Origin of the sequence: Hydrogenophaga sp., assembly GCF_050250835.1 — a bacterium.
Classification (GTDB): domain Bacteria; phylum Pseudomonadota; class Gammaproteobacteria; order Burkholderiales; family Burkholderiaceae_C; genus Hydrogenophaga.
Map to the genome: position 1 here is coordinate 40827 of NZ_JBFWNX010000017.1, position 41511 is coordinate 82337.

General features: G+C 65.0%; 36 protein-coding genes. 28 read left to right on the top strand and 8 right to left on the bottom strand.

The window, feature by feature from the left end; translation table 11 throughout:
• The 10 genes from purL to AB7F11_RS18145 form a co-directional block, all read left to right on the top strand.
• The coding region (gene purL, locus AB7F11_RS18100) for a phosphoribosylformylglycinamidine synthase (protein ID WP_428300283.1) at positions 1 to 2180 on the top strand (2180 nt) is incomplete at its 5' end.
• 1 nt (position 2181) lies between these two features.
• On the top strand, positions 2182 to 3000 hold the full coding sequence (locus AB7F11_RS18105) for a phytanoyl-CoA dioxygenase family protein (protein ID WP_428300282.1): 819 nt from the start codon (positions 2182 to 2184) through the stop codon (positions 2998 to 3000).
• 24 nt (positions 3001 to 3024) lie between these two features.
• Positions 3025 to 3993, top strand: coding sequence for a DUF808 domain-containing protein (locus AB7F11_RS18110; protein WP_428300281.1), 969 nt, complete (start codon positions 3025 to 3027; stop codon positions 3991 to 3993).
• A 300-nt stretch (positions 3994 to 4293) separates the two neighbouring features.
• Positions 4294 to 5505 carry a hypothetical protein gene (locus AB7F11_RS18115; protein ID WP_428300280.1) on the top strand — a complete coding sequence of 404 codons (1212 nt, stop codon included), beginning with the start codon at positions 4294 to 4296 and terminating at the stop codon, positions 5503 to 5505.
• Positions 5502 to 6566 carry a hypothetical protein gene (locus AB7F11_RS18120; protein WP_428300279.1) on the top strand — a complete coding sequence of 355 codons (1065 nt, stop codon included), beginning with the start codon at positions 5502 to 5504 and terminating at the stop codon, positions 6564 to 6566. The genes AB7F11_RS18115 and AB7F11_RS18120 overlap by 4 nt, the downstream gene beginning before the upstream one ends.
• Complete coding sequence (locus AB7F11_RS18125) at positions 6563 to 7831, top strand: type II secretion system protein (RefSeq protein WP_428300278.1); 1269 nt, start codon at positions 6563 to 6565, stop codon at positions 7829 to 7831. Before AB7F11_RS18120 ends, AB7F11_RS18125 begins: the two co-directional genes overlap by 4 nt.
• A 118-nt stretch (positions 7832 to 7949) precedes the next feature.
• Complete coding sequence (locus AB7F11_RS18130) at positions 7950 to 9542, top strand: toll/interleukin-1 receptor domain-containing protein (protein WP_428300277.1); 1593 nt, start codon at positions 7950 to 7952, stop codon at positions 9540 to 9542.
• Between the two features lie 102 nt (positions 9543 to 9644).
• Positions 9645 to 10202 carry a hemerythrin domain-containing protein gene (locus AB7F11_RS18135; protein WP_428300276.1) on the top strand — a complete coding sequence of 186 codons (558 nt, stop codon included), beginning with the start codon at positions 9645 to 9647 and terminating at the stop codon, positions 10200 to 10202.
• A gap of 63 nt (positions 10203 to 10265) precedes the next feature.
• Positions 10266 to 11015, top strand: coding sequence for an alpha/beta fold hydrolase (locus tag AB7F11_RS18140; protein ID WP_428300275.1), 750 nt, complete (start codon positions 10266 to 10268; stop codon positions 11013 to 11015).
• Between the two features lie 5 nt (positions 11016 to 11020).
• Entirely contained in the window at positions 11021 to 11761 is a 741-nt protein-coding gene (locus AB7F11_RS18145) for a heparan-alpha-glucosaminide N-acetyltransferase (RefSeq protein ID WP_428300274.1), read from the top strand.
• A gap of 47 nt (positions 11762 to 11808) precedes the next feature.
• Here AB7F11_RS18145 and AB7F11_RS18150 read toward each other — a convergent pair whose 3' ends face one another.
• The 3 genes from AB7F11_RS18150 to AB7F11_RS18160 form a co-directional block, all read right to left on the bottom strand.
• Complete coding sequence (locus AB7F11_RS18150) at positions 11809 to 12588, bottom strand: foldase protein PrsA (protein ID WP_428290835.1); 780 nt, start codon at positions 12586 to 12588, stop codon at positions 11809 to 11811.
• Positions 12589 to 12686: 98 nt separating this feature from the next.
• Positions 12687 to 12962, bottom strand: coding sequence for a BolA family protein (locus tag AB7F11_RS18155; RefSeq protein ID WP_428290834.1), 276 nt, complete (start codon positions 12960 to 12962; stop codon positions 12687 to 12689).
• The gene (locus tag AB7F11_RS18160) at positions 12959 to 13501 is read right to left on the bottom strand and encodes a septation protein A (protein ID WP_428300800.1); all 543 of its coding nucleotides are present in this window, start codon (positions 13499 to 13501) and stop codon (positions 12959 to 12961) included. Before AB7F11_RS18160 ends, AB7F11_RS18155 begins: the two co-directional genes overlap by 4 nt.
• Here AB7F11_RS18160 and AB7F11_RS18165 point away from each other — a divergent pair.
• Positions 13500 to 14594, top strand: coding sequence for a DUF533 domain-containing protein (locus AB7F11_RS18165; protein WP_428300801.1), 1095 nt, complete (start codon positions 13500 to 13502; stop codon positions 14592 to 14594). The two genes, AB7F11_RS18160 and AB7F11_RS18165, sit on opposite strands and share 2 nt — an antisense overlap.
• A 4-nt stretch (positions 14595 to 14598) precedes the next feature.
• Here the strand turns inward: AB7F11_RS18165 and AB7F11_RS18170 are convergent, their stop codons facing one another.
• The 4 genes from AB7F11_RS18170 to AB7F11_RS18185 form a co-directional block, all read right to left on the bottom strand.
• Positions 14599 to 15621 (bottom strand): LLM class flavin-dependent oxidoreductase, encoded by a 1023-nt coding sequence (locus AB7F11_RS18170; RefSeq protein ID WP_428290831.1) that lies wholly within the window; start codon positions 15619 to 15621, stop codon positions 14599 to 14601.
• A 156-nt stretch (positions 15622 to 15777) separates the two neighbouring features.
• Positions 15778 to 16698 carry a cysteine synthase A gene (cysK, locus tag AB7F11_RS18175; protein ID WP_428290830.1) on the bottom strand — a complete coding sequence of 307 codons (921 nt, stop codon included), beginning with the start codon at positions 16696 to 16698 and terminating at the stop codon, positions 15778 to 15780.
• Positions 16695 to 17114 (bottom strand): peptide-methionine (R)-S-oxide reductase MsrB, encoded by a 420-nt coding sequence (msrB, locus tag AB7F11_RS18180; RefSeq protein WP_428290829.1) that lies wholly within the window; start codon positions 17112 to 17114, stop codon positions 16695 to 16697. The genes cysK and msrB overlap by 4 nt, the downstream gene beginning before the upstream one ends.
• Positions 17115 to 17136: 22 nt before the next feature.
• Positions 17137 to 18669, bottom strand: coding sequence for a protein adenylyltransferase SelO (locus AB7F11_RS18185; RefSeq protein WP_428300272.1), 1533 nt, complete (start codon positions 18667 to 18669; stop codon positions 17137 to 17139).
• Positions 18670 to 18779: 110 nt separating this feature from the next.
• Here AB7F11_RS18185 and AB7F11_RS18190 point away from each other — a divergent pair, with 110 nt between their 5' ends.
• The 7 genes from AB7F11_RS18190 (at position 18780) to AB7F11_RS18220 (ending at position 28182) form a co-directional block, all read left to right on the top strand.
• Positions 18780 to 21263, top strand: a complete 2484-nt coding sequence (locus AB7F11_RS18190; RefSeq protein WP_428300271.1) for a response regulator — start codon at positions 18780 to 18782, stop codon at positions 21261 to 21263.
• Positions 21264 to 21373: 110 nt separating this feature from the next.
• The gene (locus AB7F11_RS18195; RefSeq protein WP_428300270.1) at positions 21374 to 23002 is read left to right on the top strand and encodes a 3-(methylthio)propionyl-CoA ligase; all 1629 of its coding nucleotides are present in this window, start codon (positions 21374 to 21376) and stop codon (positions 23000 to 23002) included.
• A 137-nt stretch (positions 23003 to 23139) separates the two neighbouring features.
• On the top strand, positions 23140 to 24375 hold the full coding sequence (locus AB7F11_RS18200) for a branched-chain amino acid ABC transporter substrate-binding protein (protein WP_428300269.1): 1236 nt from the start codon (positions 23140 to 23142) through the stop codon (positions 24373 to 24375).
• A gap of 94 nt (positions 24376 to 24469) precedes the next feature.
• The gene (locus tag AB7F11_RS18205; protein WP_428300268.1) at positions 24470 to 25417 is read left to right on the top strand and encodes a branched-chain amino acid ABC transporter permease; all 948 of its coding nucleotides are present in this window, start codon (positions 24470 to 24472) and stop codon (positions 25415 to 25417) included.
• A gap of 2 nt (positions 25418 to 25419) precedes the next feature.
• Complete coding sequence (locus tag AB7F11_RS18210; protein ID WP_428300267.1) at positions 25420 to 26715, top strand: branched-chain amino acid ABC transporter permease; 1296 nt, start codon at positions 25420 to 25422, stop codon at positions 26713 to 26715.
• Complete coding sequence (locus AB7F11_RS18215; protein WP_428300266.1) at positions 26712 to 27485, top strand: ABC transporter ATP-binding protein; 774 nt, start codon at positions 26712 to 26714, stop codon at positions 27483 to 27485. The genes AB7F11_RS18210 and AB7F11_RS18215 overlap by 4 nt, the downstream gene beginning before the upstream one ends.
• A 1-nt stretch (position 27486) precedes the next feature.
• A complete protein-coding gene (locus AB7F11_RS18220; RefSeq protein WP_428290821.1) occupies positions 27487 to 28182 on the top strand; it encodes an ABC transporter ATP-binding protein in 696 nt (231 codons plus the stop codon).
• Here the strand turns inward: AB7F11_RS18220 and AB7F11_RS18225 are convergent.
• A complete protein-coding gene (locus AB7F11_RS18225) occupies positions 28152 to 29789 on the bottom strand; it encodes a hybrid sensor histidine kinase/response regulator (protein ID WP_428300265.1) in 1638 nt (545 codons plus the stop codon). The two genes, AB7F11_RS18220 and AB7F11_RS18225, sit on opposite strands and share 31 nt — an antisense overlap.
• Before the next feature lie 283 nt (positions 29790 to 30072).
• Between AB7F11_RS18225 and AB7F11_RS18230 the strand changes: the two genes are divergently transcribed.
• From AB7F11_RS18230 to AB7F11_RS18275, 10 genes are all read left to right on the top strand, one after another.
• On the top strand, positions 30073 to 32184 hold the full coding sequence (locus AB7F11_RS18230; protein WP_428300264.1) for a 3-hydroxyacyl-CoA dehydrogenase NAD-binding domain-containing protein: 2112 nt from the start codon (positions 30073 to 30075) through the stop codon (positions 32182 to 32184).
• A 15-nt stretch (positions 32185 to 32199) separates the two neighbouring features.
• The gene (locus AB7F11_RS18235; RefSeq protein ID WP_428290818.1) at positions 32200 to 33375 is read left to right on the top strand and encodes an acetyl-CoA C-acyltransferase; all 1176 of its coding nucleotides are present in this window, start codon (positions 32200 to 32202) and stop codon (positions 33373 to 33375) included.
• A gap of 14 nt (positions 33376 to 33389) precedes the next feature.
• On the top strand, positions 33390 to 35249 hold the full coding sequence (locus AB7F11_RS18240) for an acyl-CoA dehydrogenase (RefSeq protein WP_428300263.1): 1860 nt from the start codon (positions 33390 to 33392) through the stop codon (positions 35247 to 35249).
• A 24-nt stretch (positions 35250 to 35273) separates the two neighbouring features.
• Positions 35274 to 36068, top strand: coding sequence for an SDR family oxidoreductase (locus AB7F11_RS18245; RefSeq protein ID WP_428290816.1), 795 nt, complete (start codon positions 35274 to 35276; stop codon positions 36066 to 36068).
• 143 nt (positions 36069 to 36211) lie between these two features.
• Positions 36212 to 36640: a PaaI family thioesterase gene (locus AB7F11_RS18250; protein WP_428300262.1), complete on the top strand. Its 429-nt coding sequence runs from the start codon at positions 36212 to 36214 to the stop codon at positions 36638 to 36640.
• A gap of 9 nt (positions 36641 to 36649) precedes the next feature.
• The gene (locus tag AB7F11_RS18255) at positions 36650 to 37666 is read left to right on the top strand and encodes an NADP-dependent oxidoreductase (RefSeq protein WP_428290814.1); all 1017 of its coding nucleotides are present in this window, start codon (positions 36650 to 36652) and stop codon (positions 37664 to 37666) included.
• Positions 37667 to 37677: 11 nt separating this feature from the next.
• Positions 37678 to 39321 carry an isovaleryl-CoA dehydrogenase gene (locus AB7F11_RS18260; RefSeq protein WP_428290813.1) on the top strand — a complete coding sequence of 548 codons (1644 nt, stop codon included), beginning with the start codon at positions 37678 to 37680 and terminating at the stop codon, positions 39319 to 39321.
• 113 nt (positions 39322 to 39434) lie between these two features.
• Positions 39435 to 40370 (top strand): glutathione S-transferase family protein, encoded by a 936-nt coding sequence (locus AB7F11_RS18265; RefSeq protein ID WP_428290812.1) that lies wholly within the window; start codon positions 39435 to 39437, stop codon positions 40368 to 40370.
• Positions 40367 to 40831 carry a GNAT family N-acetyltransferase gene (locus AB7F11_RS18270; RefSeq protein WP_428300261.1) on the top strand — a complete coding sequence of 155 codons (465 nt, stop codon included), beginning with the start codon at positions 40367 to 40369 and terminating at the stop codon, positions 40829 to 40831. Before AB7F11_RS18265 ends, AB7F11_RS18270 begins: the two co-directional genes overlap by 4 nt.
• A 24-nt stretch (positions 40832 to 40855) precedes the next feature.
• The coding region (locus AB7F11_RS18275; RefSeq protein ID WP_428300260.1) for an SDR family oxidoreductase at positions 40856 to 41511 on the top strand (656 nt) is incomplete at its 3' end.

A 41511-nucleotide genomic window follows, 5' to 3' on the forward strand; every position in this document is an offset into this window, starting at 1 on the left:
GCCCGCCCACCCCCCTGGACCTCACGGGCGTGAACCTGCAAAAGGCCGTGATCGACGTGCTCAGTCACCCCACCGTGGCCTCCAAGCGTTTCCTCGTCACCATCGGTGACCGCACTGTGGGTGGGCTCTCTCACCGTGACCAGATGGTCGGGCCCTGGCAGGTGCCGGTGGCAGACTGCGCGGTGACCCTGGCCGACTTCAAGGGCTTCGCCGGTGAGGCCATGAGCATGGGCGAGCGCACGCCGCTGGCCGCCCTCGACGCCGCTGCGTCGGGTCGCATGGCGGTGGCCGAGGCCATCACCAACCTGCTGGCTGCACCCATTGAACTGCCGCGCGTGAAGCTGTCCGCCAACTGGATGGCCGCCTGTGGTGAGCCGGGCGAAGACGCCGCGCTGTACGACACCGTCAAGGCAGTGGGCATGGCACTCTGCCCGGCACTGGGCATTTCCATTCCGGTGGGCAAGGACAGCCTGTCCATGCGCACGCAGTGGAAAGAAGGCGGAGAAACGAAAAAGGTGACCTCGCCAGTGAGCCTGATCGTGAGCGCATTTGCCACGCTGACCGACGTGCGAGGCACGCTCACGCCCCAGTTGAACAACGCCCTGGACGACACCACGCTGGTGCTGATCGACCTGGGCAAGGGCCGCCACCGCATGGGTGGCAGCGTGCTGGCCCAGGTGCTGGAGCAGGGCGGTGGCGAGGTGCCCGATCTCGACGATGCGCAGGACCTCGTGCGCCTGGTCAGCGCCGTGAACGCACTTCGTTCGCAGGGCCAGATACTGGCTTATCACGACCGCAGCGACGGTGGCCTGCTCGCCGCCGCCGCCGAAATGGCCTTTGCCGGCCACGTGGGCGTGGCGCTCAACGTGGACTTGCTGGTGACTGAAGGCGACGGCATCAGCGACAGCCGTGCCGAGATGGGTGACGCCAAGAACTGGGCGGGGCAGGTCAGCGCGCGGCGCGAAGAACTCACGCTCAAGGCGCTGTTCAGCGAGGAGCTGGGCGTGGTGCTTCAGGTGAGAACCGAGGACCGCAACGCCGTGATGCAGGTCCTGCGCCAGCATGGTCTTTCCAGGCACAGCCACTTTGTCGGCAAGACGCGCCCGGCTTCTTCGGCCATCGACGCGGGCAAGGGCGAGTTGCAGGTCTGGCGCGATGCCAGGGCCGTGTTCTCGGCCAGCCTGTTCGACCTGCACCAGGTGTGGGACAGCGTGAGCTGGAAAATCAACCAGCAGCGCGACAACCCCGCCTGTGCAGATGCCGAACACGCGGCGGCTGGTCAACCCGACGATCCGGGCCTGCACACGAAGCTCACCTTTCACCCCGACGCAGAAACACCCGTTCGCCCTGAGCTTGTCGAAGGGCATCCAGGCCACACGACTTCGACAAGTTCAGCCCGAACGGGGGTTTTGCTCTCCCGCCCCAGGGTCGCCATCCTGCGCGAGCAGGGCGTGAACTCACACGTGGAAATGGCCTACGCCTTCACGCTGGCGGGTTTCGAGGCGTTCGACGTGCACATGACCGATCTGCAGACCGGCCGCGCGAAGCTGGCCGACTTCCAGGGCGTGGTCGCCTGCGGCGGCTTCAGCTACGGCGACACGCTGGGCGCGGGTATCGGCTGGGCGCGCAGCATCACCTTCAACCCCGCGCTGTCGGCGCAGTTCCAGGGCTTCTTCGCCCGCACCGACACCTTTGGCCTGGGCGTTTGCAACGGTTGCCAGATGTTCGCCGAACTGGCCGACATCATTCCGGGTGCCGAAGCCTGGCCGCGTTTCACCACCAACCAGAGCGAGCGTTTCGAGGCGCGCCTGTCGATGGTGGAAGTGCTTGAATCGCCCAGTCTGTTCTTCCAGGGCATGGCCGGCACGCGCCTGCCCATTGCCGTGGCACACGGCGAGGGTTACGCCAACTTCCATCACCGGGGAGACGCGTCCAGGGCCATCGCTGCGATGCGCTTCACCGACAACAAGGGCGTGGCCACCGAGGCCTACCCCTTCAACCCCAATGGCAGCCCGGGCGGACTCACAGGGGTGACCACCGCCGACGGCCGTTTCACCGCGCTCATGCCACACCCCGAACGGGTGTTCCGAAACATCCAGATGAGCTGGACCGATCAGGACCGATCGGCCCACAGTGGCTGGATGCGCCTATGGCACAACGCGCGCAAGTGGGTCGGGTGACATGGCCCGCACGCTGGCGCTCGATGCGGAGGTGGTCGAAGGCTATCTTCGCGACGGTGCCGTGGTGCTGCGCGGCGCACTGAATGCCCGCGAACTTGCCAGGCTGGAAGAGGGTATCGAATACAACCTGGCCCACCTGAGCCCGCTCGCACTGGTGGCCAGCGAGGCCGACGACCCCGGGCGATTTGTCGAGGATTTCTGCACCTGGCAGGACAACGCGGCCTACCGCGAAGTCCTGCAACAGTCGGCGCTGCCGCACGTGGCAGCGCAACTCATGCAGAGCCGCGAGGTGCGCCTGTACCACGACCATCTTCTGGTCAAGGAGCCGGGCACCCGACAGCCTACGCCCTGGCACCAGGACCAGCCTTATTACAACGTGAGTGGTCGCCAGAACGTGAGTTTCTGGATTCCCGTGGACCCGGTACCGCTGCCGAGCACGTTGCGCTTCGTGGCCGGTTCCCACGAAGGCACCTGGTACATGCCGCGCACCTTCCGCGACCAGCAGGCGAAATGGTTTCCCGAGGGCGCACTGGCCGAACTGCCTGCCATTGACACCCAGCCCGATGAATTTCGCCAGCTCGCCTGGGCGCTGGAGCCTGGCGATTGCGTGGCCTTTCACATGCTGAGCCTGCACGCCTCCAGTGGGGTGGGACCGGCACAGCGGCGACGCGTGTTCTCGGCGCGCTACCTGGGCCAGGATGCCCGCCACGCGCCACGGCCCTGGCGAACCTCTCCGCCGTTTGCGGGTCTTGCCGACCGCCTGGGCGATGGCGCGCCACTCGACGACCCGATGTTTCCCTTGGTCTGGCCCGGGCGCTGACCTCCATTTCAACAGGACCACACCATGGCCGGAACCAGTCTGCTCGCCCTGATCGACGACATTGCCACGCTGCTCGACGATGTGGCGGTGATGACCAAGGTCGCTGCGCGGCAGGGGCTCTCGGCGGCCGACGACGTGGCCGCGATGACCCAGGTGGCCGCCAGGAAAACCGCCGGCGTGCTGGGCGACGACCTGGCCCTCAACGCTCAGCAGGTCACGGGCGTGCGAGCCGACCGCGAATTGCCCGTGGTGTGGGCGGTGGCCAAAGGCTCTCTGCTCAACAAAGCCATCCTGGTGCCGGCGGCGCTGATCATCAGCGCCTTCGCACCCTGGGCCATCACACCGCTGCTCATGCTCGGGGGCCTCTTCCTGTGTTTCGAAGGAGCCGAGAAGCTCTGGCACGCATTCGGATCGCACAAGCCCGACGCGCAGGCACATCACCAGGAACTGGTCGAGGCCGTGGCCAACGAAAACCTCGATCTGGTCGCCTTCGAGAAAGAGAAAATCAAGGGCGCCATCCGGACCGACTTCATCCTTTCGGCCGAGATCATCGTGATCACTCTGGGCACGGTGGCCGCTGTCGGCATGGGCCAGCGGGTGGCGGTGCTGGTCGGCATCTCCCTGCTCATGACGGTGGGGGTATACGGCCTTGTCGCCGGCATCGTCAAGCTCGATGACCTCGGTCTCCACCTCAATGAACAGGCTGCCGCCTGGAAGCGCTCGCTGGGTCGCGGCATCCTGGCCGCCGCCCCATGGCTGATGAAGACACTTTCCGTGCTCGGCACCGCCGCCATGTTCCTCGTGGGTGGGGGCATCCTGGTGCATGGCATTCCCGCCGTGGGCCATGGCATCGAGGCATTTGCCGCCACGCTGGGCTGGATCGGGCCGGTGGTCTCCAGCCTCGCCGGGGCCATCGCCGGCTTGGTGGCTGGCGCGATGGTGGTGCTCGCGGTGAGCCTGCTTTCCCGCCTGCGCGGTCCTGCACGCGCATAGGCCCCGGGCCGTGCTTTCGCCCGCTGCGCCATCTCCGTCGGCCTTCCTGCATGTCATCAATTTGACATGCAACCGACACGGCCCTTTCATGACCACCTCGCACACTTCCCGCTGACGAACACGGCCGCCACGAACGGCTGATTTCACACGGTGTGCGACTGGAACGGCCTGCTTGTGCCGCCATGCACTCGACCCTGATCACTCATGCGGTGGTCCGGCAATCGTTGGGTTGAATCGAAGATGACTTTGCCTTTCCGCCGTTTTTCCAGGCAACCTGCGCGAGCCTCAACACAACGCGGCATGGCCGCCATCGCCATGTCGCTCCTGTCGGTGGCTGTGGCAGGCTCGGCCCTTGGCGGCGCCCTTCTGCAGAAGTCAACACTCAGGCTGGCTCAGACGAGTGAGCAGCGCGACATGCTGGTGTGGGCCGAACAAGCCGTGCAAGGCTTTGCCGCCGTGCATGGGCGATTGCCCTGTCCGGCGCGCATGCGTTCGGGCCCGGAAGACTGCACGAGCGGCCAGGCCAAGGGTTGGCTCCCTTTGGGCACGCTGCTGGCGATGCCCGATGACACGCGCGATGTCGCCCGGATGTCTGCGCCTCACCGCTGGCCCATCCGCTACATGGTGAATCGCACGGCCGGCGGGGACCGCGAAGACATGGCCGTGTCCCAGGCACTGTTTCAGCCCGCGTTTCCCACTGGCGAGCGGCCGGCCGCTTATCCGACGGATACCGTCAGCACCCTGGATCTGTGCGAGCGGCTGGAGGCAGCAAGCGGGTTTGCCAGGCCCTGGCGCGATTCATCGAGTGCGGCATTGGACATTGGCACGCCGGTCAATGTGGAGCAACTCGCTTTCGGCATCGCCGTGGCTGCGCAAGGCGCATCTGACGCCGCATCGGGCTTGAATGCCGATTTCGCCATGCCCATGATGGAATCGGCATGGCGACCCACAGACAGCGCCTACAGCGACAAGGTCACCCTCGCAACGCCCTCGAAGGTCCATGAAGCCCTGGGATGCAACAGTGCGACATCGTCCCTGGACGCCATGGCTCTGGCGGCTGCCTGGGTCGACCACGCAGCTGCCACTCGCGTGGCCAACATGGAGAGAGCCAGGCGAACCGCGGAGCTCACCGAACTGGGGGTGATGTCCGATGCCTTCTACCTGGTGGATTCGCTGGCGGATCTGAGCAACGGCGTCTACAACATGGCGGACAACACCCGCAGGATGGTCATCGCGGCGCTCAAGCCAACACTCTGGCCCTACGTCCCGGTACACCAGTCCGGCATCTCAAAGGGGGCAGCGGGCGTCGCACTCTCGGCGGTGGACACCGCACGCAACACCACCACCCTGGCGCTTCGCATTCAACAGGCTCGGGCTTTGAGGGAGTCGGCCGAGGCAGCGGCCAGTCAGCGTGTCTGGGACGGTGCGTTGCAAATGCTGCTCTCTGCCCATCAGACGGGCCTGGCAGCGGGCATGGGGCAGATCGCGGGAATTCAGGCTGCCGACCTATGAATCGCATGCCGTGCGCAGGGGCGCCGCGCCAGCACCAGATCGGCTGGGGACTGCTGGAGGCGGTGGTGGTGGTCGCCCTGGCGGGGCTCATGGCGACGGGGTTCTGGAAGTCTCTGGAGTTGGTCGGGTCCAACAACCGGCAAATCAAGGCCCGGGAAACCTTGCAGCGTGTCGAAGACGCGCTGTATGGACTGGCCGTGCGAGATCATCGGTTGCCCATGCCGGTCGATGCCGCCGAGTCCGCGCATGCACCCGACCATTGGGAAGGTTGGTTGCCCGCCGATGTGCTGGTCACCGAACCACCCAGAAGCATCCGGTACTTGGTGAGCAAGTCACTGACGCGCCCTCCTGCCGTGGCGTACCGAGCCGATCCATGGGGCATGCTGGGCAATGCGGTCGCCGATCGCACCGACGCCAACGGACTGGATCTGTGCCTGAGGGTCATCCAGCAGGAACAGGCCGGACTGGATGGTGGCGTGACGCCCAGACTTGCGTTTCGCCTGCAGCAGGACGGCATGTCTGAACGTGGTGCCAGCGGCACCGGGCCATCGCAGGCGCAAGACGTTCGCGCTGTGGGCATCCTCAACCTGATACACCGGCTGGGCTGCATACCGGCGATTGCACGGCTGGCCACGGAGGTGAAGGCAGCCACGCTGGCATCTGACCTGCAAGAGATCGCTGAACTGAACGTGAGATTGCGCAGCCTGGCTGTCCAGTCGGCAGTGGAATCCCTCGTGAATCATCAATGGCGGCTGGTCAATGTGGCTGCCCGTCTGGCGGCCAGTTCCTGGAACCTGGTGGCCACCAAGTTGACAGGTGCAACGACGCCGCTCGGGGCCCTGAAGGTAGCCACCAACATCGCCGGATTTTCGTTTGAGGCGGCTCGTCTGGCGCTGGTCATGGACTATTCCATCGAAATGGCCGGTCGGGCGCGGGCCAAGGTTGGGCAGGAGGCCCATTTGCGCGACCAAGCTCGATCCGTGGCAGCCGATCGCGACGAGGAGCGCCTCTGGCGTTTGCAACAGGTGCAGGCACTCCAGTTGAAGGGACTGATGCCATGAGCATCACACCCATGCGATACGGACATGCGAGCCGAAGACAGAGAGGCATGACCCTGGTGGAGACCGCAGTGGCCATGGCCGTCATGGGCGTGGCCAGCCTCGTGCTGTGGCAGGCGGTCGGCGCGACACGGGTCCTGGAGGGTCACGCCCGAGCTGCGGCGGAACTGGAGCGTTCGGAAGCTGCGGTGCGGGCGTTCGCAGCGGTGCATCGGCGCTTTCCGTGTCCTGCCACCATCGCCAATGGACTGGAGTCCTGCGAGTCGCTTCAGACGTCGGGCTTCTTGCCGTATCTGACGCTGGGTTTGCCAGAGGTGAAATTCACGCGCATTCGCTATTCGCTGGATTCGGCTCTGGGTGTCGGGCGCAGTTCCTTCACGGTATTGGTGAACGATCGAAACATAGATCGCGATAGCGATCCACGCGCTGCCCCAGTGGCCCTCAAAAAGCTGCTGCCGCAAGGCTACGACGGCATGCTGGACCTGTGCAACGGGCTCTCACGCGTCCTGGAGCGCGGAGCTGCAGCCTACCTGCTTGAGCTGGAGTCCCCCGACCTACTGGTTCCGCCCGCTCAGCCCGCCAATCAACCCGTGCGTGCGGTCAGCGCGTCCCAGATATCAAGCTACCTCGGTTGTGACGCCATGGTGTCGGTGGCAGGACGTGGCCAATACAACGCCCACCTGGCGGCCTCCATCATGAGCAAGGCCACGCAGGACCATCGCACGCAGTCCGAGGTGGCTTACGCCATCCACAACTGGAACCTGGCCGAGGGCGTTTGGAGTTTTGCCAATGGCATGTATGCCGCCATGAAGAAATGGGCCAAGCTCATTCAGACGTCATCCGCGCTGGATGCGAACATCTGGAGCAAGCCGGGGCCTTTCGCTGCATTGCATGTCAAGGCAATCGCCGATCAAGCCATGGAGTTCGTCGGGCTGGCATCAAGACTCTCCAACCTGACGCGCTACATCCATCAACTCGACATCGCCCAGGAAAACCGAAGATTGCACAACCAGATGGTGGTCGAATCCCTGAACCTGTACAACCAGGTGACGCAACACGCCTTGAAAGCCAGTTCCAGCGCCTATTTCATCGAGGAACAGACGCGGACCCCGGAGTTGCCCCAGATGCCGGGGGCGGCTGTGGACTACGGCTTCAACGAACAGGCGCAAGCGCTGGCCACCGAAAGCAAGGCGCTGGCGGACATCCTGGGCCAGGGTGGCCTGCTGGCACCCTACACGGCCTTGCCCTCCGATGCTCGCGGTCGTTAGTTAGGCACTGCGTCTGCACGAGTGCCTCGTCGCTCCCTGTTTTGTGGATGGTGCCTGCCGGCACCTGCGCCGTAGAATGGCCCGGTCACCTCACCGGCGGCACAAGGGCCTTCGCTGCATGGACGGGATCTTCATCAGTTACCGGCGCGACGATACGGCGGGCTACGCCGGGCGTCTGTACGACCGCCTGGCCGGACATTTCGGCGCCGAGCGGGTGTTCATGGACGTGGAAGGCATCGAACCGGGCACGGACTTCGTCACAGCCATCGAAAACGCCGTGGGCTCCTGCCGCGTGCTCATCGTCGTCATGGGCGATGAATGGCTGAACACCTCCGACGCGGCCGGCCGTCGTCGTCTGGATGACCCGAACGACTTCATCCGGCTGGAAACCGTCATCGCACTCAAGCGCGGCATCCGGGTGGTGCCCGTGCTGGTGGACGGCGCACCCATGCCACGCGCCGAGGATCTGCCCGAAGACCTGCGCCCGCTTGCCCGACGCCAGGCCATCGAGGTCAGCCACAAGCAGTGGGAAGCCTCCACGGCCGAACTCGTTCGTGCCATGGAGGGCTTGTTGTCGGACGGTGCCGCAACCATGGCGCCACCTGCGGCGCCGCCGATGCCGCCCGAGAACAGCCCGTCGCACGGGAAGGGGGATGCGCAGAGGCGCCGATGGCCGTGGGTGCTGGGTGGCTTGGCCGTGTTCTGCGCTGTCGTGGCCGGCGGGTGGTGGTCTTCGCAAGATTCGTCTCCGCCAGAAGAAGCCGATGCATCGAACCGGCCTGTTCTGAGCGCAGATGCTGCGGCGCCAGAGGGCATGCCGAAGCCCGAACCCGCAGCAGCGGCCGTGGCCACGGCGCCTGCGCCCGTGGAGGTGGCGGCAGCGCCCTCGCGGCCTCCAGGTGGCGCCTCTGCGCCGCCGGCCCGCTCGGCGGCGCTCACCCGGCCAGCGCCGGCCGCAGACCCTCCGGCACGCACAGCGGCATCGCCACCAGTGGCTCCACCGAACACATCCGCACCGACACCGACACCGACACCGACACCGACACCGACACCGACACCGACACCGACTCCCGCTCCGGCGCCCGCGCCTCCCAGGACCGCCCCAACGCCCGAACCGGCACGCAGTGCGGCGGTAGACGCGCGCCTGCCGCGGGTGGGCGAGACCTGGACCTACCGCACCAGTGGCAAGTGGCCGACCAGTCCGAAACGCAACCTGGTGATCGGGGTGCAGGCGGTGACCAGCAGCCATGTCACCGACAGCTTGCGGGCCGACTCGGCCAGTGGCATGGCGGCCGAAGTGCGCAACTCGCCTGGTGGTGCGCCGGGCTTCGTCAACTGGAGCGTGCTGGGCCTCGAATTCAGTCCCTATCTGGGGGCCTTCAACGAGCTTGCAGGGCTGGGCGTGCAGCGCGGATTTGCCACCCCAAGTGCAGATGGCCAGTGGGGGCAGTGGTACTCGGAAGCCCGCGTGCTGGGCCAGGAAGCCGTCACGGTGCCGGCTGGGCGCTTCAATGCCTACAAGGTCGAGGTATCGAGCAACCGACAACCGAGTGGCGGCGCCGGGTCCATGCAGACCGAGCCGGTGCGCATTCATTACCTGATCTGGTACGCCCCGGAGGTCAAGCGCTACGTGAAGATGCAGCGCCGACTCATCGTGGCCTCGGGCGCAGAAAACGAGAAGGACTTGTTCGAGCTGGTGTCCCATCGCTGAAGCCGTGCGGCTTGACCTGCATCAAGCCGGCATCTGCAGCGCTGCCTAGACTCCATGTGTCTGTCGGGGCGGGTCCCGGCGACCTGTCAGGAAATCCACGCCATGAACACCTTCCCACTCGCCGCGAACGCCGGCCCCGCGTCGGCGAACACCCCCATCACCAACTTCACCGACTGCCACGCAGGCATCCTCCGGCAGCTGCGCTCGCTCGACGAGTTGGCCAGCCTGCTGAGCGCCGCGCAGCGCGCACGACAGATTGCCACCGAGGCGCTGGGATTCTTCCGCGAGGCTGTCTTCGAGCACCACGTCGATGAAGAGCGCGAACTCTTTCCCGCCGTGCTGGCCAGCGCCGGGACCGAAGCCGAACGCAACCGGGTAAAGGCCATGACCGAGCGCCTCACCTTGGAGCATCGCGCCATCGAGAAGCAATGGAAATCGCTGGAGAAGCCACTTAAATACGTGGCCAAAGGCCAGGATGCAGACCTGGACGTTCAGGACCTCTACCGCCTGGTGGAAACGTATGCCGCGCACGCCGGCTACGAGGAGGCCGAATTCCTTCCGCTGGCCCAGGAAATCCTTTCCCGCAACAGCAACCACATGGCGGCGCTGGGCCTTTCCCTGCACATGAAACACGTGCCGCAACCGCCTGCTTACATCTGAGTCCCCGCCCGATCGCGGGCAAGGCAGAATCCGGTGATTCCACAGCATCTCCGGAGCATCGCCTTGATCACACAGCCTCCAGCGGAAACCGCGTTCGTGCTCGTACACGGTGCCTGGCACGGCGCCTGGTGCTGGCGGCGCGTGCTGCCTCTGCTGCATGCTGCAGGGGTGCCGGCCTACGCCGTGACGCTCACCGGCGTGGGGGAGCGTGCCCATCTGCTGAGCCCGGCGGTGGATTTGCACACCCACGTCCAGGACGTGATGGGCCTGATTGAGGCGGAAGAACCCACGCGCCTGGTGCTGGTGGGACACAGCTACGCGGGCATGGTGGTCACTGGCGTGGCCGACCGCCTTCAACGCGAACGCCCTGGTGCGCTGGCTCATCTGGTCTACCTCGACGCTGCGGTGCCGTACCCCGGTGACAGCTGGAGCAGTCACCACTCGGCCGAAACGAAGCAGGCCCGCATCGAGGCATCCAGGACCAGCGGGGGGTTGAGTTTCCCCCCGCCCGATGCCGCCATCTTCGGCCTCACGGGAAACGACCGCGACTGGGTGAACCGGCGGCAGACCCCACAGCCCTTTCGCGTGTACCAGCAGCCGCTGGATTTCGACGCCGAACGTCTGGCCTCGGTGCCACGCACCTTCATCGACTGCACTTCGCCCGCCCTGGCCACCATTGCCCCGGCCCGACTGCGGGTGCGCAACGAACCGGGCTGGCAGGTGCTGGAAATGGCCACCGGCCACGACCCCATGGTGAGCGAACCCCGGGCCCTGGCCGAGTTGCTGCTGGGCATTCACCGCGACAGCGCCTGAGCCTCATGACCCAGCGTCTGGACCGCATCGACCTGCTGCGCGCCGCGGCCATGCTGTGGATGACGGCCTACCATTTCTGCTTCGACCTGAATTTCTTCGGCCTTCTGAGGGAGGACTTCTACCGCGATCCGTTCTGGACCTGGCAGCGCTCGGCCATCGTGAGCCTGTTTCTCTTCACGGCCGGTCTGTCTCAGGCGGTTGCCGTGCATCAGGGGCAACCCTGGGCGCGCTTCTGGCGGCGTTGGCTGCAGGTCGCAGGCGCAGCCCTGTTGGTCACAGCCGGTTCGCTGCTGGTGTTTCCCCGCAGCTTCATCTACTTCGGGGTGCTGCACGGCATTGCGGTCATGCTGGTCGTGGCGCGGGTCACGGCGGGGTGGGGCGTCTGGCTGTGGCCGCTCGGTGCGCTGGTGATCGCTCTGAAGTTCGCTGCACCTCCGGCCATGGCGGCCTGGCCGGCCTTGGAGGTGTTCAACGGCCCCTGGCTCAACTGGCTCGGCTTCATCAACCGCAAGCCAATCACCGAAGACTACGTGCCGTTGCTGCCCTGGCTCGGCGTGGTCTGGTGGGGCCTGGCCGCCGGGCAGTGGGCTCTGCGGCAGCGGCGCAACTGGCTCGAGGTGGGTGGCGGCAATACCAGCGGCCTGCGGCGTGGGCTCGTCAACCTGGGGCGCTGGAGCCTTTCCTACTACCTCCTGCACCAGCCGGTGCTGATGGGGTTGATCTGGCTGGGCACGCGCCTGTCGTGACGAAAAAAAAGCGCGGACCTGCCGCGCTTTTCACAGGCAGTGCCGCCTTACTGAATCTTGGCCTTGTCGCGCAGATTCTGCTGGAAGTCCTTGAGCTTCTGTTGCTGCATCTGCTGGGCGATCTGCGGCTTGATGTCGTCGAACTTCGGCATCTCCGCCTGACGGACGTCGTCCAAGCGGATGACGTGCCAGCCGAACTGGCTCTTCACCGGTTCCGCGGTCATCTGGCCCTTTTCCAGCTTCACCATGGCTTCGGAGAACTCGGGCACGTAGCTGGCCGCTGCGGCCCAGTCGAGGTCGCCGCCATTGGCGCCGGAACCGGCGTCCTTGGATTGCTTCTTGGCGATGTCTTCAAACTTGGCGCCGCCCTTGAGCGACTTGATGACGGCCTTGGCCTCGTCTTCCTTTTCCACCAGGATGTGGCGGGCACGGTACTCCTTGCCGCTGTTGGCCGCCACGAGCTGGTCGTACTCGGCCTTGAGATCGGCCTCGGTCACCGGATTCTTCTTCTGGAAGTCGGCAAACAGGGCGCGAATCATGATGGTCTCGCGGGCCAGCGCCATCTGGTTCTTGAATTCCGGGCTGGAAGCCACGCCGCGCTTCTGCGCTTCCTGCATGAAGATCTCACGCAACACCACTTCTTCCTTGAGCTGCGCACGGATCGAATCGTCCACGGGCCGCCCGGATGCGGCAAGCTGCTCGGCCAGCACGTTCAACCGTGCGACTGGAACCGGCTTGCCGTTGACAACGGCCACGTTCTGAGCGCTGGCCAGCGAGGCGGTCGTGATCAGCACGGCCGCAGTCAGGGCCGACAGGGAGAATTTCATGGTATTCCTCGGATGAAAAAAGGGTTGGAGCTGTCCCGCGCAGAGGGGTTCAGCGAACAGGTATCAGAACGTAGCGCCTGTCTGGGTGATGCCGGGATTCAGACCCTGATCTCGATGGCCAGGGCGTGCAGGCCGGCGTCGGTGAATTTTTGCAGCGCATCATACACAAGGCGGTGCTGTGCCACGCGGGTCCTGCCGGTGAAGGCTGGCCCCCCGATGCGCACCCGGAAATGGGTGCCGAAACCCAGCCCGTTGGCACCTGAATGCCCGGCGTGCGCCGCGCTTTCGTCGATCACCTCCAGTACGGTAGGCGACAAAGCCTCGCGCAAGCGCGCCTCGATGGCGTGGGCGGTGGGTACGCCTGGATCGGTCATGATTTTTCCACCACGTCGTCCTTGAGGTAACGCGAGATGTACAGGCCCTGGCCGACGATGAAGACCACCGGAAAGATGTAGCCCCAGAGCTTGAAATCGACCCAGAACTCGGTGGAAAAGTACGCTGCCACGTAGCCGTTGATCGCCGCCATGAACAGGAAATAGGCGATCCAGGCCACGGTGAGCCGTGCCCAGACCGGCTCGGGCAGCTTGAGCTGGCTGCCCAGCAGGAGCTGCAGGAAGTTTTTCTTCCAGATCCAGAGGGCGGCAGCGAGCACGATGGCCATGCTGGCGTAGAGCACCGTAGGCTTCCATTTGATGAAGCGCTCGTCCTGCAGGAAGAGGGTGAGCGCGCCGAAAACCAGCACCAGAGCCAATGTGACTTTGTGCAAGGTCTGCAAGCGCCGGTCAATGGCGTAGATCAGGCCGGTCTGCACCAGGGTGGCCACCATGAGCACGGCCGTGGCGGTGTAGATGTCGGCCATCTTGTACGCCGCCACGAAAAGCGCAATGGGGAAAAAGTCGATGAGGAAACGCATGGGAGAGATTATCGGGCTTGGCACTGGGCACAGACTTAAGCGGGGCTTGGGAAGGAACTCCCTTCGGGCCCGCAGACTCTTTCAATCGACCCGATCGCACCGATCGACATCTTCAAGGAATCGTTTCGTCATGTCCCCTCAGGAACAACAATCCATCCTCTGTGTTGCCCTGCTGGCCGCCTTTGCCGATGGCAACAAGGCCGATGCCGAACGCGAGTCGATCCGGCAGATGGCCGACACCCTCGGCCACGAGGCCGGAGGCGCAGGCCTGACCCGGCTGTACCAGGACGTGCTGCTCAAGCGCGTGTCGCTGAACGATGCGGTGGCCGGACTGCAGGACCCAGGGCAGCGCCAGCTGGCCTACGAGATGGCGGTGTGTGTGTGCGACGCAGATGGCCGCCAGAGCCCGGCCGAATGCGCGTTCCTCTCCGACCTGAAAGCGCGCCTGAAGCTCGATGCCTCTGAGGCTGCCGCCTTTGAACGGGAGGCCGATGCCGTGGTGCAGGCCGCAGAGGTGGCGGTGCCCGCGGCGGTTCCCGTGCCCGCAACTGCGGTGGCAACGCCCGCACCCACGCAGGCGCTCCATGCCGAGCTGGACAAATCCATACTGAACTATGCGTTGCTCAACGGCGCGCTCGAACTGCTTCCACAGTCCTGGGCCTCCATGGCCATCATCCCTTTGCAGGTGAAGATGGTCTACGCCATCGGCAAGGCGCACGGGGTGGAGCTGGACCAGGGCCACATCCGCGAATTCATTGCCGCCGTGGGCGTGGGCCTGACCTCGCAATACCTGGAGCAATTCGGTCGCAAGTTGCTGGGCGGCCTGCTGGGCAAGGCCGCAGGGCGCACGTTAGGTGGCATCGGCCGCGCGGCCACCGGCATGGCGTTTTCCTTTGCCACCACGTACGCGCTGGGCCAGGTGGCCAAGCGTTACTACGCGGGCGGGCGGGTGATGAGCACCGAGCTGCTCAGGCAGACCTTCCAGGATCTGCTCGGCCCCGCCAAGCAGATGCAGACGCAGTACCTGCCGCAGATCCGGCAGAAGGCGGCGACGCTGGACGCCGGTCAGATCATGCAGATGATCCGCAGGTAGCGCGTCAGGCCAGTTGCGGCGTGTGCTGGCTGGCCATGGCCTCGGCCGTGAGGCTGAGCGAGCGCAGGCGCAGCGCCGGGTCGTACAGGTCGCTCACGATCATGAACTCGTCGGCCTCGGTGGCTTCGGCGAGTGTGGTCAGCCCTTCGCGCACGGTTTCGGGTCCGCCAATGACGGCCATGGCCAGGAAATCGGCGATGCCCGCGCGCTCCTGAGGGTGCAGGCGCTCCATGAAGTTTTCCACCGGCGGCGGCAACAGGCCGCGCCGTCCGGTCAGGATGCCCAGCACGCGCTGGTAGGTGCTGCTGGCGAGGAACTCGGCTTCGGCGTCGGTGGGCGCGGCGATCAGCGGCACGCCCACGATGGCGTAGGGCTTGTCCAGCGTGGCCGAGGGCTGGAACTGGCGGCGGTACACGTCCAGCGCCTGCATGAGCAAGCGCGGCGCAAAGTGAGAGGCGAATGCATAGGGCAGGCCTCGCTCGGCCGCAAGGCGCGCCGAAAACAGGCTGGAGCCCAGCAGCCAGATCGGCACGTTGGTGCCCGCGCCCGGATTGGCGATCAGACGCTGACCGGGCTGAGCCGGGCCCAGCAACTGCTGCAGTTCGGCCACGTCGCGCGGGAAATCGGCCTCGGTTTCCACGCGGTCCCGGCGCAGCGCGCGCATGGTGTGCGGATCGGTGCCCGGCGCACGGCCCAGGCCCAGGTCGATGCGGCCGGGGTAGAGCTCGGCCAGCGTGCCGAAGGCCTCGGCCACCACCAGCGGTGCATGGTTGGGAAGCATGACACCGCCCGAGCCCACGCGCATGTGCTTGGTGCCTCCCGCAATGTGGCCCACCAGCACGGCGGTGGCCGAGCAGGCAATGCCGCTCATGTTGTGGTGCTCGGCGAGCCAGTAGCGCGTGAAGCCCAGCGATTCGGCGTGCTGCGCGGTGCGCAGCGCCACGGCCAGCGCGTCGGCCACGCTGCCGCCTTCGCGCACGGCAACCAGATCGAGCATGGACAGGCGGATGTCGGAGAGTGTTTTCATGTAAGTCTGTCGTCGCGTTGCTTGTCACCCGCATCGTAGACACCGGCCCCATCCTGGGACGCCGAGGGTCCGGCTCCGCCGGCCCCAGGTATCGCCCCCTACCCGCCGAAGGCGAGAGAGAAGGGAGGCGCCGTAGGCGACGCGGGGGGTGTTTCTTTATGCCGGCAGGAATCCTTCGACGGACAGGTAGCGTTCGCCGGTGTCGTAGTTGAACCCCAGCACGACGGCGTTGGCCGGCAGCTCGGGCAGCTTCTGGGCGATGGCAGCGAGCGTGGCACCCGAAGAAATGCCGACCAGCATGCCCTCCTCGCGCGCGCATCGGCGCGCCATCTCGCGTGCCGGCTCGGCATCGACCTGAATCACGCCATCGAGCAGGCTCTTGTCGAGGTTGTCGGGAATGAAACCGGCGCCGATGCCCTGGATGGGGTGGGGCGAGGGGCTGCCACCAGAGATGACGGGCGAAGCCGCCGGCTCCACGGCAAACACCTGCAGTTTCGGCCAGCGCGCCTTGAGCACGCGCGCCACGCCCGTGATGTGACCGCCCGTGCCCACGCCGGTGATGATCGCATCTACGCCATCGGGAAAGTCTGCAGCGATCTCCTCGGCCGTGGTGCGCACATGCACCTCCACATTGGCCGGGTTGTTGAACTGCTGCGGCATCCATGCGCCGGGTGTGCTGGCCACGATCTCCTCGGCACGAGCGATCGAGCCCTTCATGCCTTTCTCGCGCGGCGTCAGGTCGAAACTGGCGCCGTAGGCCAGCATCAGGCGGCGGCGCTCGACCGACATGCTGTCGGGCATCACCAGAATGAGCTTGTAACCCTTGACGGCGGCCACCATGGCCAGGCCGATGCCGGTGTTGCCAGAGGTCGGCTCGACAATGGTGCCGCCAGGTTTCAGCGCACCGCTTTTCTCGGCGTCTTCCACCATGGACAGGGCGATGCGGTCCTTGATGGAGCCGCCAGGGTTGCTGCGCTCCGATTTGATCCAGACCTGCTGGCTCGCCTTGCCGAACAAGCGCTGGACGCGAATGTGAGGGGTGCGGCCGATGGTCTGGAGAATGGTCTGGGCTTTCATGGCGTGTCCTTGGTGGGCTGGTGCTCCAGCGAAGCGGAATTCATGCAGTAGCGCAGTCCGGTGGGCGTGGGGCCATCCGGGAATACGTGGCCCAGGTGCGCGCCGCACTGGCTGCACACGGTTTCCACGCGAACCATGCCGTGGCTGCGGTCGGTGATTTCGGTGATCGCTCCAGGCACGGCCTGCGAAAAGCTGGGCCAACCGCAGCCGGCGTCGAACTTGGTGCTGGCGTCGAACAGGGTGTTGCCGCAGCAGATGCAGTGGTAGCTGCCATCGGCCCAGACCTCCTCGTACTTGCCACTGTAGGGTCGTTCGGTGGCCGCCTGGCGCGTCACTTCGAACGCTCGCGGCTCGGCGCCCTTGCTGGCCAGCAGTTCACGCCACTCGGCTTCGGTCTTCTGGACGGGAAAGTTCATGCGGGTCTCCTCGTGCATGGGGTCAGGATGAACAGCTGATCTCGATCTGGCCGGCCCATTCGGGCGGGAACGCCGCCAGGTCGTCTTGGCCCGGAAGCGCTTCAAATGGGCGCTCCAACGCATTCTGCAACCGCGCGAGCTCACTGAAGTCGCCTTCCCTGGCCCGTTGAATGGCGATTTCACCCAGGTGGTTGCGCAACACCACCTGAGGATTGGTGCGAAGCATCCGGGCTTGCGTGGTGGTGGCGTCGAAGCCTGGCTGAGCGAAAAGACGCTCGCGCCATCGCGCCGCCCAGGCGTCGAACGCCTCGCGCTGGAGGAAGAGGTCGCGAACAGCTTCCCGTCCGGGCTGAGCTTGTCGAAGCCCTTCATCAGGCTCAGCACGAACGGAAGTGACGGCGTGACTCAGTCGCCGCCAGAAAATGGTGAAATCCACGGCGTCCTGCGCCATGAGTTTCATCAGGCCTTCGGTCAGCTCGGCATCGCCGTCCTCAACCTCGACCAGACCCAGCTTGGCATTCATGCGCCGTTGCAGCGCCGCCGGCATGATGGCCTTGTAGGGCTCCAGCGCGTCCAGCGCCTGCTGCTGGTCGTCCATCAGCGGCAGCAGCGCCTGGCCCAGAGCAAACAGATTCCAGTAGGCGATGTTGGGCTGGCGGTTGTAGGCATATCGGCCGCCGGTGTCCGAGTGATTGCAGATATGGCCTGGGTTGAACGCATCGAGAAACTGGAACGGCCCGTAGTCGATGGTCAGCCCCAGGACGCTCATGTTGTCCGTGTTCATCACGCCGTGGCAGAACCCCACGGACTGCCACTGCGCCACCATCTCGGCGGTGCGCGCACTCACCGCTTCGAGCAGCGCGGCATAGGGGCTGCCGGGTGCGTCCCGGCAGGCCGGATAAAAGCTGTCGATCACGAAATCGGCCAGGGTGCGCAGCTGCTCGTGCTGACCGGTGTGCGAAAAGTGCTCGAAGTGCCCGAAGCGGATGAAGCTGGGCGCCACGCGAGTGACCACGGCTGCGGTCTCGATGGTCTCGCGGCGCACCGGTGCGGGCGAGCCCGTGACGCACAGCGCCCGGCTGGTCGGAATGCCCAGCGCATGCATGGCTTCACTGCACAGAAACTCGCGGATCGAACTGCGCAACACCGCACGCCCGTCGCCCATACGGGAATAGGGCGTGAGACCTGCACCCTTGAGCTGCACCTCCTGCGGACCGCTGGCGGTGCCCACCTCGCCGAGCAGGATGGCGCGGCCATCGCCCAGTTGACCCGCCCAGTGGCCGAACTGGTGCCCGCTGTAGACACTGGCCAACGGCTCCGAGCCAGCGATGGCGCAGTTGCCGGTGAAAGCTTCCAGCGCCTCGGGAGAGTTCATCCACGCGCGATCCAGGCCCAGCAGGTCAGCCACCGCCAGGGAGGCGCCCACCCATTGCGGCGCGGGCAGGGGCGTGGGGTGGAGTCGGGTGAAGAAAGCCTCTCCCAGCTGGGCAAAGCGGTTGTGCCAATTCAGGCCCAGGTCCAGGGTGGCGGCGGGCGCATCAATCTCGGATGACATCGAAAGATTTTCCGTTTCCTGGGTTAACCCCGCTGTGACAAGGCCAAGGAGTGGCGAGAATAGGTGAAAATTAGTGCATTGGTACTATTTGGAAATCGAAAGAAGAGGCAATGAAAGTGCTGCGTGACTGGGTGGACCGCCATCGCCGATACCACCATCTGGATCCCCGAATGATCCGCTATGCCGCCACCCTGGCGCTGGTGTGCTATCCGTTGTTCTATCTGCTGCGTTTCACCCAGTCTTCCCCAGGGTACGACGACTGGGCGCTGCGGCTGATCGCCATGGCGGCTTGCCTGCTAATGCTTTTGCATGACCGCTGGCCCAGCGCGCTCAAGCCGCATTTCCACCTTTTCATCTGGGTCGCGCCGATCTACTGCCTGCCATTTCTTTTTGTGTTCACGTCGCTCAAGAACGGCGGCGGCCCAGCGGCGGTGGCCAACACCCTGATGGCCGCCTTCTTCACCGTTTTGCTGACCGACCGCCGCAACGCGATGGTGATGCTCGTGATCGGCTTCACCTCGGCCTTTGCCGCCTATTGGGTGACCGATCCCCATCCACAGATCCCGTTGGACTATGTGGCGCGGCTGCCCGTGCTGTTGCTGGTGGTGGCTGGAGCAGCTCTTTTCAAACATGGTCTGGAGCGTGCCGTGACCATCAGGGTGCGCCAGCGGTATGGCGCGCTAGCAGGCTCCATTGCCCACGAGATGCGCAACCCCCTCGCGCAGCTGAAGCAATGTCTGGAGGGCATTGAACGAGGATTGCCCTCACCCACGGCAGGCCAGTCGCCGCAAGCGCTGACGGGTGAATGTCTTGACGGGCTCTACAGCCACGTCGCCCAGGGCGAACTGGCGGTGCAGCGAGGCTTGCAAATCATGGCCATGACACTGGAAGAAGTCCAGGCCAGGCCCATCAGACCCGAAAGCCTGGGTCTTTTGCGGGCTGGTGAAACCTGCGCCCGGGCGGTGCAGGAGTACGGCTACGAAAACGCCACCCAACGCTCTCATGTGAGCCTGCGGGTCGAGTGCGACTTCGTCTTTCGAGCGGACGAGACGGCGTTCCTGTTTGTGTTGTTCAATCTGATCCGGAATGCGTTGGCCAATCCTGGCGTGCGGGTGCAGATCGTCGTGGACGCGGGGCGGGTGGACGTTCGCGACGACGGCCCCGGCATTGCACCCGAAGTGCAGGCGCGGTTGTTTCAGCCGTTTCACACCCAGGGCAAGACCGGTGGCACAGGTCTGGGCCTGGCCTACTGCTGGCGTGTGATGAAGGCCTTCGGCGGCAGCATCAGCTGCTCGTCCTATCCAGGTCGTCCGACCTGTTTCCGGCTCACGTTGCCATTGGCCAGTGCGGCCCAGCGAGAAACCGAGCGCAAGACCGCCCTGGCCAAGGCGCGTGCGCTGTTCGATGGCCGGCGCCTGTTGGTGGTGGACGCCGATGCCGGCGCGCGTTTTCTTACGCGTCACAAGCTCGCGTTTTTCGGCGCCGTGGTGGACGAATGCGCCGACGGGGAGCAGGCCCTGCTTCTTCTGGCGCAACAGCAGTACGACCTGATCATGCTCGACCTCCACCTGCCTGGCCTGGACGGTTACGCCCTGACCGAACGCATTCGCGCAGGCCATGCAGGCATCGACCCGAACCTGTGCGTGGTGGCCTATTCCGGCGAGCCGGTGGTGGTGGCTCAGATCAAAGCGCGCAAGGCGTCCATGGACGGCTTTGTATCCAAGCCGAGCGAGCAGGGGGCCTTGCTGCTGGCGCTGTGCCGTGCCATGGAACGGGCGCTGGCGCGCGATACCGGGCAACAGCCACCGCTCCTGGCCGGACGCGCCGTGCTGCTGGCGGACGACAACGCCTACATCCGGCAGACCGTGGCGGCCTCCTTGCGGCATGCGGGCGTGGCGGTGGTCGAGGCCGACAGCGGACACTCGGTGTTGTCCAGGCTTGCCACCATGGACCGCTGCGATGCCATCCTGCTCGACATCGAAATGCCCGGAATGAATGGCCTGGAAGCAGCTCGCGCGATCCGAGCCAGCGCCATGGCCTGGCAGCGCGCGCCCATCATCATGCTCTCGGCGCATTCCGGTTCTGACATCCTGGAAGAGGCCCGGCGCGCTGGCGCAGACGATTTCCTGACCAAGCCCTTCAACCTGGCCACCGTGCAAGCGAGGTTGCAGGCGTTGTCGTTTTCAAGCCCGCCGCCGCCCCGCGAACTGGAGCGAGCGAGCCGGCTGGAGGCTGCCGCAAACCAACTGCTCGACATCAAGCGGCTCGACAACTACCGCCGCATCGGCGTGCTGGATGAACTGGTGGTCGACTACCTGCCAGCCATCGAGCGGTTGCTGGACAGCGTGGAGGTGGCTGCTCAGGCCGGTGACATGAAAGCCTGTTGCGAGGCCCTGCATTCGCTGGTGGGCATGAGTGGAGAGCTGGGCGCCCTGGCGCTGCACCGATTCGCACGCAAGTGCTACATCCCGCTGGTGGAACAGGAGCGCTGGCCGGACCCGGCGGACTGGGTGACCGCGCTGCACACGCTTGCTGCCAGGACGCGGCAGGCTCTGGACACGTGCGCGGCATCTGCCGTGCTGGCGAAGGCCTGAAAGCCCGCGCAGCGCCCGGTCTGGCTGTTTCCTCCGGGACAACCCGCCCCATGGCGGCTCGGCGTGAGGGCTAACATGGCCGGATCGTTCCAACCGTTACGGAGACCTCCATGCTGGGCCAGATGCAGAGCCAACCCCTGCTCATTTCTTCACTGATCGAGCACGCCGAGCGGCACCACGGCGAGGGCGAAATCGTCTCGCGCCGGGTCGAAGGCGACATTCACCGCAGCAACTGGCAGGAGGTGGCCCGCAGATCCCGGCAGGTGGCCAACGCGCTGGAGGGCCTGGGCCTGCCCATGGGCGATCGCGTGGCCACCCTGGCCTGGAACGGCTACCGGCACCTGGAGCTGTATTTCGGCGTGAGCGGCACCGGCCGCGTGCTGCACACGCTCAACCCGCGTCTGCACCCCGACCAGCTGGTCTGGATCGTCAACCACGCGGAAGACCGTGCGCTGTGCTTCGACCTGAGCTTCCTGCCGCTGGTCAAGGCCGTGGCGGAACGCTGTTCCACCGTCAGGCACTGGATCGCGCTGTGCGACGCGTCGGCGCTCCCGGCCGACAGCGGCATATCCGGCCTGCTGAGCTACGAAGCCTGGATTGGCTCACAACCTGACACCTGCACCTGGCCCACGTTCGACGAGAACAGTGCCTCCAGCATGTGTTACACGAGTGGCACCACCGGCAATCCCAAGGCGGCGCTGTATTCGCACCGCTCCACGCTGCTGCATGCCTACGGGGCGGCGTTGCCCGATGCCATGGGTCTGTCGGCGCGCGACAGCGTGTTGCCCGTGGTGCCCATGTTCCACGTCAATGCCTGGGGCATTCCCTATTCGGCCGCAGCCACTGGCTGCAAGCTGGTCTTCCCAGGCCCGGCGCTGGATGGAAAGTCGGTCTATGAGCTGATCGAAGCCGAGAAGGTGAGCATGGCCGCCGGCGTGCCCACGGTGTGGCAGATGCTGCTGGGCCACTTGCAGGCTGGTGGCCTGAAGTTCAGTACCTTGAAGCGCACCGTGATCGGCGGTTCGGCGTGTCCGCCAGCCATGATCAACGCCTTCAACGACCAGTACGGGGTGGAAGTGCTGCACGCCTGGGGCATGACGGAGATGTCGCCCCTGGGTACGGTCTGCACGCTCAAGAACGCCCAGCTTTCTCTGCCTTCGGACCAGCAGCTCAAGGTGCGCCTGAAGCAGGGCCGCGCCATTTTCGGCGTGGACATGAAGATCGTCGACGAGGCGGGGCAGGAATTGCCCTGGGACGGCAAGACCTACGGCGATCTTCTGGTGCGCGGCCCATGGATCATCGCGAGCTACTTCAAGGGTGAGGGCGGCGACCCGCTTCGTGACGGCTGGTTCCCCACCGGCGACGTGGCGACCATCGACGCCGATGGCTTCATGCAGATCACCGACCGCAGCAAGGATGTGATCAAGTCCGGCGGCGAATGGATCAGTTCGATCGACGTGGAGAACATTGCCATGGCCCACCCGGCTGTGGCCATGGCAGCTTGCGTGGGCATGGCCCACCCGAAGTGGGACGAACGCCCCATCGTGGTGGTGGTGAAGAAACCAGGTGCCGAGTTGACACGCGAGGAACTGCTGGCCTTCTACGAGGGCAAGATCGCCAAGTGGCAGGTGCCCGACGACGTGGTGTTCGTGGATGCCATACCGCTGGGTGCCACCGGCAAGATGCAGAAGATGACCCTGCGCCAGCAACTCAAGGGCTACGTGCTGCCGCTCGCGTGAGCCCTGCATCCAGGCGCACCGGACGGCCGGCACCGGTGCAGTCGCCCGCGCGATAGCCCCTAGGGGCTATCCCTGAGAGGTGAGAACGGGCTGGCTTGTAAGCTGTGCGTCGACCTCAACCCCAACCGGAGACAGACATGCACTTCGCCATCAAGAGCCTCACCGCCGCGTCCCTGATCGCCTGCGCCCTTGCGGCACATGCCCAGAAGGGTGAAACCGTCAAGATCGCGTTCATGGATCCGCTCTCCGGCCCGTTCGCCAACGTCGGGCAGAACCAGCTCAAGAGTTGGCAGTTTGCCGCCGAGAAGCTGTCCGGCGCCAAGAACCCGGCCGGGGTGACCTTCCAGGTGGTGGGCTTTGACAACAAGGGCTCGCCGCAGGAAAGCCTGAACACGCTCAAGGCCGCAATTGACCAGGGTTTTCGCTACGTCACGCAGGGCAACGGATCGGGCGCCGGCCTGGCCATTCTTGACGCCGTGGCCAAGCACAACGAGCGCAATCCTGGCAAGGAGGTCATCTATCTGAACTACGCGGCGGTGGACCCCGCCATGACCAACGAGAAGTGCGATTACTGGCATTTCCGCCTGGACGCCGACACCACCATGAAGATGGAGGCGCTCACCACCTTCATGAAAGACCAGCCCAAGGTCAAGAACGTGTATCTGCTCAACCAGAACTACTCGCACGGCCAGCAGGTCGCCAAGTATTTCAAGGAAGGCATCAGTCGCAAGCGCCCTGACGTGAAAATCGTGGGCGAGGATCTGCACCCCATCGGCCAGGTGAAGGACTTCGCGCCCTACGTGGCCAAGATCAAGCAGTCTGGCGCCGACACCATCGTCACCGGCAACTGGGGCGCCGACCTCACGCTGTTCGTCAAGGCCCTCAACGACGCCGGCCTGAAGCTGCCGATGTACACCTACTACTCCGGCGTCACCGGCACGCCCACCGCGCTGGCCGCTGGCGGCGAGGGAGAGGTCTATGTGATCGCCTATGGCCATGCCAACCACAGCGGCGACCTTGGCAAGATGGCCGCCGAGTTCAAGAAGAAGTTCAACGACGACTACTACACCTACGCCACTTACAACGGCATCAACCTTCTCAGCGCGGCCATTGCCAAGGCCAAGAGCAGCAACCCGGTGAAGGTGGCTGCGGCCATGGAAGGCCTGTCGGTCAAGAGCTTCGCTGGCGAGGTCACCATGCGCAAGAACGACCACCAGCTGCAGCAGTCCATGTTTGTCACCAAGTGGCAGAAGGTCGATGCCAAGAACCCCTACAGCGTGGAAAACACTGGCTTCACCTTCGCACCCATCAAGCAGATGGACCCTTACGTGGCCAGCACGCCCACCAGCTGCCAGATGAAGCGACCGTCCTGAGGTTCTCCGTTCGGGCTGAGCCTGTCGAAGCCCGTTCGCCCGTCGATGCGATCAGGGTGAACGGGCTTTTTTGTTTCCACTGCCTGCACTCCTCATGGAATTCTTCACCATCTTCCTGCTCAACGGCCTGAGCTACGGGCTCTTGCTGTTCATGTTGAGTTCAGGCCTCACGCTGATCTTCAGCATGATGGGCGTGCTCAACTTCGCGCACGCCAGCTTCTACATGCTCGGCGCCTATTTCGCCTACAGCACCACCGAGTTCATCGGCTTCTGGCCGGCGCTGCTGGTCGCGCCACTGCTGGTGGGCCTGCTCGGCGCGGTGTTCGAGAAATACTGCCTGCGGCGCGTGCACAAATTCGGCCACGTGCCCGAGCTGCTCATCACCTTCGGCCTGAGTTTCATCATCCTGGAGATGGTGCAACTGATCTGGGGAACCAGCTCGGTCGACTACCGCGTACCGGCCGAACTCTCCGGTCCGCTGTTCACCATCTTTGGCACTCAGTTCCCCATGTACCGCGGCTTCATGATGCTGGTGGCGGTGCTCATGCTCGTCGCCATCTGGCTGCTGCTCACCCGCACGCGCATCGGCCTGGTCATTCAGGCCGCACTCACGCACCCGGAGACCGTTGAGACACTGGGCCACAACGTGCCGCGGGTGTTCATGCTGGTGTTCGGCGGTGGCGCCGCGCTGGCCGGCCTGGCCGGTGTGATCGGGGGCAACGCCTTCGTGACCGAGCCCGGCATGGCCGCCACCGTCGGCTCGGTGATCTTCGTGGTGGTGGTGGTGGGCGGCATGGGTTCGCTCTCGGGTGCCTTTGTCGCTTCGGTGCTGATAGGCGTCATCCAGACCTTTGCCGTGGGCATCGACAAGGCGCTGGTGGATCTGCTGCAGGTGGCGGGCGTCACGCTCACGCCCGAGACCTTCGGCTGGGCACTGTGGAAACTCAAGATCAGCCAGATCGCACCCATCCTGCCTTACGTGTTCCTGGTGCTGATCCTCATCTTCCGTCCCAAGGGCCTGCTCGGAACGCGGGAGGGCTGAACATGTCGAACCATCAACACTACCAATTCAAGCCCTTCAACGTTGGCCGCTGGATCGTCTGGGGCCTGTTTGCACTGGTGCTGCTGGTCGCGCCGCTGATCTTCACCAGCAGCCTGAGCCAGACCATGCTCAGCCAGATGGGCATCGCCATCATCGTCTGCCTGTCCTACAACATGCTGCTGGGGCAGGGCGGCATGCTCAGCTTCGGCCACGCGGTGTATTCCGGCCTGGGCTCGTTCCTGGCCATTCACACGCTCAACCTCGTGAGCAACGGCCAGTGGCCCATTCCCGTGAGCCTGATCCCCATCGCCGGCGGTCTTGCAGGCGTGGCGTTTGCCCTGGTGTTCGGCTGGGTCACCACCAAGAAGGCAGCCACGCCGTTTGCCATGATCACACTGGGCATCGGTGAACTGGTGTACGCCATGTCGCTGATGTTTCCCGAGTTCTTTGGTGGGGAAGGTGGCATTGCCGGCAACCGCGTCACCGGCGCGAGGCCCATGGGCATCAGCTTCGGGCCTCAGATCCAGCTCTACTACCTGATCGCGGTCTACACATTCGTCTGCACCGGGCTCATGTACGCCTTCACGCGCACCCCGCTGGGGCGCATGCTCAACGCCGTGCGCGACAACCCGGAGCGCGTCGAATTCGTGGGCTACAACACCCAGGTGGTGCGCTACCTGGCGTTTGTCATCGCCGCGTTCTTCGCCGGAATCTCGGGTGGCCTGGCTGCACTCAATTTCGAAATCGTCACCGCCGAAGTGGTGGGCGGTGCGCGTTCCGGCGCCTACCTGCTGTTCACCTTCCTGGGTGGAGCCACCTTCTTCTTCGGTCCCATCATCGGCGGCATCCTCATGGTGCTGGCCTTTGTGCTGCTCTCGGAGTTCACCAAGGCCTGGCTGCTCTACCTGGGCCTGGTCTTCCTGTTCATGGTGATGTACGCACCCGGCGGCGTGGCCAGCCTGATCATGATGAACGTGCGCGTGGCCGCCTTCGGCATGTTGCGGAGGGTGTGGACGAGTTACCTCGCACTGGGCTTGCTGGCGCTGGTGGTGCTGGTGGGTGCAGGCGCCATGATCGAAATGGTCTACCACCTGCAACTCAATGCGGCCCTGGGTGATGAACTCCAGTTTCTGGGCGCCACGCTGAATGCCCGCAGCGCCAACAGCTGGTTCGGCTCGCTGTTCGTGATGCTCACGGGCCTCGGCCTGTTCGAACTGGCTCGGCGCCAGTTCCTGCGCGAATGGCACGACATCCAGGTCGATATCGAACAGGAAATCAAGCGCAGGGAGGCGCTATGACCCAGACACCGGCATTGGAACTTCGCGACCTGCGCAAGCGATTCGGCAAGACCGAGATCATCCGGGGCGCCAATCTCGTCGTGAACCCGGGCGAGCGGGTGGCCATCATCGGCCCCAACGGCGCGGGAAAGTCCACCCTGTTCAACCTGATCTCGGGCCGCTTCGAACCCACCAGCGGAGACGTGCTGCTGGCGGGCCAGCGCATCAACGGCATGAAGCCCTACCAGATCAACCGCCTGGGCCTCTCGCGCAGCTTCCAGATCACCAACATCTTTCCCAAGCTCAGTGTGTTCGAGAATCTGCGCTGCGGGGTGCTCTGGAGCCTGGGCTACAAGTACACGCTGTTCCGCTTCCTGGCCGACCTCGACGACGCCAACGATCGTGCGGAGCAACTCATGGAGATGATCCGCCTGGACCGCAAGCGCGACGTTCTGGCCATGAACCTCACCTATGCCGAGCAGCGAGCGCTGGAAATAGGCATCACCATCGCAGGCGGCGCCCACGTGATCCTGCTCGACGAGCCAACGGCCGGCATGAGCAAGAGCGAGACCAGTCGCTTCATCGACCTGATCCGCGAAGTGACGGTGGGCAAGACCCTGTTGACCGTGGAGCACGACATGGGAGTGGTCTTCGGCCTGGCCGACCGCATCGCCGTCGTGGTCTATGGTGAGGTCATCGCCTTCGACACGCCCGAAGCCGTGCGCGCCAACGCACGCGTGCAGGAAGCCTACCTGGGCACCATCGCTGAACAACAGGCGGCAGGACACTGACATGCTCGACATCAACAACCTGCACGCCTACTACGGCAAGAGCCACGTGCTGCACGGAGTCACGTTCCAGGTGGGTCCCGGCGAGATCGTGGCCCTGCTCGGGCGCAACGGCTCGGGCCGCTCCACCACCGCCAAGGCCATCATGGGCCTGGTCGAAGGCACCGGCCACGTAAGCTGGAAAGGCCAGGAGATTCTGGGCAAGAAACCGTTCGAGATCGCCCACCTGGGCATCGGGCATGTGCCCGAGAACCGCGACATCTTTCCCCGAATCACGGTGCACCAGAACCTCATGCTTGGCCAGAAGGGCAATGGCAAGGGTTCGCGCTGGGGCTTCGACGACATGTACGCCATGTTCCCGCGACTCAAGGAACGCCAGCACACGGAAGCGGGCGTGCTATCGGGCGGCGAGCAGCAGATGCTCACGCTGTGCCGAACGCTCATGGGCGATCCGGATCTCATCATCATCGACGAGCCCACCGAGGGCCTGGCGCCCAAGATCGTGGAACTGGTCGGTGAATACCTGCAAAAGCTCAAGTCGCGCGGCGTGGCGGTGCTGCTGATCGAACAGAAGCTCACCATCGCCATGAGCATTTCCGACCGGGCACTGGTGATGGGCCACGGCAGCATCGTGTTCCAGGGCACGCCCGAGAGCCTGCGCGCCGATCCCTACACCCGCAAGGAATGGCTGGAGGTATGAGGCAACTGCCGTCGGGGCCCGACGCCAAGTGCGAGCCGCAGCGCCTCGACGTCGATGGGCTTGGCCAGCACACCCTGCATGCCGGCCTCGCGCGCTGCGGCCCGCACCGACGGCGAGTCGTTGGCCGTCAGCGCATACACGGGCACCCGCGCTGCTGGACCGGGCAGTGCCCTGAGATGCCGGGTCGTTGCCATCCCGTCCAGACCGGGCATGTTCACGTCCATCAGCACCACGTCCGGAACCGTGCCGGCCTGCAACATGTCCAGCGCCTGCTGGCCGTGCTCGGCCTCAAGCACTTCCAGGCCGAGATCGCGCGCCAGCGCTCGTGCCACCGTGCGGTTGAGGCACTGGTCGTCGACGATCAGCACAGTCCGGCCAGCCGGAACGGGCATCGCGGCCAAATCTGCAGGCAGCACCCCGGGCGCCGGGCAGCGGGGAAAATGGAATGTGAACTCGGTAAAGCGGCCTAGTTCCGACCGGCATTGGATGTCTCCGCCGAAACTTCGCATCACTCGGCGGCAGAACGGGAGCCCCAGGCCAGTGCCCTCGATCTTGCCCAGCGTCTTGAAACCCTTGAAGAGATGGTCAAGCAACTCAGGTTCGATGCCCGGACCTGTGTCGTGAACCAGGATGCAAGGCGAGGGCGCCGCCCGAACCGTGATGCAGACCTCCATGTCAGGGTGAAGCGGCAGGTAGTAGAGCGAGTTTTTCAACAAGTTGAACAGCAGCAACTCGAAGGTCGTGACCTCTCCCCGAAACGCGAAGTCCTGCTCAACGTTCAGTCGCACGCGCTGCTGGGCATTTACCGAGTCGTACGCGTACTCGTCAATGGCTTTGCCCACGCTGCGGGCGGCCCAAAGCCAGCCGAGTTCGGTCTGAACGGGTTGTGCGCCGCGGACCTGCTGGAGCGTGATGTTGATGGATTGCAGGCAACGGTGGATGGCGGCATGGCCTTGCTGGACGGCTCGCGACGCCTCGGAGGCAGCGGGCACTTCGGCATCAATGCGCCGCAGCACATGTTGCACCTGGGCCAAAGGAGTACGCAGTTCATGAGCGATGGAGCCCGCGAGGCTGGCGTACGTGCGCATGCGTTCGAGCTCGGCGCGTTTCTCCGCGTACCGGGCCGCGCTGCCACTGGCCACGAGCACGCCACACAACGGCATCCACCAGAGAATGAAGTCGATCGGCATGCTGGGGGCGTCAGCAGTGAGCCAGTAGACCGTTGCGCTGGTGAGGTAGCCGCCCGCCAACATGGCGATGGTGTTTCGCCAGTCCGTCAACAGGATGATCAGCACGACGCTCAACACGATGTTCGCCACCGCGGGGGTGGTGGCCTTGTTGTGCATCAGGGAGAACGGCAGCAGGAAGACGAGGCAGTAGAAGATGGAGACGTATGAGTAGGCAAGGTAAAACCTCTGCATGGGCTCGGGCCACCATTTGCGCAGTGCAAGCACGACACAAAGGAAGACCGCGGCACCTCGCCATGCGAGATCGTCGTACATCACCGGGAAGTGGTGTGTCTCTCGCAGCAGGTAGAGCAACGGAAAGGCGACTGCGCCGATCACCCCCATCCAATCCAGGAGCCTCCCGGTGGCCTCGTGGTGCATCTCGTATCGAGCGTAGAGCGCTCTGGGCCATTTCCGCATCGTGGTCCTTGCAAACAAATACTACCTTCGTGCTAATTATGGAGGTGCGACCTTTCCTCTTTGGCATCGCTGCCTGGCGAAGGCTGACGGTCGCGGATGGTCTTCCCGATGGCATGTCCCACCTGAGACAAACCCCTCTGTCCCAACGCACGACAGCACCCCTAGAATCGAACGATCGTTCTTTTCGACGAAGAGCGTCACAGTCAACGCCCGTCAAGACAGCCAATACAACGAAGGAGCTTCCATGACCGCTGAGTACAAGGTTCACGGCGACGTTGCCGTCATCACCATGAACAACCCGCCGGTCAACGGCCTGGGCTTGTCGACCCGACAGGGCATTGCGGCGGGGCTGGAGAAGGCCGAGGCCGATCCGGCGGTCAAGGCGATCGTGCTCACCGGCGCCGGCAAGGCGTTTTCGGGTGGAGCCGATATTCGCGAGTTCGGCTCGCCCAAGGCGCTGGCCGAGCCGAACCTGCTCTCGGTGATTCTGGCGGTGGAAAACGCGTCCAAGCCGGTGGTGGCGGCGATCCATTCCGTGGCCATGGGCGGTGGGCTGGAGCTTGCGCTGGGCTGCCACTACCGCATCGCTGCGCCCGGCACCAACGTGGCTTTGCCCGAAGTGAAGCTGGGCCTGATCCCCGGGGCCGGTGGCACGCAGCGCCTGCCTCGTGCGCTGGGTGTGGAGCCCGCACTCAACATGATCGTGAGCGGCGAGGCCATCAAGAGCGAGATGCTGGCGCAGGTGCCCGGCCAGATGCTGTTCAACAAGCTGGCCGCCTCGCCGGAGAGCCTGGCGGAGGAAGCCCTGGCCCTGGCCCGCGAGATGGCCGCGAAGCACGCCGAGGGCAGCGCGCTGCCCAGGGTGCGCGACCTGCCCTGCAAGCATCCGAAGGGCGACGCCTACTTCCAGTTTGCGCGCAACATGGTCAAGGGGATGTCGAAGAACTTTCCCGCGCCCGCCAAGTGCGTGGACGCGGTGGAATCGGCCACGAAGAAGAAGTTCGACGAGGGCATGGCCTTTGAGCGCGAGATCTTCATCAACCTGATGTGGACGCCCGAGTGCCGCGCGCTGCGCCACCTGTTCACCGCCGAACGCGCTGCCAGCAAGATTCCCGATGTCCCCGAAGACACGCCCAGGCGCGAGATCGCCTCGGTGGCCATCATCGGCGCCGGCACCATGGGTGGCGGCATCGCCATGAACTTCCTCAACGCCGGCATCCCCGTGAAAATCCTGGAAATGAAACAGGAAGCGCTGGACCGTGGCATCGCGACCATCCGCAAGAACTACGAAGCCCAGGTGAAGAAGGGCAAGCTCAAGCAGGACAAGTACGAACAGCGCATGGCCTTGTTGACCACCACCTTGAGCTACGACGACATCGGGTCGGCCGATCTGGTGATCGAGGCCGTGTTCGAGGACATCGGCGTGAAGGAAACGGTGTTCAGGGAACTCGACCGCGTGATGAAGCCGGGGGCGATCCTGGCGTCCAACACCTCTACGCTGGACGTGAACAAGATCGCCTCGTTCACCAAACGCCCGCAGGACGTGGTGGGCCTGCACTTCTTCAGCCCGGCCAACGTGATGAAGCTGCTGGAGGTGGTGCGCGGCGACAAGACCGCGAAGGACGTGATGGCCACCGTGATGGCCGTGGCCAAGAAAATCAAGAAGACCGCTGTGGTCTCCGGCGTGTGCGATGGTTTCATTGGCAACCGCATGATCGAGCAGTACGGTCGCCAGGGCGGGTTTTTGCTGGACGAAGGCTGCACGCCCGAGCAGGTGGACAAGGCGATGGAAAAGTTTGGCATGGCCATGGGCCCCTTCCGCATGGGCGATCTGGCCGGCAACGATATCGGCTGGGCGATCCGCAAGCGCCGCTACCAGGAAAAGCCGGACATGAAGTACAGCAAGACCGCCGATCTGCTGTGTGAGAAAGGCCGCTTCGGGCAGAAGACCGGCGCCGGCTGGTACGACTACGTGCCCGGCAAGCGCGATGCGATTCCGAACGCCGAGGTGGTCAGGATGATTGAAGATCATCGCAAGGCCCTGGGCATCACGCCGCGCAAGATCGCCGACGAGGAGATCGTGCAGCGCCTCGTGTATGCGCTGGTGAACGAAGCCGCGCACATCCTGGAAGAGGGCATCGCCAACAAGGCCAGCGACATCGACGTGGTCTACATCTTTGGCTACGGCTTCCCCGCTCACCGGGGCGGCCCCATGATCTACGCCGACACGGTGGGTCTGTTCAACGTGGTGCAGAGCATGAAGCGCTTCGCGAGAAACCCGCTGGACGACGCCAAGTTCTGGGAGCCCGCGCCGTTGCTGACCCGTTTGGTCGCCGAAGGCAAGTCCTTCAACTGAATCAGGAGAATTTTCATGACCAACGCCGTCATCGTTTCCACCGCCCGCACGCCCCTGGCCAAGAGCTGGAAGGGCGCTTTCAACATGACCCACGGTGCCACGCTCGGCGGCCATGCGGTGCAGCACGCCGTGCAGCGCGCCGGCATCGAAGCCGCCGAGGTGGACGACGTCATCATGGGCTGCGCCAACCCCGAGGGCGCCACCGGCGCCAACATCGCACGCCAGATCGCGTTGCGCGCCGGCCTGCCCATCACCACTTCGGGCATGACGGTGAACCGCTTCTGTTCGTCAGGCCTGCAGACCATCGCCATGGCCGCCCAACGCATCATCGCTGGCGAAGGCGATGTGTTTGTGGCTGGTGGCGTGGAGAGCATTTCTTGCGTGCAGCAGGAGATGAACACCCACATGATTGCCGACCCCTGGCTGGTGGCGAACAAGCCCGAGATCTACTGGAACATGCTGCAGACCGCCGAACAGGTGGCCAAGCGCTACAACATTGGCCGCGATGCGATGGACGAGTACGGCGCCGCCAGCCAGCAGAAGGCCACTGCCGCGCTGGAAGCCGGTCTTTTCAAAGCCGAGATCGCCCCCATCACGGTCACCGCCGGCGTGGCCGACAAGGTCATGGGCCTCACCACCAGGCAGGTCACGGTGGAGAATGACGAAGGCATTCGTGCAGGCACCACCAAGGAAGGCATCAGCGGCATCCGCCCCGCCATTCCCGGCGGCGTGATCTCCGCCGGCAACGCCAGCCAGTTCAGCGATGGCGGCGGTGCCTGCGTGCTGATGAACGAAACCCTGGCCGAAAAGCGCGGCCTGCAACCCCTGGGGCGTTTCCTCGGATTTGCGGTCGCCGGATGCGAGCCGGATGAAATGGGCATCGGCCCGGTGTTCGCCATCCCCAAGGTGCTTGCGCGCCTGGGTTTGAAGGTCGGCGACATCGACCTCTGGGAACTCAACGAAGCTTTCGCGGTGCAGGTGATCTACTGCCGCGACAAGCTGGGCATTCCGGGCGATCGCCTGAACGTGAACGGCGGTGCCATTGCGGTGGGCCATCCTTATGGCGTGTCAGGCCAGCGCCTGACCGGCCACGCGCTGATCGAGGGCAAGCGCCGTGGTGCCAAACGCGTCTGCGTGACGATGTGCATCGGCGGTGGCATGGGTGCAGCAGGCATTTTCGAAGTTCTTTGACACTGGGGCGCAACATGACTCTGCGCCCGACCGTAGACTTCCTGCTGCACGACTGGCTGCACGTCGAGACGCTGCAGCAGCGCGAGCGTTTCGCCGATCACAGCCGCGAGACTTTCGACGCGGTGCTGGACACCTGCGAGCGCATCGCGCGGGAGAAATACGCCCCCTTCAACCGCCTGGTGGACACGCAGGAACCTCACTTCGACGGCGAAAAGGTGATCTTGCCGCAGGCCACGCACGACGCGCAGAAGGCCTATGCCGAGAGCGGCATGCTCAGTGCCGCGCAGGACTACGAGGTGGGTGGCATGCAGTTGCCCTACACGGTGGAGGCCGCTGCCAACGCGTTTTTTGCCATGGCTTCGGTCAGCATTGGCAGTGGCATGCTCACCACCGGCAATGCCAATTTGCTGATGGCGCATGGCACCGACGCGCAAAAGAGGGTGTTCGCGCTCAACGAATTCAGTGGGCGCTTCTCCGGCACCATGTGCCTGTCCGAGCCGCAGGCCGGTTCGTCGCTGAGCGATGTGACGACCCGCGCCGTGCCCGATGGCGCCGATTTCGAGAGCGACCCCCTCGGCCCGCGCTACCGGCTCAAGGGCAACAAGATGTGGATCTCGGCCGGCGAGCATGAGCTCACCGAGAACATCATCCACCTGGTGCTGGCCAAGATACCGGACGACAGCGGCAAACTTGTGCCCGGCACGCGCGGCATCTCGCTGTTCATCGTGCCCAAGAAGATGGTCAATTCGCAGGGTGAACTGACCGGCGAGCGCAACGACGTGGCGCTGGCAGGTCTGAACCACAAGTGCGGCTGGCGGGGCACCACCAACACGCTGCTCAACTTCGGTGAAGGCAAGTACCCCGTGCCTTCGACTGGCTCAGGCCCTTCGACTGGCTCAGGACGAACGGGGGAGGGCGCCATTGGCTACCTGGTGGGCCAGCCGGGCAAGGGCCTGCACTGCATGTTCCACATGATGAACGAGGCCCGCATCGGCGTGGGCCTGGCCGCCACCATGCTGGGCATGGCCGGCTACCACGCCAGCCTGGACTATGCGAAGAACCGACCTCAGGGTCGTCCGATGGGGCCGGCCGGCAAGGACCCGGCGCAGCCGCCGGTGCGCATCATCGAACACGCAGACGTGAAGCGCATGTTGCTGGCGCAGAAGTCGTATTGCGAAGGCGCGCTGGCGCTGGAACTGTTTTGCGCACGCCTCGTGGACGAGCAGCACACGGCCGCGGCCGCCGAGGCAGACGACGCACGACTTCTGCTGGAGGTGCTGACGCCCATTGCCAAGAGCTGGCCCAGCGAGTGGTGCCTGGAGGCCAACAGCCTGGCGATCCAGATCCATGGCGGCTACGGCTACACGCGCGACTTCCCGGTGGAGCAGTACTGGCGCGACAACCGCCTGAACATGATTCACGAAGGCACGCACGGCATCCAGGCCATGGACTTGCTGGGCCGCAAGGTGCTCATGGAAGGTGGCAAAGGCCTTTCGCTGCTGGCTGCGCGTATCAACGCCACCATCGAGCGCGCCATCCAGATTCCCGAGTTCGCGCCACACGCCAACGCACTGGGCCAGGCACTGGCACAGGTGGGAGCGGCCACCAAGGCCGCCTGGGCCACGGGCGAGCCCACCGATGCGCTGGCCAACGCGGTGCCGTACCTGCAGGCCTTTGGCCACATGGTGCTGGCCTGGGTGTGGCTGGACGTGGCCCTGGCCGCGCGCGCCGCGCCGGAATCGAACGCCCGCACCGGCCGCCTGGCGGCAATGCGTTTTTTCTTTCACTACGAACTGCCCAAGGTGGGTGCCTGGTTGCAAGTGGTGAGCCGCCGCGACCAGACCTGTGCCGAACTGCCCGAAGACGCCTTCTAATCACACAACCCTCAGGAGACCCACATGACCATTCGCACCGTCCAGCAACTCTTCGACCTCAAGGGCAAGACCGCACTGATCACCGGTGGCTCACGAGGCCTGGGCCTGCAGATGGCGCATGCGCTGGGCGAGGCGGGCGCGCGCGTGCTGGTGAGTTCGCGCAAGGCCGAAGACCTGGAGAGCGCCACCGCCGAGCTGCAGGCTGCCGGGATTGACGCGCGCTGGTTCGCTGCCGACTGCTCCAGGGAAGAAGACATCCACCGGCTGGCCGATGAAAGCCTGCAGCGGCTGGGCGACATCGACATCCTGGTCAACAACGCGGGCGCCGCCTGGGGCGCACCGGCCGAAGACCACCCCGTGGAAGCCTGGGACAAGGTGATGAACCTCAACGTGCGCAGCTATTTCATCCTGAGCCAGGTGATCGCCCGACGCAGCATGATCGCGCGCAAGCACGGCCGCATCATCAACACCGCCTCCATCGCCGGGCTGGGCGGCAACCCCTCGGGCATGAACACCATTGCATACAACACCTCCAAAGGCGCGGTGATCAACTTCACCCGCGCGCTGGCCACCGAATGGGGCCGGTACGGCATCACCGTCAACGCCATCTGCCCGGGCTTTTTCCCCAGCAAAATGACGGCGGGCACGCTCAAGGCGATGGGAGAAGACAAGCTCGCCGCCCACGCACCGCTGCGCCGTCTGGGCGACGACGAAGACCTGAAGGGGCTGACCGTGCTCTACGCGTCCGACGCGGGCAAGCACATCACCGGCCAATGGCTGGCAGTGGATGGCGGCGTCAGCGTGATCACGGGCGGATGATTCAAACTCACCGTTGCGGATGATTCAAAACCACCGTTGCGGATGATTCAAAACCACCGTTCGGGCTGAGCCTGTCGAAGCCTTGCCAGCACTTTGGTGGGCCCTTCGACAGGCTCAGGGCGAACGGATACTGTAGGCAACTCATGGATTTTTCCGTTCGCATCCCGTTCGTTGAACTGCTGGGCTTCAAGCTGCTCCGCATGGACAGCGGCGAGGCCGAGATCGCGTTCCACCCCTCCGGCGACCACCTGAACTCCTTCGACGTGGTGCACGGCGGTGCAAGCATGACCTTGCTTGACGTGGTCATGGCCCACGCCGCACGCTCGGTGCAGCAGGACCAGGGAGCCATCACCATCGAGATGAAGACCAGTTTCATGCGCGCGGCCAAGGGTCCGCTGCTGGCCTCTGGCCGCATCCTGCATCGCACCGCCACCCTGGTCTTCACCGAGGGCAGCATTTCCGACGCCACTGGCAAGCTCTGCGCTCACGCCACCGGTACCTTCAAGCTCGTGCCGCGCCTGCCGACCGGGCCGGGCAGCACCCAGCCACTCAACCGCATTTCCACCGACTAGGAGTCACCCATGCCCACCAACCACCAGATCCTGCTCGACAACCGCCCACAGGGTGAAGCCACCGTGACCAACTTCAAGCTGGTCAGTGTGCAGACGCCTGCACTCGCAGATGGCCAGGTGCTGGTTCGACATCACTTCCTGAGCCTCGACCCCTACATGCGCGGCCGCATGAACGACAGCAAGAGCTATGCCGCATCGCAACCGTTGGGCGAAGTGATGATCGGCGGTACCGTGGGCGAGGTGGCCGAATCGAAGCACCCCAGGTTCCAGCCCGGCGACAAGGTGGTGGGCATGGGGGGCTGGCAGGAGTACAGCGTGGTGGACGCCGGCCAGCCTGGCGCGCTGCGCAAGGTCGACACCACCCACGTGCCACTCTCGCACTACCTGGGCGCGGTGGGGATGCCGGGCGTGACCGCCTGGTACGGCCTGGTGAAGATCATCAACCCCAAAGCGGGCGATACGGTGGTGGTGAGTGCGGCCACCGGCGCCGTGGGCAGTGCCTTTGGTGCGCTGGCCAAGGCGCGCGGCTGCCGTGCGGTGGGCATCGCGGGTGGACCGGACAAGTGCAAGTACGCGGTGGAAGAACTCGGCTTCGACGCGTGCATCGACTACAAGCAGCACAAGGACGCCTACTCGCTGGCCAAGGCGCTCAAGGACGTGTGTCCGAAGGGCATTGACGGCTACTTCGAAAACGTGGGCGGCATGGTGCTCGATGCCGTGCTGTTGCGCATGAATGCCTTTGGCCGCATTGCCGTGTGCGGAATGATCGCCGGCTACGACGGCCAGCCGATGCCCCTGGCCAACCCGGCGCTGATCCTGGTGAACCGCCTCAAGGTCGAGGGTTTCATCGTCAGCGAACACATGGAAGTTTGGCCCGAAGCGCTCGCCGAGCTGGGCACCCTGGTGGGCACCGGCAAGCTGCGTCCGCGCGAGACCGTGGCGCAGGGTATTGCTTCGGCGCCTGAAGCGTTCCTGGGTCTGCTCAAAGGCAAAAACTTCGGCAAGCAACTCGTCAAGCTGATCTGAAGGAGGGCGCCATGGCCGCCGCCACGCATGAGGTCTTCAACCAGCCTGCGCCGCTGGTGGATGTGAACCTGTTCGCGATCAATCGGCCCATGCAGGCGGCGCTGCGGTTCAATGCGCCTGCGCTGGACAGTGCCCCGTTGCAGGCCTTGGGCCAGGTGGTGGGGAGCGGCGGAATGCAGACGCATGCGAGGCTGGCCAACGTGCACACGCCGCAGTTGAAGACCCACAGCCGGTTCGGGCACCGCATCGACCAGGTGGAGTTTCACCCCAGCTACCACGCGCTGATGACGGAGGCGGTGAGCGCCGGCCTGCATGGCACGCCGTGGGCGAAAGGCGCCGCAAACCCTCACTTGCTGCGCGCCGCTGGCTTCATGCTGTTTACCGAGCTCGAGCCTTCGATTTTGTGCCCCGTCTCCATGACCTACGCGGTCGCCCCCGCACTCAAGGACAACCCGGCCATCTACCAGGACTGGGCGCCCGGCCTCACCAGCCGCGCCTACGACCCCGCGCTCAAGGTCTGGCGGGACAAGCCGGGTCTCACCATGGGCATGGGCATGACCGAGAAGCAGGGTGGCTCGGACGTGCGTGCCAACACCACGCGCGCGGAACCCGACGGGACCGACACCTGGGGCCAGCGCTTCACCGTTACCGGCCACAAGTGGTTTTTCTCTGCGCCCATGTGTGACGCCTTCCTGATTCTGGCGCAGACGAAAAACGGCCTGAGCTGCCTGTTCCTGCCGCGTGTGCTGCCGGATGGTTCGATGAACCAGCTCTTCATCCAGCGCCTCAAGGACAAGCTGGGCAACAAGGCCAATGCGAGTTCCGAGGTGGAGTTCGTCGGCGCCACGGCGTGGCTGGTGGGCGAGGAAGGGCGCGGAGTGCCGCAGATCCTGGCCATGGGCACCATGACGCGTCTGGACTGCGCGCTGGGCACCAGCGGGCTGATGCGCCAGGCACTGTCCATTGCGCTGAACCACACCACACAGCGCCAGGCGTTTGGCAAACGGCTCATCGACCAGCCTTTGATGAAGAACGTGCTGGCCGACCTGGCGCTCGAATCCGAGGCCGCCACCGCGCTGGCGCTGCGCCTGGCGCGAAGTTTCGACCGGCTGGGCGACCCGCACGAACAGGTGATGAACCGCCTGCTCACGCCCGTGGCCAAGTTCTGGATCTGCAAGCGCGGCAGCCATTTCGCGCAAGAAGCCATGGAATGCCTGGGCGGCAACGGCTACGTGGAAGAGGGCGGTGAAGGCATCATGGCGCGCATCTACCGCGAGATGCCACTCAACTCCATCTGGGAAGGGGCGGGCAACATCATGGCGCTCGATTTGCTGCGCGCCTTGCGCAAGGCGGATGCGGCCGAGGCGCTGGCGCACGAACTGGCGCCGGCGCGCGGCATGCACCACGCGCTGGACCACCTCGCCGATCGACTGCCCCTCCGCGTGGCCGAGATGGCCACCGAAATGGAGGCCCGCCGCCTCGCGCAGGACGTGGCGCTGGCGGTACAGGCCGCTCTCCTCGCTCAAACCGCGCCACCTGAGGTGTTCGGCGCGTTTTGCGATTCCCGGCTCGATGGCCAGTGGGGCCACAGTTTTGGTTCTCTGGGTTCGGGCACCGACTTCGACGCCATTCTGGAGCGGGCGCAACCCACATGAACACCCCGATTCCCGTTCGGGCTGAGCCCGTCGAAGCCACCGCCCGCACTTCGGCAAGCCCTTCGACTGGCTCAGGGCGAACGGGCACTCAACCTCCCGGAGACAGCTGAACCATGTCCGACCTCATCCTCCACCACTACGCTTCCTCCCCGTTTTCCGAAAAGGCCCGCCTCATGCTGGGCCACAAGGGCCTGGCCTGGAAGGGCGTGAGCATTCCGCGCATCATGCCCAAACCGGATGTGATCGCGCTCACCGGTGGCTACCGCCGCACGCCCTTCCTGCAGGTGGGCGCGGACATCTATTGCGACACCGCGCTGATCGCTGATGTGCTGGAGCACCGCCAGCCCGAACCGACGCTGTACCCGGCCCACCACAAAGGCGTTGCGCGCGTGCTGGCGCAGTGGGCCGACAGCACGCTGTTCTGGGCCGCCATGGCCTACAACCTCAGCCCCAAGGGCGCGGCGGCGCTGTTTGCCGGCCAGCCGCCGGAAGCGGCCCAGGCCTTCGCCGCCGACCGCGGCGCCATGCGCGGTGGCATGACCAGCCTGCGCCCGGGTGATGCCACGGCCGCCTACCGCAGCTACCTGCGCCGCCTCTCCACCATGGTCGAGGAACAGCCCTTCCTGCTGGGTCATGCCCCCTGTGTGGCCGACTTCGCGGCTTACCACCCGCTGTGGTTCAGCCGCGTGGTCAACCCGGCGATGGCCGGCATTCTGGATGCCACGCCGCACGTGATCGACTGGCTGGACCGCATGGCGCAGATCGGCCATGGACAGATGAGCAAGCTCACGTCCACCGAGGCCATCGCCGTTGCGGCGGCGGCCGAGCCAGCGCCTCTGACCGACGATGTTTTCCAGGACGAGCACGGCATTGCCCTGGGCAGCCGCGTCACCGTGAACGCTGAAGCCTTCGGCCAGGAGCCCACCGAAGGCATCCTGCGCGCGGCCACGCGCACGCGCTTCACGCTGGAGCGCACCGACGAACGTGCAGGCCGCCTGCACGTGCACTTCCCGCGCATCGGTTTCGTGTTGAGGGAAGTGCGCGCTTGAGTCCCACCGAATCCATCACCTGGCGCAGCCTGCCTTTCGATGCCCTGCATGCCCGCACGCTCTACCGCCTGCTGCAGTTGCGAACCGAGGTGTTCGTGATGGAGCAGAACTGTGCGTTCCAGGACATGGATGGTGCCGACACGGCCTGCTTTCACCTGCTGGGCGAATCCGCTGATGGGTCGCTGCTGGCCTATGCCCGCCTGGTGCCTGCCGGACTCAAGTTTTCAGAGGTGAGCATCGGCCGCGTGATCAGCGCACAGGCCGCGCGCGGCACGGGCATTGGCCACGCGCTCATGCGCGAGGCAGTTCGCGCCGCGCACCACCTGTGGGGTGTTCGGCCCATCCGCATCGGCGCACAGGCTCGGCTGCAGGCGTTCTATCGGCAACACGGCTTCGAGCCAGCGAGCGGCATTTACCTTGAAGACGGCATCGACCACATCGAGATGTTGCGAGCCGCCTGAGCTTTCCATTCAAAGGAGACACCCATGATTCAGAATTTCAAGGGCAAAACTGCCGTGCTGACCGGCGCCGGATCGGGGTTCGGCCTGGAGTGCGCGCGCATCGGCGCGGGGCTGGGCATGAACCTGGTGCTGGTGGACGTGCAGCAGGATGCACTGGACAAGGCCGAAGCCGAGATTCGCGCCACGGGCGTTCGGGTGCTTGTGCGCCGCGTGGATGTGTCGGACCAGGCGCAGATGGAGGCCCTGGCGGCCGACGTGCAGAAGACCTTTGGCGCACCGCACTTCGTCTTCAACAACGCAGGCGTGGGCTCGGCCGGCCTGATCTGGGAAAACTCCGTCCAGGACTGGGAGTGGGTGCTGGGCGTGAACGTCTGGGGCGTGATTCACGGCGTTCGTCTGTTCACCCCCATGATGCTGGCCGCCGCCAGGGCCGACCCCACCTGGCGTGGCCACATCGTGAACACCGCCAGCATGGCCGGCCTGCTCACGCCACCCAACATGGGGATCTACAACGTGAGCAAGCACGCCGTGGTGAGCCTCACCGAAACGCTCTACCAGGACCTGAAGCTCGTGAGCGACCAGCTCAGCGCCAGCGTGCTCTGCCCGTATTTCGTGCCCACCGGCATCAGCCAGAGCCACCGCAACCGGCCGCAGACGATGGCCGACGAGAAGCCCACGCA

Excerpts from the sequence above, each read along its gene's own strand:
- AB7F11_RS18105 (WP_428300282.1), top strand. The coding sequence starts at position 2,182 with ATGGCCCGCACGCTGGCGCTCGATGCGGAGGTGGTCGAAGGCTATCTT.
- AB7F11_RS18110 (WP_428300281.1), top strand. The coding sequence starts at position 3,025 with ATGGCCGGAACCAGTCTGCTCGCCCTGATCGACGACATTGCCACGCTG.
- AB7F11_RS18115 (WP_428300280.1), top strand. The coding sequence starts at position 4,294 with ATGGCCGCCATCGCCATGTCGCTCCTGTCGGTGGCTGTGGCAGGCTCG.
- AB7F11_RS18120 (WP_428300279.1), top strand. The coding sequence starts at position 5,502 with ATGAATCGCATGCCGTGCGCAGGGGCGCCGCGCCAGCACCAGATCGGC.
- AB7F11_RS18125 (WP_428300278.1), top strand. The coding sequence starts at position 6,563 with ATGAGCATCACACCCATGCGATACGGACATGCGAGCCGAAGACAGAGA.
- AB7F11_RS18130 (WP_428300277.1), top strand. The coding sequence starts at position 7,950 with ATGGACGGGATCTTCATCAGTTACCGGCGCGACGATACGGCGGGCTAC.
- AB7F11_RS18135 (WP_428300276.1), top strand. The coding sequence starts at position 9,645 with ATGAACACCTTCCCACTCGCCGCGAACGCCGGCCCCGCGTCGGCGAAC.
- AB7F11_RS18145 (WP_428300274.1), top strand. The coding sequence starts at position 11,021 with ATGACCCAGCGTCTGGACCGCATCGACCTGCTGCGCGCCGCGGCCATG.
- AB7F11_RS18150 (WP_428290835.1), bottom strand. The coding sequence starts at position 12,588 with ATGAAATTCTCCCTGTCGGCCCTGACTGCGGCCGTGCTGATCACGACC.
- AB7F11_RS18155 (WP_428290834.1), bottom strand. The coding sequence starts at position 12,962 with ATGACCGATCCAGGCGTACCCACCGCCCACGCCATCGAGGCGCGCTTG.
- AB7F11_RS18165 (WP_428300801.1), top strand. The coding sequence starts at position 13,500 with ATGGGAGAGATTATCGGGCTTGGCACTGGGCACAGACTTAAGCGGGGC.
- AB7F11_RS18160 (WP_428300800.1), bottom strand. The coding sequence starts at position 13,501 with ATGCGTTTCCTCATCGACTTTTTCCCCATTGCGCTTTTCGTGGCGGCG.
- AB7F11_RS18170 (WP_428290831.1), bottom strand. The coding sequence starts at position 15,621 with ATGAAAACACTCTCCGACATCCGCCTGTCCATGCTCGATCTGGTTGCC.
- cysK (WP_428290830.1), bottom strand. The coding sequence starts at position 16,698 with ATGAAAGCCCAGACCATTCTCCAGACCATCGGCCGCACCCCTCACATT.
- msrB (WP_428290829.1), bottom strand. The coding sequence starts at position 17,114 with ATGAACTTTCCCGTCCAGAAGACCGAAGCCGAGTGGCGTGAACTGCTG.
- AB7F11_RS18185 (WP_428300272.1), bottom strand. The coding sequence starts at position 18,669 with ATGTCATCCGAGATTGATGCGCCCGCCGCCACCCTGGACCTGGGCCTG.
- AB7F11_RS18190 (WP_428300271.1), top strand. The coding sequence starts at position 18,780 with ATGAAAGTGCTGCGTGACTGGGTGGACCGCCATCGCCGATACCACCAT.
- AB7F11_RS18195 (WP_428300270.1), top strand. The coding sequence starts at position 21,374 with ATGCTGGGCCAGATGCAGAGCCAACCCCTGCTCATTTCTTCACTGATC.
- AB7F11_RS18200 (WP_428300269.1), top strand. The coding sequence starts at position 23,140 with ATGCACTTCGCCATCAAGAGCCTCACCGCCGCGTCCCTGATCGCCTGC.
- AB7F11_RS18205 (WP_428300268.1), top strand. The coding sequence starts at position 24,470 with ATGGAATTCTTCACCATCTTCCTGCTCAACGGCCTGAGCTACGGGCTC.
- AB7F11_RS18210 (WP_428300267.1), top strand. The coding sequence starts at position 25,420 with ATGTCGAACCATCAACACTACCAATTCAAGCCCTTCAACGTTGGCCGC.
- AB7F11_RS18215 (WP_428300266.1), top strand. The coding sequence starts at position 26,712 with ATGACCCAGACACCGGCATTGGAACTTCGCGACCTGCGCAAGCGATTC.
- AB7F11_RS18220 (WP_428290821.1), top strand. The coding sequence starts at position 27,487 with ATGCTCGACATCAACAACCTGCACGCCTACTACGGCAAGAGCCACGTG.
- AB7F11_RS18225 (WP_428300265.1), bottom strand. The coding sequence starts at position 29,789 with ATGCACCACGAGGCCACCGGGAGGCTCCTGGATTGGATGGGGGTGATC.
- AB7F11_RS18230 (WP_428300264.1), top strand. The coding sequence starts at position 30,073 with ATGACCGCTGAGTACAAGGTTCACGGCGACGTTGCCGTCATCACCATG.
- AB7F11_RS18235 (WP_428290818.1), top strand. The coding sequence starts at position 32,200 with ATGACCAACGCCGTCATCGTTTCCACCGCCCGCACGCCCCTGGCCAAG.
- AB7F11_RS18240 (WP_428300263.1), top strand. The coding sequence starts at position 33,390 with ATGACTCTGCGCCCGACCGTAGACTTCCTGCTGCACGACTGGCTGCAC.
- AB7F11_RS18245 (WP_428290816.1), top strand. The coding sequence starts at position 35,274 with ATGACCATTCGCACCGTCCAGCAACTCTTCGACCTCAAGGGCAAGACC.
- AB7F11_RS18250 (WP_428300262.1), top strand. The coding sequence starts at position 36,212 with ATGGATTTTTCCGTTCGCATCCCGTTCGTTGAACTGCTGGGCTTCAAG.
- AB7F11_RS18255 (WP_428290814.1), top strand. The coding sequence starts at position 36,650 with ATGCCCACCAACCACCAGATCCTGCTCGACAACCGCCCACAGGGTGAA.
- AB7F11_RS18260 (WP_428290813.1), top strand. The coding sequence starts at position 37,678 with ATGGCCGCCGCCACGCATGAGGTCTTCAACCAGCCTGCGCCGCTGGTG.
- AB7F11_RS18265 (WP_428290812.1), top strand. The coding sequence starts at position 39,435 with ATGTCCGACCTCATCCTCCACCACTACGCTTCCTCCCCGTTTTCCGAA.